This window comes from Vibrio sp. B7 (assembly GCF_963888765.1).
Classification (GTDB): Bacteria; Pseudomonadota; Gammaproteobacteria; order Enterobacterales; family Vibrionaceae; genus Vibrio; species Vibrio anguillarum.
The window spans coordinates 115,343-173,013 of record NZ_CAWPKR010000040.1; the positions used below are offsets into that span (position 1 = coordinate 115,343).

51 protein-coding genes and 18 tRNA genes (2 of these 69 running past the window's edge) are annotated in these 57,671 nt (G+C 44.8%); 34 read left to right on the forward strand and 35 right to left on the reverse strand.

The window, feature by feature from the left end; genetic code table 11:
* The 7 genes from rnhB to AACV32_RS17410 all read left to right on the forward strand — a co-directional run.
* On the forward strand, positions 1–146 hold the 3' portion of the coding sequence (rnhB, locus tag AACV32_RS17380; protein WP_017049708.1) for a ribonuclease HII. It extends 496 nt beyond the left edge of the window; only the last 146 of its 642 coding nucleotides appear in the window; its start codon lies off the left edge, out of view; its stop codon occupies positions 144–146.
* An 81-nt stretch (positions 147–227) separates the two neighbouring features.
* Positions 228–3,707, forward strand: a complete 3,480-nt coding sequence (gene dnaE / locus AACV32_RS17385; RefSeq protein ID WP_170895520.1) for a DNA polymerase III subunit alpha — start codon at positions 228–230, stop codon at positions 3,705–3,707.
* Between the two features lie 47 nt (positions 3,708–3,754).
* Positions 3,755–4,714 (forward strand): acetyl-CoA carboxylase carboxyl transferase subunit alpha, encoded by a 960-nt coding sequence (gene accA, locus AACV32_RS17390; protein WP_017046605.1) that lies wholly within the window; start codon positions 3,755–3,757, stop codon positions 4,712–4,714.
* Between the two features lie 132 nt (positions 4,715–4,846).
* Entirely contained in the window at positions 4,847–6,157 is a 1,311-nt protein-coding gene (gene tilS, locus AACV32_RS17395; protein ID WP_017046606.1) for a tRNA lysidine(34) synthetase TilS, read from the forward strand.
* 60 nt (positions 6,158–6,217) lie between these two features.
* Positions 6,218–6,529, forward strand: a complete 312-nt coding sequence (locus AACV32_RS17400) for a c-type cytochrome (RefSeq protein WP_026028528.1) — start codon at positions 6,218–6,220, stop codon at positions 6,527–6,529.
* 110 nt (positions 6,530–6,639) lie between these two features.
* Positions 6,640–6,978, forward strand: coding sequence for a nitrogen regulatory protein P-II (glnB, locus tag AACV32_RS17405; protein WP_010320105.1), 339 nt, complete (start codon positions 6,640–6,642; stop codon positions 6,976–6,978).
* An 80-nt stretch (positions 6,979–7,058) separates the two neighbouring features.
* On the forward strand, positions 7,059–7,901 hold the full coding sequence (locus AACV32_RS17410) for an endonuclease/exonuclease/phosphatase family protein (RefSeq protein WP_026028527.1): 843 nt from the start codon (positions 7,059–7,061) through the stop codon (positions 7,899–7,901).
* Between the two features lie 7 nt (positions 7,902–7,908).
* Here the strand turns inward: AACV32_RS17410 and AACV32_RS17415 are convergent, their stop codons facing one another.
* The 3 genes from AACV32_RS17415 to gloB all read right to left on the reverse strand — a co-directional run bounded on the left by AACV32_RS17415 (position 7,909) and on the right by gloB (position 10,994).
* A complete protein-coding gene (locus tag AACV32_RS17415) occupies positions 7,909–8,595 on the reverse strand; it encodes a YIP1 family protein (RefSeq protein WP_013856224.1) in 687 nt (228 codons plus the stop codon).
* Positions 8,592–10,163 carry a lytic transglycosylase gene (locus AACV32_RS17420; protein ID WP_017046610.1) on the reverse strand — a complete coding sequence of 524 codons (1,572 nt, stop codon included), beginning with the start codon at positions 10,161–10,163 and terminating at the stop codon, positions 8,592–8,594. Before AACV32_RS17420 ends, AACV32_RS17415 begins: the two co-directional genes overlap by 4 nt.
* A 72-nt stretch (positions 10,164–10,235) precedes the next feature.
* Positions 10,236–10,994 (reverse strand): hydroxyacylglutathione hydrolase, encoded by a 759-nt coding sequence (gloB, locus tag AACV32_RS17425; RefSeq protein WP_026028526.1) that lies wholly within the window; start codon positions 10,992–10,994, stop codon positions 10,236–10,238.
* 36 nt (positions 10,995–11,030) lie between these two features.
* On the opposite strand from gloB, the gene AACV32_RS17430 reads away from it, so the two are divergent.
* The gene (locus AACV32_RS17430; RefSeq protein ID WP_170895521.1) at positions 11,031–11,795 is read left to right on the forward strand and encodes a class I SAM-dependent methyltransferase; all 765 of its coding nucleotides are present in this window, start codon (positions 11,031–11,033) and stop codon (positions 11,793–11,795) included.
* On the opposite strand, the gene rnhA is transcribed toward AACV32_RS17430, so the two are convergent.
* On the reverse strand, positions 11,780–12,247 hold the full coding sequence (gene rnhA, locus AACV32_RS17435; RefSeq protein ID WP_013856228.1) for a ribonuclease HI: 468 nt from the start codon (positions 12,245–12,247) through the stop codon (positions 11,780–11,782). The genes AACV32_RS17430 and rnhA overlap by 16 nt on opposite strands.
* Before the next feature lie 56 nt (positions 12,248–12,303).
* Between rnhA and dnaQ the strand changes: the two genes are divergently transcribed.
* Together dnaQ and AACV32_RS17445 are read left to right on the forward strand one after the other, a co-directional pair.
* A complete protein-coding gene (dnaQ, locus tag AACV32_RS17440) occupies positions 12,304–13,047 on the forward strand; it encodes a DNA polymerase III subunit epsilon (RefSeq protein ID WP_170895522.1) in 744 nt (247 codons plus the stop codon).
* A gap of 8 nt (positions 13,048–13,055) precedes the next feature.
* Positions 13,056–14,306 carry a TIGR03503 family protein gene (locus AACV32_RS17445; protein WP_047689249.1) on the forward strand — a complete coding sequence of 417 codons (1,251 nt, stop codon included), beginning with the start codon at positions 13,056–13,058 and terminating at the stop codon, positions 14,304–14,306.
* A gap of 93 nt (positions 14,307–14,399) precedes the next feature.
* Here AACV32_RS17445 and fadE read toward each other — a convergent pair whose 3' ends face one another.
* A complete protein-coding gene (gene fadE, locus AACV32_RS17450; protein ID WP_047689246.1) occupies positions 14,400–16,844 on the reverse strand; it encodes an acyl-CoA dehydrogenase FadE in 2,445 nt (814 codons plus the stop codon).
* Positions 16,845–17,191: 347 nt separating this feature from the next.
* Between fadE and lpcA the strand changes: the two genes are divergently transcribed.
* Together lpcA and AACV32_RS17460 are read left to right on the forward strand one after the other, a co-directional pair.
* On the forward strand, positions 17,192–17,767 hold the full coding sequence (gene lpcA, locus AACV32_RS17455) for a D-sedoheptulose 7-phosphate isomerase (RefSeq protein ID WP_010320095.1): 576 nt from the start codon (positions 17,192–17,194) through the stop codon (positions 17,765–17,767).
* 63 nt (positions 17,768–17,830) lie between these two features.
* Positions 17,831–18,664, forward strand: a complete 834-nt coding sequence (locus tag AACV32_RS17460; protein WP_017049703.1) for a class II glutamine amidotransferase — start codon at positions 17,831–17,833, stop codon at positions 18,662–18,664.
* 111 nt (positions 18,665–18,775) lie between these two features.
* Here the strand turns inward: AACV32_RS17460 and purN are convergent, their stop codons facing one another.
* The gene (gene purN, locus AACV32_RS17465; protein ID WP_017047307.1) at positions 18,776–19,417 is read right to left on the reverse strand and encodes a phosphoribosylglycinamide formyltransferase; all 642 of its coding nucleotides are present in this window, start codon (positions 19,415–19,417) and stop codon (positions 18,776–18,778) included.
* Positions 19,418–19,420: 3 nt separating this feature from the next.
* Positions 19,421–20,461, reverse strand: a complete 1,041-nt coding sequence (gene purM, locus AACV32_RS17470; protein WP_010320092.1) for a phosphoribosylformylglycinamidine cyclo-ligase — start codon at positions 20,459–20,461, stop codon at positions 19,421–19,423.
* Positions 20,462–20,629: 168 nt separating this feature from the next.
* Here purM and upp point away from each other — a divergent pair, with 168 nt between their 5' ends.
* Entirely contained in the window at positions 20,630–21,256 is a 627-nt protein-coding gene (upp, locus tag AACV32_RS17475; protein WP_026027908.1) for a uracil phosphoribosyltransferase, read from the forward strand.
* Positions 21,257–21,375: 119 nt separating this feature from the next.
* On the opposite strand, the gene rluF is transcribed toward upp, so the two are convergent.
* The gene (gene rluF, locus AACV32_RS17480; protein WP_170895523.1) at positions 21,376–22,353 is read right to left on the reverse strand and encodes a 23S rRNA pseudouridine(2604) synthase RluF; all 978 of its coding nucleotides are present in this window, start codon (positions 22,351–22,353) and stop codon (positions 21,376–21,378) included.
* A 391-nt stretch (positions 22,354–22,744) separates the two neighbouring features.
* Positions 22,745–22,885, reverse strand: a complete 141-nt coding sequence (locus AACV32_RS17485; RefSeq protein ID WP_010319399.1) for a DUF3149 domain-containing protein — start codon at positions 22,883–22,885, stop codon at positions 22,745–22,747.
* Between the two features lie 275 nt (positions 22,886–23,160).
* Here AACV32_RS17485 and AACV32_RS17490 point away from each other — a divergent pair.
* A tRNA-Pro gene (locus AACV32_RS17490) sits at positions 23,161–23,237 on the forward strand.
* A gap of 697 nt (positions 23,238–23,934) precedes the next feature.
* Positions 23,935–26,586 (forward strand): beta-N-acetylhexosaminidase, encoded by a 2,652-nt coding sequence (locus tag AACV32_RS17495; protein WP_026028791.1) that lies wholly within the window; start codon positions 23,935–23,937, stop codon positions 26,584–26,586.
* A 65-nt stretch (positions 26,587–26,651) separates the two neighbouring features.
* On the opposite strand, the gene AACV32_RS17500 is transcribed toward AACV32_RS17495, so the two are convergent.
* Positions 26,652–27,101: a DUF411 domain-containing protein gene (locus tag AACV32_RS17500; RefSeq protein WP_017049700.1), complete on the reverse strand. Its 450-nt coding sequence runs from the start codon at positions 27,099–27,101 to the stop codon at positions 26,652–26,654.
* Between the two features lie 13 nt (positions 27,102–27,114).
* Complete coding sequence (locus AACV32_RS17505; RefSeq protein WP_249339510.1) at positions 27,115–29,640, reverse strand: heavy metal translocating P-type ATPase; 2,526 nt, start codon at positions 29,638–29,640, stop codon at positions 27,115–27,117.
* A gap of 238 nt (positions 29,641–29,878) precedes the next feature.
* Between AACV32_RS17505 and gltX the strand changes: the two genes are divergently transcribed.
* Both gltX and AACV32_RS17515 read left to right on the forward strand, forming a co-directional pair.
* Positions 29,879–31,306: a glutamate--tRNA ligase gene (gene gltX, locus AACV32_RS17510; protein ID WP_017047302.1), complete on the forward strand. Its 1,428-nt coding sequence runs from the start codon at positions 29,879–29,881 to the stop codon at positions 31,304–31,306.
* Between the two features lie 259 nt (positions 31,307–31,565).
* Positions 31,566–32,552, forward strand: a complete 987-nt coding sequence (locus AACV32_RS17515; RefSeq protein WP_026028522.1) for an OmpA family protein — start codon at positions 31,566–31,568, stop codon at positions 32,550–32,552.
* Positions 32,553–32,656: 104 nt separating this feature from the next.
* Here the strand turns inward: AACV32_RS17515 and AACV32_RS17520 are convergent, their stop codons facing one another.
* From AACV32_RS17520 to AACV32_RS17530, 3 genes are all read right to left on the reverse strand, one after another.
* Positions 32,657–33,163 carry a Fe3+-citrate ABC transporter substrate-binding protein gene (locus AACV32_RS17520; RefSeq protein ID WP_029189872.1) on the reverse strand — a complete coding sequence of 169 codons (507 nt, stop codon included), beginning with the start codon at positions 33,161–33,163 and terminating at the stop codon, positions 32,657–32,659.
* Positions 33,164–33,328: 165 nt separating this feature from the next.
* Positions 33,329–33,405, reverse strand: a tRNA-Arg gene (locus AACV32_RS17525).
* Between the two features lie 54 nt (positions 33,406–33,459).
* Complete coding sequence (locus AACV32_RS17530) at positions 33,460–34,593, reverse strand: flagellar assembly protein FlgT (RefSeq protein WP_017049696.1); 1,134 nt, start codon at positions 34,591–34,593, stop codon at positions 33,460–33,462.
* A 161-nt stretch (positions 34,594–34,754) separates the two neighbouring features.
* Here AACV32_RS17530 and AACV32_RS17535 point away from each other — a divergent pair, with 161 nt between their 5' ends.
* On the forward strand, positions 34,755–35,390 hold the full coding sequence (locus AACV32_RS17535; protein ID WP_013856244.1) for a FlgO family outer membrane protein: 636 nt from the start codon (positions 34,755–34,757) through the stop codon (positions 35,388–35,390).
* 9 nt (positions 35,391–35,399) lie between these two features.
* A complete protein-coding gene (gene flgP, locus AACV32_RS17540; protein ID WP_017043110.1) occupies positions 35,400–35,831 on the forward strand; it encodes a flagellar assembly lipoprotein FlgP in 432 nt (143 codons plus the stop codon).
* A 98-nt stretch (positions 35,832–35,929) separates the two neighbouring features.
* On the opposite strand, the gene AACV32_RS17545 is transcribed toward flgP, so the two are convergent.
* The 3 genes from AACV32_RS17545 to flgA form a co-directional block, all read right to left on the reverse strand.
* A complete protein-coding gene (locus AACV32_RS17545) occupies positions 35,930–36,355 on the reverse strand; it encodes a flagella synthesis protein FlgN (protein WP_017043109.1) in 426 nt (141 codons plus the stop codon).
* Between the two features lie 31 nt (positions 36,356–36,386).
* Positions 36,387–36,707 (reverse strand): flagellar biosynthesis anti-sigma factor FlgM, encoded by a 321-nt coding sequence (gene flgM, locus AACV32_RS17550; RefSeq protein ID WP_017049695.1) that lies wholly within the window; start codon positions 36,705–36,707, stop codon positions 36,387–36,389.
* A gap of 128 nt (positions 36,708–36,835) precedes the next feature.
* On the reverse strand, positions 36,836–37,582 hold the full coding sequence (flgA, locus tag AACV32_RS17555) for a flagellar basal body P-ring formation chaperone FlgA (protein WP_013856248.1): 747 nt from the start codon (positions 37,580–37,582) through the stop codon (positions 36,836–36,838).
* A gap of 77 nt (positions 37,583–37,659) precedes the next feature.
* On the opposite strand from flgA, the gene AACV32_RS17560 reads away from it, so the two are divergent.
* The 15 genes from AACV32_RS17560 (at position 37,660) to AACV32_RS17630 (ending at position 53,607) form a co-directional block, all read left to right on the forward strand.
* Complete coding sequence (locus tag AACV32_RS17560) at positions 37,660–38,586, forward strand: chemotaxis protein CheV (RefSeq protein WP_013856249.1); 927 nt, start codon at positions 37,660–37,662, stop codon at positions 38,584–38,586.
* A 10-nt stretch (positions 38,587–38,596) separates the two neighbouring features.
* The gene (locus tag AACV32_RS17565) at positions 38,597–39,424 is read left to right on the forward strand and encodes a protein-glutamate O-methyltransferase (protein ID WP_013856250.1); all 828 of its coding nucleotides are present in this window, start codon (positions 38,597–38,599) and stop codon (positions 39,422–39,424) included.
* Positions 39,425–39,690: 266 nt separating this feature from the next.
* Positions 39,691–40,086: a flagellar basal body rod protein FlgB gene (gene flgB / locus AACV32_RS17570; protein WP_013856251.1), complete on the forward strand. Its 396-nt coding sequence runs from the start codon at positions 39,691–39,693 to the stop codon at positions 40,084–40,086.
* A gap of 4 nt (positions 40,087–40,090) precedes the next feature.
* Entirely contained in the window at positions 40,091–40,507 is a 417-nt protein-coding gene (gene flgC / locus AACV32_RS17575) for a flagellar basal body rod protein FlgC (RefSeq protein WP_010319383.1), read from the forward strand.
* Positions 40,508–40,523: 16 nt separating this feature from the next.
* Positions 40,524–41,231 carry a flagellar hook assembly protein FlgD gene (flgD, locus tag AACV32_RS17580; protein ID WP_017049694.1) on the forward strand — a complete coding sequence of 236 codons (708 nt, stop codon included), beginning with the start codon at positions 40,524–40,526 and terminating at the stop codon, positions 41,229–41,231.
* A 43-nt stretch (positions 41,232–41,274) separates the two neighbouring features.
* A complete protein-coding gene (flgE, locus tag AACV32_RS17585; protein ID WP_026027395.1) occupies positions 41,275–42,579 on the forward strand; it encodes a flagellar hook protein FlgE in 1,305 nt (434 codons plus the stop codon).
* A gap of 197 nt (positions 42,580–42,776) precedes the next feature.
* A complete protein-coding gene (gene flgF / locus AACV32_RS17590; RefSeq protein ID WP_026027903.1) occupies positions 42,777–43,526 on the forward strand; it encodes a flagellar basal-body rod protein FlgF in 750 nt (249 codons plus the stop codon).
* A gap of 21 nt (positions 43,527–43,547) precedes the next feature.
* Positions 43,548–44,336 carry a flagellar basal-body rod protein FlgG gene (gene flgG / locus AACV32_RS17595; protein ID WP_010319379.1) on the forward strand — a complete coding sequence of 263 codons (789 nt, stop codon included), beginning with the start codon at positions 43,548–43,550 and terminating at the stop codon, positions 44,334–44,336.
* Between the two features lie 23 nt (positions 44,337–44,359).
* Positions 44,360–45,139, forward strand: coding sequence for a flagellar basal body L-ring protein FlgH (flgH, locus tag AACV32_RS17600; protein WP_017045947.1), 780 nt, complete (start codon positions 44,360–44,362; stop codon positions 45,137–45,139).
* A 47-nt stretch (positions 45,140–45,186) separates the two neighbouring features.
* A complete protein-coding gene (locus tag AACV32_RS17605) occupies positions 45,187–46,278 on the forward strand; it encodes a flagellar basal body P-ring protein FlgI (RefSeq protein WP_013856256.1) in 1,092 nt (363 codons plus the stop codon).
* 9 nt (positions 46,279–46,287) lie between these two features.
* Entirely contained in the window at positions 46,288–47,211 is a 924-nt protein-coding gene (gene flgJ / locus AACV32_RS17610; RefSeq protein WP_017049693.1) for a flagellar assembly peptidoglycan hydrolase FlgJ, read from the forward strand.
* Between the two features lie 142 nt (positions 47,212–47,353).
* A complete protein-coding gene (gene flgK, locus AACV32_RS17615) occupies positions 47,354–49,228 on the forward strand; it encodes a flagellar hook-associated protein FlgK (protein ID WP_170895525.1) in 1,875 nt (624 codons plus the stop codon).
* Between the two features lie 10 nt (positions 49,229–49,238).
* Entirely contained in the window at positions 49,239–50,432 is a 1,194-nt protein-coding gene (gene flgL / locus AACV32_RS17620) for a flagellar hook-associated protein FlgL (RefSeq protein WP_170895526.1), read from the forward strand.
* 395 nt (positions 50,433–50,827) lie between these two features.
* Positions 50,828–51,967, forward strand: a complete 1,140-nt coding sequence (locus AACV32_RS17625; protein ID WP_017047296.1) for a flagellin — start codon at positions 50,828–50,830, stop codon at positions 51,965–51,967.
* Positions 51,968–52,473: 506 nt separating this feature from the next.
* On the forward strand, positions 52,474–53,607 hold the full coding sequence (locus tag AACV32_RS17630) for a flagellin (RefSeq protein WP_026027393.1): 1,134 nt from the start codon (positions 52,474–52,476) through the stop codon (positions 53,605–53,607).
* Positions 53,608–53,779: 172 nt separating this feature from the next.
* Here the strand turns inward: AACV32_RS17630 and AACV32_RS17635 are convergent.
* From AACV32_RS17635 to pth, 18 genes are all read right to left on the reverse strand, one after another.
* A tRNA-Leu gene (locus AACV32_RS17635) sits at positions 53,780–53,864 on the reverse strand.
* A 52-nt stretch (positions 53,865–53,916) separates the two neighbouring features.
* A tRNA-Met gene (locus tag AACV32_RS17640) sits at positions 53,917–53,993 on the reverse strand.
* A gap of 19 nt (positions 53,994–54,012) precedes the next feature.
* Positions 54,013–54,097 (reverse strand) — tRNA-Leu (locus AACV32_RS17645).
* Positions 54,098–54,177: 80 nt separating this feature from the next.
* Positions 54,178–54,252, reverse strand: a tRNA-Gln gene (locus AACV32_RS17650).
* A gap of 25 nt (positions 54,253–54,277) precedes the next feature.
* Positions 54,278–54,362: transfer RNA gene (locus AACV32_RS17655), tRNA-Leu, on the reverse strand.
* Between the two features lie 81 nt (positions 54,363–54,443).
* A tRNA-Gln gene (locus AACV32_RS17660) sits at positions 54,444–54,518 on the reverse strand.
* A 25-nt stretch (positions 54,519–54,543) separates the two neighbouring features.
* A tRNA-Leu gene (locus AACV32_RS17665) sits at positions 54,544–54,628 on the reverse strand.
* Between the two features lie 81 nt (positions 54,629–54,709).
* A tRNA-Gln gene (locus tag AACV32_RS17670) sits at positions 54,710–54,784 on the reverse strand.
* Between the two features lie 24 nt (positions 54,785–54,808).
* A tRNA-Leu gene (locus AACV32_RS17675) sits at positions 54,809–54,893 on the reverse strand.
* Positions 54,894–54,912: 19 nt separating this feature from the next.
* Positions 54,913–54,997, reverse strand: a tRNA-Leu gene (locus AACV32_RS17680).
* 45 nt (positions 54,998–55,042) lie between these two features.
* A tRNA-Met gene (locus AACV32_RS17685) sits at positions 55,043–55,119 on the reverse strand.
* A gap of 78 nt (positions 55,120–55,197) precedes the next feature.
* A tRNA-Gln gene (locus tag AACV32_RS17690) sits at positions 55,198–55,272 on the reverse strand.
* Between the two features lie 25 nt (positions 55,273–55,297).
* Positions 55,298–55,382 (reverse strand) — tRNA-Leu (locus tag AACV32_RS17695).
* Between the two features lie 81 nt (positions 55,383–55,463).
* Positions 55,464–55,538: transfer RNA gene (locus AACV32_RS17700), tRNA-Gln, on the reverse strand.
* Between the two features lie 25 nt (positions 55,539–55,563).
* Positions 55,564–55,648, reverse strand: a tRNA-Leu gene (locus AACV32_RS17705).
* Positions 55,649–55,688: 40 nt separating this feature from the next.
* Positions 55,689–55,765, reverse strand: a tRNA-Met gene (locus AACV32_RS17710).
* A 282-nt stretch (positions 55,766–56,047) separates the two neighbouring features.
* Complete coding sequence (gene ychF / locus AACV32_RS17715; protein ID WP_013857965.1) at positions 56,048–57,139, reverse strand: redox-regulated ATPase YchF; 1,092 nt, start codon at positions 57,137–57,139, stop codon at positions 56,048–56,050.
* Positions 57,140–57,149: 10 nt separating this feature from the next.
* On the reverse strand, positions 57,150–57,671 hold the 3' portion of the coding sequence (gene pth, locus AACV32_RS17720) for an aminoacyl-tRNA hydrolase (protein WP_013856262.1). It continues 69 nt past the right edge of the window; 522 of the gene's 591 nt are visible here — the last part of the coding sequence; its start codon lies off the right edge, out of view — the gene reads right to left on this strand; it ends in the stop codon at positions 57,150–57,152.

A 57,671-nucleotide genomic window follows, 5' to 3' on the forward strand; every position in this document is an offset into this window, starting at 1 on the left:
TCGATAAATTGTACCCACAATTTGGCTTTGCTCAACATAAGGGCTATCCAACTAAAGCGCATTTTGCCGCGATCGAACAGCATGGCGTCATCGCAGAGCACCGTAAAAGCTTTAAGCCAGTGAAACGCGTGCTTGGAATTGACTAATTGCGGGTGTCAGCCACGAGCAGATTCGCGTAGAATAACCGCCAAATCTTGTACCAAACCTAGCATCTAGGATTTTATTGCATGCCAGAACCAAAGTTTGTCCACCTTCGTGTCCACAGCGACTTTTCTATGATCGATGGCTTGTCCAAAGTGCCACCGCTTGTGAAAAAAGTGGCCGAGATGGGGATGCCTGCCGTAGCGTTGACCGACTTCACGAACTTATGTGGTTTGGTCAAATTTTATGGTACCGCTCATAACTGTGGGGTAAAGCCGATTATCGGTGCAGATTTTGTCATGCAATCCGAGGAGTTTGGTGATGAGCTCACCAAGCTGACGGTTCTAGCGAGTGATAATGTTGGTTACAAAAATCTGACCTTACTGATCTCCGATGCTTATCTACGCGGTCATGTGCAACACCTACCTGTGATTGATAAAACGTGGCTAGTGAAATATGCCGAAGGCTTGATTGTGCTTTCGGGGGGAAAAAGTGGTGAAATAGGCAAAGCACTGCTTAAAGGTAATCAGGCGTTAGTCGATAAATGTGTCGAGTTTTATCAAACTCATTTTGTCGATCGTTTTTACCTTGAATTGACTCGCACAGGGCGAGCCGACGAAGAGAGCTATCTGCACTTTGCTCTAGAATTGGCTGAAAATAACGATCTGCCCGTCGTTGCAACCAATGAAGTGGTGTTTCTCAGCGAAGAGTTTTTTGAAGCGCATGAAATTCGAGTAGCGATTCATGATGGCTACACCATGGAAGATCCTCGTCGGCCAAAAAATTACAGCCCACAGCAATATTTGCGCACCGAAGCGGAAATGTGTGAGCTGTTTGCCGACATTCCTGAAGCGCTGCAAAACAGTGTTGAGATTGCCAAACGGTGTAATGTTACCGTCCGTTTGGGGGAATATTTCTTGCCCGCCTTTCCAACGGAAGGAATGAAAGAAACCGAATACTTGGTGATGAAATCACAAGAAGGCCTTGAAGAGCGTCTTGAATTTCTGTTCCCCGATCCTGAGGTTCGCGCACAACGTCGCCCTGAATATGATGAACGGCTGCAAATTGAGCTCGAAGTGATTAATAACATGGGATTCCCCGGTTATTTCTTGATTGTGATGGAGTTCATCCAGTGGTCAAAAGATAACGATATTCCGGTGGGACCGGGGCGCGGATCGGGTGCGGGTTCATTGGTGGCTTACGCGCTCAAAATCACCGATTTAGATCCACTACAATATGATTTACTTTTCGAACGTTTCTTGAACCCAGAACGGGTATCAATGCCCGATTTTGACGTCGATTTCTGTATGGATAAACGTGACCAAGTTATTGATCACGTTGCTGAAATGTATGGTCGTGATGCGGTATCACAGATCATCACCTTTGGTACTATGGCTGCCAAAGCGGTCATTCGTGACGTGGGACGCGTGCTTGGTCATCCGTTTGGATTTGTCGACCGCATTTCAAAGCTTATTCCACTAGATCCAGGAATGACACTCGAAAAGGCGTTTAAGGCTGAACCCGCGTTACCTGAGCTGTACAACAATGACGAAGACGTCAAAGAGCTGATTGATAAGTGCCGAATTCTAGAAGGTTGCACGCGTAACGCTGGTAAGCATGCGGGTGGGGTAGTGATCTCCCCAACCACAATTACCGACTTTTCGCCGATTTATGCGGATGCTGAAGGGCATTTCCCCGTTACTCAATTTGATAAGAACGATGTTGAAACCGCAGGCTTAGTCAAGTTTGACTTCTTAGGTCTACGTACCTTAACCATTATCGATTGGGCACTAGGGCTGATTAACCCGCGCTTACAACGAGAAGGCAAAGAGCCCGTTCGTATTGAAGCTATCCCGTTAGAAGACCCAGTTTCATTTCGTGTATTGCAAAATTCTGAAACCACGGCGGTATTCCAGTTAGAATCGCGCGGCATGAAAGATCTGATCAAACGTCTCCAGCCAGACTGCTTCGAAGATATCATTGCACTAGTGGCCCTGTTTCGCCCAGGGCCTTTGCAATCGGGGATGGTGGATAACTTTATCGACCGTAAACATGGCCGAGAGGCGATCTCCTACCCAGATGAAAAATGGCAACATGAGTCATTAAAAGAAATTCTAGACCCAACCTACGGCATCATCTTGTACCAAGAGCAAGTGATGCAGATCGCCCAAGTCCTAGCCGGATACACACTAGGCGGCGCGGATATGCTGCGCCGTGCGATGGGTAAGAAAAAGCCAGAAGAGATGGCCAAGCAGCGGGCGATTTTTGAAGAAGGTTCGATAAAAAACGGCGTGGATGGCGAATTGTCGATGAAAATCTTCGACTTAGTAGAAAAATTCGCCGGTTACGGGTTTAACAAATCGCACTCTGCGGCTTATGCTCTGGTTTCTTATCAAACCTTATGGTTAAAAACCCACTACCCAGCCGAATTTATGGCGGCAGTAATGACGGCCGACATGGACAACACCGAAAAGGTGGTTGGCTTAGTGGATGAATGTTTACGCATGAATCTTAAAGTGTTACCACCGGATATTAACGCCGGCTTGTACCGCTTTAACGTCGATGAAAATGGCGCGATTGTCTATGGTATTGGCGCGATCAAAGGTGTGGGTGAAGGGCCGATTGAAGCGATTTTAGAAGCGCGCACAGCCGGCGGCTATTTTAAAGATTTGTTTGATTTTTGCGCCAGAATTGATTTGAAAAAAGTCAATAAGCGTGTGATTGAAAAGCTTATTTATGCGGGTGCTTTGGACCGTTTAGGCCCACACCGTGCTGCCATGATGGCCTCATTAAATGATGCTGTGAAAGCGGCCAGCCAATTCCACCAAGCTGAAGCTTTTGGTCAGGTTGATATGTTTGGTGTATTGACTGATGCGCCAGAAGAAGTAGAACATAAATATACGCAAGTCCCCGAGTGGCCTGAGAAAGTTTGGCTTGAAGGTGAGCGCGATACATTAGGCCTTTATTTGACCGGGCATCCAATAAACGCACATATTAAGGAACTTGCTAAGTACACCAGTTGTCGACTAAAAGATGCCACACCAACGCGACGCGATCAATCCGTCACTTTAGCGGGGTTAGTGATTGCTGCTAAAGTCATGACCACCAAGCGTGGTACGCGGATTGGCATCATGACGTTAGATGATCGTTCAGGACGTATGGAAGTGATGTTATTCTCTGATGCGTTAGAGCGGTATGCAGAGCTGCTAGAAAAAGATAGAATTTTAGTGATTTCTGGACAGGTCAGCTTTGATGACTTCAATGGTGGCCTTAAAATGTCGGCGCGCGAAGTCATGGACTTGGGCAGTGCGCGTGAAAAATATGCCCGTGGCTTGTCGATATCGATTGAACAATCACAGATAGACAGCCAGTTTTTTGAGCGCTTTAGTCAGATCTTAGAGCCTCACCGAGCAGGGACTATACCTGTCAATGTATACTACCAACGCGCAGAGGCGAGAGTGCGACTCACTCTTGGTACGCAGTGGCGTGTAACCCCAAGTGATACATTGTTAGACGAATTGAAACAGCTACTTGGCAAAGATCAGGTAGAACTCGAATTTAACTAAAATTTGGCGTCAAATATGTTGAACGCTGAGTATAAAAGGATCGGTAGATGAGCCTAAATTTTCTAGAATTTGAAAAACCAATTGCTGAACTTGAGGCTAAAATTCAGGCGCTACGCGACGTGTCTCGCCATGGTGGTGATAAGTCCGTTGATCTCGACAAAGAGATCGAACAGCTAGAAAAGAAAAGCTTAGAGCTTAAGAAGAAAATCTTTGGTGATTTAGGGGCATGGCAAGTAGCTCAATTGGCACGTCATCCACAACGCCCTTACACGCTTGATTACATCAACCATGTCTTCACTGAGTTTGACGAGTTGGCTGGTGATCGCGCTTTTGCTGATGACAAAGCGATTGTCGGCGGCATTGCTCGTTTAGAGGGACGTCCGGTGATGGTGATTGGTCACCAAAAAGGACGTGAAACGAGAGAGAAAGTAAGACGTAACTTCGGAATGCCAAAACCAGAAGGCTATCGCAAAGCGCTACGTTTGATGAAAATGGCTGAACGTTTTGACATGCCTATTATTACCTTCATTGATACCGCAGGTGCTTATCCTGGTGTTGGCGCTGAAGAACGTGGCCAATCTGAAGCGATTGCTACAAACCTAAAAGTGATGTCAGGCTTGAAAGTGCCAGTTATTTGTAATGTTGTCGGTGAAGGTGGCTCTGGTGGTGCTTTGGCGATTGGCGTGGGTGACTACGTGAACATGCTGCAATATTCCACTTATGCGGTAATTTCGCCAGAAGGATGCGCTTCAATCTTGTGGCGAGATTCAGATAAAGCACCGCAAGCGGCTGAAGCGATGGGCTTAGTCGCTCCTCGCTTAAAAGAGCTTGAGCTGATTGATGAAATTATCGAAGAACCATTAGGTGGCGCGCATCGCGATCCAATACAAATGGCCGCCAATATGAAAGCAACACTGCTAAAACAGCTTGCTGATTTAGCGCCGCTGAATGAAGAAGCATTATTGGCTCGTCGTTATCAACGTTTGATGAACTACGGCTACTGCTAAACAGCAGAGCGAACAATAAATAAAAAGGGTTGGATTCTGTCCAGCCCTTTTTTATCGGCCCGATTTCAGGACTGGTTTGCTTGGCGCGTTTCAAGGTAAACTGGCATCAATTCCTCTTAGCACTGAAAACCCATGTCTGAACTTTATTCGCTATTTTCACACGTTATCAATCGTCATCGCTTAGCAAGCAGCCAATTAGTCTTGGGTTTTAGTGGTGGCATGGACTCGCGGGTGATGCTTGAACTATTGGCGCAATATCGTGACGAAACCTCCTGTGAGTGCTGCGCTGTTTATGTTCATCATGGATTAAGTCAACATGCCGATGAGTGGGCCAAACAGTGCCAGCGCTGGGCCCAACACGCCACGATCCCTTTTTTTATTGAACGGGTGCAACTCGATACCGCTAGCGGTGAAAGTGTGGAGTCATTGGCGCGTACGGCGCGTTACCAAGTTTTAGCGAAATACATTAACACTGACGATTTGTTGCTAACTGGACAGCATAGCGATGATCAGATCGAGACATTTTTGCTCGCGTTAAAGCGTGGTAGTGGACCCAAAGGACTCTCTTCGATGGCACAAGCGATGCCATTTGGCGCGGGGAAAATCGTCCGTCCTTTGCTTGCGGCGACTCGCGTACAGATCGAAAGCTTTGCCGTAACCCAGAATTTGGATTGGGTCGAGGACGAAAGTAACCAAGATACCCGTTTTGATCGTAATTTTATCCGCCATCACATCACGCCAGTTCTTACGCAGCGCTGGCCGCATATTCACCAAGCGGTTGCTCGTAGTGCGACATTGTGTGCTCAGCAGCAGGTGTTGCTTGAAGAGCTGCTACAAGAGGCAATGCAAGAGGCAAAAATGCCTGATGGCAGTTTATCAATTACCGCGCTTTCTCATCGCAGCGAATTAGCACGCTATCAATTGCTAAGAATGTGGCTTGCTCAATTGGGGGAGCCAATGCCGACTCAAGAACATTTGGCGATGATTTGGCAACAAGTGGCGTCTGCGCGTATTGATGCGAATCCTCGGCTTAAACTAGGGCAAAGTGAGATCCGCCGCTTTGACCAAAAGCTATATTGCATCCAAACTTATCAAGACATTTCAGATTGGCAGGCGATGATTGTGCCCGATCAATCATTAACCTTGCCTGATGGACTAGGTAATCTGACGTTATCGTCTCATGGTGCTAGCAAGGGAATAGCCTTGCCTGATGATTGCCATCAATTAAGCGTTACGTTTAATCCTGAAGGGCTGGCAGCATGCCCTGTCGGACGAGTGGGAAGTCGAAAGCTAAAAAAATTGTTTCAAGAGTATGGCGTGCCGAGTTGGCTACGACGAAGAACGCCAATATTGATGCATCGGAATCAAGTGGTTGCGATTGCAAATTTATTTGTTGATCGTGACTTCAGTGGGCAAGATTGTGAACTCATCTGGGACAAATGAACGCTTTTCATGCAAAATTCGTATAAAACATACAATGAATATGGACATAAAGGTGGAGCAATGAAAAAAGTCGCGATTGGAATAGTTATGGGTTTAACGTTGTTAGCGGGAAGTGCGTTTGCTGGAGACCCAGCCGCAGGGCAAGCCAAAGCAGCTATCTGCGCGGCGTGTCACGGCGCAGACGGGATTGCCCTTATTCCGGGATACCCAAATCTAAAAGGGCAAAATGAGCAATACCTTATCTCATCAGTTAAAGCCTACAAGAATAAAGAGCGTAATGGTGGTTTAGCCGTCGTAATGCAAGCGCAAGCGGCAATGCTCAGTGATGCCGATATTGAAAACTTAGCGGCCTATTTCGCAAGTCTTAAGTAAATGACAGTGAACGGGTTTCAATCAGCCCAAGCGTTGCTTGGGCTTTTTATTGATTGTTTTTTTTTGCTAGCAGATAATGCCACCAATTAACGAAAGTGTAAGGGATGAACATGAAAAAAATCGAAGCCATTATTAAGCCATTTAAACTTGATGACGTCCGCGAAGCGTTAGCTGAAGTCGGGATCACGGGTATGACTGTTTCTGAAGTAAAAGGATTTGGTCGTCAGAAAGGGCATACTGAATTGTACCGTGGCGCTGAGTACATGGTGGATTTCTTACCTAAAGTGAAGCTTGAAATTGTGGTGACTGACGATGTCGCTGATCGCTGCGTTGACACCATTATTGAGACGGCGCAAACGGGAAAAATTGGTGATGGTAAAATTTTCATTACCAATATTGAACGAGTGGTACGAATTCGTACCGGTGAAGAAGACGAAGACGCTATTTAGCCGTACACCGAGAAGAAGGGAGCCAATGGCTCCTTTTTTGTCTCTTTATTAATACATCCCTACCAATTTTGTTGAACGTTATGAAAAGAAAATATCTGCTTGTTTTGCCGCTGTTGCTGATTACCGCGGCTGTGGTTAGTTTTTTCTCTATTTTTACTATTCCTTCAACGCCGCAATTGTTGACTATTGATGGGAAAAACGCTTCATCTCCACTGATTTGTTACGATAATCCAAACGCTCGCGCAATTGATGTGCGTGGTCAGCTTAATGTACTGGTTTGGAATATCTATAAACAAAATAGAGCAACATGGCAAAGTGAGCTGGATAAATTCAGCCAAGATGCCCAATTGGTGTTGCTACAAGAAGCGAGCATGACCTTGTCATTGAAAGAGTGGATCAGTCAAAAGCAGTGGGGGGGGACGCAAGCGGATGCTTTTCGTATTTTTGGTGAATCAGCCGGAGTGTTAAATCTTGGCAAGCAGATGCCAGTATTAGCGTGTGCTTACACCGAATTAGAGCCTTGGTTGCGCTTACCCAAATCGGCGATTTACGCCCTATATCGTTTAAGTGATGGTCAGACTCTGGCGGTTGTAAACCTGCATGCAGTGAACTTTACCTATGGAACGCAAGAGTATACCAATCAGCTGGAAGCGTTACTCGTTCAATTAAAAACACATCAAGGGCCGGTGATTGTCGGTGGCGATTTTAATAGCTGGAGTCAAGCAAGAATGGACACATTAACCACTGCATTAAATCGTGTGGGTTTGAAGGACGTGTCGTTCGAACCCGATCACCGTGTTCAGTTTGTGACGGGCTTGGTGCTTGATCATCTTTTTTATCGTGGTTTAACACTGCTCAATGCAAAAGCGCCCGTAACGGACGCTTCTGATCATAACCCACTATTGGCGAGTTTTAGTTTATAACCACTTTCTAACTGATGGCGATGTACAGCGCCCAAATCAGGTAATAGCCAATCCAAGGCAGCGCCGAAATCACCAGAGCTTGGCCGCGTTCCAGCTCTGTCCATGCGCCCACCGCCGCGTAGCCAAGTACGATGTACCAAGGCAAAAGCAGTGGGAAGGAGCTGGCAAATTGAGACCAATCATTAGTCAGTGGCAACTTAATTAGGCCATTTAAACTATTAAGGTCAGCAGCGTAAGTCATCACGTGGCCATGTTTGAGTAATAAGCTCGCGTAACTGGCGAGATCGCCCAACACGGCTGGGAAAGTGATGACAGCACTTGCGGCAAACCAACGCCAGAAACCGTGCTGATGTTGGCTCTGCTTGGTCGCCAAATTGAACCACAATGCCAACATGAAAATCGTTAGCGTGCGGCCTACCACATCACTGATAATTTCGCTTGCCATCAAGGTGTTGGCATCTAACATTTCAAGCTGAGCGGGGTTGATCATAGCCAACTGCGCCGAGAGCCCAGCTTTTAACCATTCAAGGTTAACCACGTCAAAATAAGCCCCCCAAAATAGAAAGGGACTCAGGATTAAAAAGAGATAAGGTTGCCAACCCCACATGCCGCGTTGATAAAGGGCTAAAAAACAAGACGTGGGGGAACGGAAAATATCCACCAACATGATTAACGGGTTACTGGAAGGATTCATACACTGACCTTAGTGACATCGACGTAGAGCTTGAGTTTTTGACCCGGCTTTAAGTACTTTTGGTTTGCAAGCTCGTTCCATTTTACAATGTCGAGGCTTTTGACTTTAAACTTATTAGCGATGGCGCTGAGTGTATCGCCGCTACGCACTTGATAAAAGACAGTGCGAATGATGGCGCCCTCACTGCTATTTTTCCAAATGACCAGTTTTTGGCCAATCTTCAACGTGTCTCTTGGCCCCATACCGTTCCATTTTGCTAAGGACTGATGGGAAACATTGTGCTGTTTGGCAATGCTCCATAAGCTATCACCTTTGGCTACCGTATGAGACAGCTTATACTGACCACGGGCCATCGCTTGCGTTTTTGCCAAGCGGTTACTGGCACTGAGTGCGTATGCTTTTTCGTCTTTTACGGATGTTGGGATCATTAAATACTGCCCAACGCGAATGACGTTGCCATTGAGATTGTTGGCCGTCTGAATCACTTTGCTGGTGGTATTGTGCTGTTGAGCAATCACACTCAAGCTATCGCCGGATTTTACCTTGTAGCGTACTAACTTCATCCCTTTACCGCGATTCTCTTCAACTTTCTGAGCAAAGCGTTCCACTTTATCGACTGGGATAAGCAGTTGATGAGGTCCCGTCGGCGAGGTCGCCCATTGATTGTAAGCTGGGTTGTAACTTTGCAACTCTTTCACGCTCATTCCTGCGTAATTGGCGGCAATGGCAAGATCAAGCTGTTCTTGAGGGTCGACTAACGTTAACACTGGTTTGTTAGCAATCGCTGGGATTTCAATGCCATATTTTTCTTGATTGGCAACAATATCGGCCAGTGCGAGTAATTTAGGGACGTAGCCTGTGGTTTCATCGGGTAAGTCGAGTGAGAAAAAGTCGGTTGGTTTACCAGCCTTGTGATTCTTACGAATCGCGCTAGAGATCCGCCCACCACCGCTATTATAGGCGGCAATCGCATGGCTCCAATCACCATCAAAACGCTTATTTAATGCAGTGAGATAATCCAAAGCCGCATCGGTGGCGGCGTCTACATCTCGTCTTCCGTCATACCAAAAATTTTGCTCTAGGCCATACATCTCTCCCGTGCTCGGCACAAATTGCCACAGCCCCGCAGCGCTACCGTGTGAGTAGGCAAAGGCATCAAACGAGCTTTCAACAATGGGTAAGAGTGCTAACTCAAGTGGTAAGCCGCGCTGCTCAATTTTCTCAGTGATAAGGTAAAGAAATGGCTTTGCTCGCTCGGCAACAGTTTGTAGGTGATTAGGGTGTTTAAGATACCAAGTTCGATAATAATTCACTGATTTATGATCTGGGATATCCATCGACAACTGCATTGCGATGCGCTGCCATACGTCCGCTTGCTCTTGTGGCGTGATCACTTTCGGCGTTGTGTTTTTTGCAGATGACGACTTTTGTTTAGCCATCTCTTTTTGTGTCTGAATCTGAGGGCTATTTGCCTCTTTGGCATTTGGCGCTGTTGTTTGGTCTGTTGGCTGAGTGATTTGGCACCCCGCTAACAAGAGCACCATCACCCAGCTAAATTGAAATCGCATCTATCTCAGCCCTTTGACTTAATGGCTGCTGATAATACTTGGCACTTTATTGCTATGACAAGCAGCAAATCGTCAAAATTCGTTCTTCCACTCACGTAACGCGGTAAAAATTGATAGAGGATCGGTTTGTTGAGTACGATTCGCGACGGATTTCATCACACTCTCTTGCTGGGTCCGCAAAAATGGATTGATCCATTTTTCTTGGCGGATCGTGGTCGGTAATGTCGATTTCTGCTGAGCTCGGAGCCGGTTGACGGTATCTCGATACTGTTGAAGTTGGTCATTATCGGGCTCAACGGCTAAAGCAAATGCGACGTTACTTGCGGTATATTCGTGCGCGCAATAGACCTCAGTCTCTTCTGGCAATGCGGCAAGTTTACACAGTGACGTAAACATTTGCTCCATTGTGCCCTCAAAAACACGGCCACACCCTGCGGAGAACAGTACATCGCCACAAAACAGTTTATTGTCACCGACATAGCCTATGTGGCCTTTTGTGTGTCCTGCGAGATCAAGCACCATAAAGATTTCATTGAACAGTTCTAGCTGATCGCCAGCTTCAACCGCGTGCGTTAAGGTAGGAATAGGTTCATGAGCGGGACCAACAACGTTAATGCTGGGAAACTGGCGAACCAGTTCTGCAACACCACCAATGTGATCATGGTGATGGTGGGTAATTAATATTGCTTCGAGCGTTAATTGATGCTTCGAGAGGTACTCAAGCACTGGTGCTGCATCACCGGGATCGACCACAGCACAACGCTGATCGCTATTTTGGATCAGCCAGATGTAATTATCATTAAATGCGGGTATGCTTTTGATCTGTAACATGAGTATCTCCAATCACCGAGGTGAAATAGGTTATCGATGAAGCCAGCGCGTAGCGAAAAAAAATTAGATAAGCCTCATTCTTGGTCCCAACTTAAAAATGGCCAGTGGGTTAGTGATTCTATTCAGACTCGGCTTGATGAATGGTGCTCTAAATTATTTGGCTATCATATGCTTAAGCTCGGTGGTTTGAGTTGTGAGCTTGCCAGTTGCAACTGCAATATTCAACACCAAGTTCATCTTGATATTGAAAACCCACTCCATACGGTGATTGCCGATAGCTACGAACTGCCTTTTCTCGAAAAGAGTTTTGATGTGGCTATTTTAGCGCACCAACTGGATTATTGTGGCGATCCGCACCGTATCTTACGCGAAGTTGATCGCGTGATGATGGATGATGGCTACATCATTATTACGGGGTTTAATCCAATCAGTTTTACGGGGATCGCAAGTTTGATGCCTTGGCGAAAACATAACTTACCTTGGAGCGGTCGTATGTTTACCGCTAACCGAATTAAGGACTGGCTGAGTGTCTTGAACTATCAAGTGATTGACTGTGACCAATATGCCCTTTTTCCGATGCAAAAATATCAACCCATGTGGGCGTGGTTGGAAAATGGTATTGGCGACTGGGCCGCTCCATTTGGTAGCCTGTATTTCATTGTAGCGCGCAAACGTACTTATCCCTTGAAACCGATTAAACCTCATTGGCGTTTTAAACGGCGTCTTTCGCCAGTTAGCTTGAACTACCGTTTATCAACTCAGAACCAAGATAACGCCTGTGACCCTTATTCGGATGCTTGATACCCAATATCGTCTTCGGTTGGGTTTTCTGCTGCATTGCGTGCTAATTCATCGCACATTTCATTTTCACGATGACCCGCATGGCCTTTCACCCAGCGCCAGTCAATGGTGTGGCGGGCGCTTTCTTTATCAAGTGCTTGCCATAAATCGGCATTCTTCACTGGTTTTTTATCCGATGTTTTCCAACCGCGTTTTTTCCAGTTGTGGATCCACTGAGTAATACCTTGACGAACGTATTGGCTGTCTGTTGTGAGAATAACATTACATGGCTCTTTCAGTGTTTGCAGTGCAACCACTGCCGCTAACATTTCCATTCGGTTGTTAGTGGTGAGTCGGTAGCCTTTGGCTAACGTTTTTTCGGTTTCTTTGTAACGAAGGACAACCCCATAACCACCCGGGCCAGGATTACCTAAGCAAGATCCATCAGTGAAAATTTCCACCTGTTTTGTCATGATTTGATACTATTAGGTTACGCACATTATTGGCATAGTCTGACATACATATCCTTATGAATACTAGCAGCAATTCCCAATCCCAACGTATCGTCGTTCTCGATACGGAAACCACGGGTATGAACCGTGAAGGCGGCCCTCACTATGAAGGACACCGCATTGTTGAAATCGGTGCCGTTGAAATTATCAACCGCAAGCTGACAGGCCGCCACTTCCATGTCTACCTGAAACCCGATCGTGAGATTCAGTTAGAAGCGATCGAGATCCACGGTATTACCGATGAGTTTTTGATGGACAAACCGCAATATCGCGATGTGCATCAAGAGTTTTTAGATTTCATCAAGGGAGCTGAGCTGGTGGCGCACAACGCTCCCTTCGACGTCGGTTTTATGGATTACGAGTTTCGCAAGCTCGACGCTAAAATCGGTAAGACGGAGCAGTATTGCAAAGTGACCGATACGCTTGCTATGGCAAAGCGTATTTTCCCCGGCAAACGCAACAATTTGGATATACTTTGTGATCGTTATGGTATCGATAACTCACATCGTACCTTGCACGGTGCATTGCTTGATGCGGAGATATTAGCAGACGTTTATCTGCTGATGACAGGTGGGCAAACCTCTTTACAATTTAATGCTGGAACGCGCAGTGATGGCAGTGTGGGAGGAGAGGCAATAAAACGAGCTGTCGCAGGTCGGAAAAAGCTAAAGGTTTTGCATGCTTGTGCCGATGAACTACAAGCACACCAAGAAAGATTGGATCTAGTCGAAAAGAGTGGAAGTTGCCTTTGGCGTCAGTAGGAGAAAATATGTTGAGGATAATGGTGGCTATTGCTGCGCTGATGTGGAGTATTGGCGTTTTTGCGGCAAATCCCTCCTCGATGTCGCTACTCGATAATCGTTTTCGAGTGGATCCAACCATTTCACAAATTACTTTTGTCGTGTATCGCGAAAAGTCATCTCAGCCAGTGGTGCTTGTGCGGCCAGATGGTAAGAAATATTACGCGTGGCGGTACGATGAGAATATGCGTTGGTATCAAGAACCCACAATGGATATCATTTCAATTGATAAGCCAATGCCTGGCCCTTGGCAGGCTATAGGAAAGGTTTCGCCACAAAATAGCATTAAGCTAATCTCACACTTGCAATTGGATACAGATGTATTTCCTAGCCGTTTGTATCATGGTGAAGAATTAAAATTTACAGCTCGCTTAACCTCCGACGGTAAGCCTTTATTGTTGAGAGACTTTCTCGATAGAGTCAACTTAAAAGTGACTTTTACTAAGTTCGTTGAAAATGAAGAAGAACTGATCAAAGAAGCGCGTCCATTACCGGAAGTGATTGGTGAATTTGCCGATGATGGACGTGGTTTGGACGAACGCCCTGGTGATGGTGTATTTACGGTTGCGTTGTCTATCACTCCAGTTCCGGGTAAGTATCGCGTTAGGATCACTTCTGGTAACGGTGTATTTTTACGCGCTCAAGAGCAAGAAGTGTTAGTTTACCCTACGCCAGTGTCGACTACCTTTATCCAGTCCCGAGTAGATGGCGCGCCGCACCAAATTGTGTTTGCAGGTGAGTTAGGCATGGTTGAACCCGGATCGATAGCGGCGCATGTTGAGCATGCCAATATTTATGATGATATTTTTGCTACTGAAGGACTATCCGGAAAAGAGTCACTCAAGCTTAATTTGGAAATTCCATATAAAGGGGATAACGGTAACTATCGTTGGTCTGGAAGGTTGTATGCGACAGAGCTCGCTAGCCAGCGCCCACTTTATTTCCCACTTTCAGAGCGTACTTACAGCGTGGTGGATGATGTTAACATTGAGGAGACTCGCCGTTTGCAGATGGAAGAAGAGATTAAGCAGCGTAGGCTTGAACAGGAGCAACTTATTATTCAGATGAGAGAAGAGGCAACGAGTCGCAGTATTATGTTCATTGTTATTGGTAATATTGGTGCGATATTGATTGGGCTTTTGGCGTGGTTTGTGATGCGTAAGATTAAAGCGAAAAAGACGTTGCAACCCGAATTACAGTTGAATATGCCGAAGAAATAACAAGGGATGTTGCCGAGTTGGCAACCTCTTGATTCTGTATTCTAGTCATAGAAAAGGGCGCTTAAAGCGCCCTTTGACATTCAATAGATTGACTTACGCAACATCATTTATTGCCGGATATTGAGGCTTTGCGGCCAGTTCCTGTGGCGCAAAATCATCGACATTAATGGTATACAAACGATGAGCCTCAGCTTCCGTTAATAGCTGTGCTTCTTGTTCGGTTAGAATTTTTTGTTGTAAGCCAATGGCGGCCACTTCATCTAAACGCAAAAATGGACGGCGTTGATTGGTGACGCTGCACACTTTATCGAACAAAGGCTCTGCACGTAAAATGATGTCCAGTGCTTGTTCAATCTTACCCGCCGCATTATGCGCCGTTGGGGCGAGATATTGGTTGCGACCGATGCGTGAACGAGTTTCACTCGGTGTTTGCAGGATCTGCGCAACTTGGCTATCTAATTTATCACTAGGTACTTTGCGTACTCGACCAATCGGCATCAACAATATACGAAGTACCTTACCAATCGCTTTATTCGGGAAGTTGGCTAAGAATTCATCAATGGCGACTTCCGTCTGCTTCAAACTGTCTTGTAGACCCCAATGAACCAAAGGAAGATCCTCCACGGGACGACCATCATTTTCAAAACGCTTAAGTGTGGCAGAACTGAGGTAGAGTTGGCTCAAAATATCGCCAAGGCGTGCTGACAAGCGCTCTTTACGTTTGAGAGAGCCTCCCAATACAGCCATCGAAATATCAGAAAGCAGTGCTAAGTTAGCGCTGTAACGGTTTAGTTGTTGATAGTAGCGTTTGGTTGCATCATTAGTCGGTGCAGATGAACCCAAACCATCGGTGACACCAAACCAAATACTGCGCACAAGATTACTCATGGTGAAGCTGACGTGACCTGCAAGAGCGGCGTCAAATTTCTCAACGGCATCAGAATCTTGTGAATAAGCGGCGTTCATTTCTTCTAAAACATAAGGATGACAACGGATAGCGCCTTGACCAAAGATGATCATTGAGCGAGTCAGAATATTGGCCCCTTCGACGGTTACGGCAATCGGTGCACCTTGGTAGCTGCGAGCTAAAAAGTTAGCAGGACCAATACAAATGCCTTTCCCGCCCACGATGTCCATCGCATCAATAATGCTGCGTTGACCACGGTGGGTACAGTGGTATTTGACTATAGCGGAAATGACCGAGGGTTTTTCGCCCAGATCAATACCAGCTACGGTTAAATTGCTCGCCGCATCCATCACATAAGCGTTACCACCTAAACGTGCTAATGGCTCTTCGACACCTTCCATATGGCCAATTGGTTGCTTAAATTGACGACGAATCCGAGCGTAAGCTCCTGTTGCTAGCGCCGCAGTTTTAATTCCGCCCGTCGAGTTAGAAGGTAACGTAATGCCACGTCCAACCGATAAACACTCTACAAGCATACGCCAGCCTTGTCCTGCCATGCTTGGTCCGCCAATAATGAAATCAAGCGGCACAAATAAGTCGTTAGCACGTGTCGGACCATTTTGGAATGGAACGTTCAATGGCATGTGGCGATTGCCAATTTCAACTCCTTTTAAGTGGGTTGGGATGAGCGCACAAGTGATGCCAAGCTCTGTTTTATCCCCAAGTAAGCCGTCAGGATCGCGCAGTTTGAATGCTAGGCCTAATACGGTTGCAACCGGGGCGAGCGTGATGTAGCGCTTGTTCCACGTTAGGCGCATCCCTAACACTTCTTTTCCTTCCCATTTCCCTTTACATACCACGCCAAAATCAGGAATTGAACCTGCATCGGAACCCGCTTCTGGGCTGGTTAATGCAAAGCAGGGAATCTCTTTACCTTCCGCTAAACGTGGCAGGTAATGGTTTTTCTGATCTTCAGTACCATAATGTTGTAAAAGTTCGCCCGGGCCTAAAGAGTTCGGTACACCAACGGTGGATGAAAGCACTCCAGATACACCCGTTAGCTTTTGTAGCACAATGGATTGTGCATAAGCTGAAAACTCCAAGCCGCCGTATTGTTTTTTAATGATCATGGCGAAGAATTTATGATCTTTTAAATATTGCCAAACCTCAGGAGGTAAGTCGGCTAATTCATGCGTAACTTGATAATCGCTAACCATGGCACACACTTCGTTGACTGGTCCATCAATAAAAGCTTGCTCTTGTGCACTTAATGTCGGCGCTGCAATTTTGTGTAGTTTGTTCCAGTTCGGTTTGCCTTTAAACAGTTCAGCTTCCCACCAAACGGTTCCTGCATCTAATGCCTCTTTTTCGGTTTGTGACATTGCAGGCAGCACTTTTTTGAACAGTGTTAATGCTTTTTCGCTAATCACGCTTTGACGGATAGAGGGAACGGCTAATAAAGCGATAGCCGCTAAATATAGCAACCATCCAATCACCCCGGTGTAATCCAGCAGGGTAAGAACCACCATGGTTACCGTTAGCGCAACTAATGCGCTAAAAAGTGACATTCGGTGGTAGAGGCACACACCGAACACGGTGAGAAAACCAAGTATAGAGAGCAAGATGTCCATAATTTCATTCCTTTGAGACTGTATTCACGCCATTGCGGCTGATTTTTCTCAGTGCATTGGAAAGTGTTGTTAGTCGTCTCGTTTGTGTAAGTGGTCTAACCAGTGCTAAGTGTAATCAAATTATTAACGAAATGTAAAACCTTGTATTGTTCAAAAAGTGATCCATGTAGGGCAAAACCTCAAAATAAATAACCCATAGAGGGCTTTCTGGAGTGGGAAGCGGGAGAAAACAACAATTCTTGAAGTCGAACTATCGACAGAAAGGATGGTTTGGGTAAACTCAAGCCTGTTACTGGCTCTTGATTGATGGAGCCTATCGGTAAACAGATTAAAAAGAGAATATATCTATGTACCAGGATTTAATTAAAAGTGAATTGACCGAAGCGGCTGACGTGCTAAACAAATTTCTTAATGATGAGCATAACATCGCTCAAATTGAGGCCGCCGCAAAACTGATTGCCGACTCATTTAAGCAAGGCGGGAAAGTGCTCTCTTGCGGTAATGGCGGTTCCCACTGTGATGCAATGCACTTTGCTGAAGAGCTAACGGGGCGCTATCGCGAGAATCGTCCGGGTTATCCTGGTATTGCTATTTCAGATCCAAGCCATTTGTCTTGCGTTAGCAATGATTTTGGTTACGATTTTGTATTCTCTCGCTATGTGGAAGCGGTGGGTTCAAAAGGCGATGTCCTGTTTGGCCTATCGACTTCTGGTAATTCGGGGAACATTTTGAAAGCGATTGAAGCGGCCCAAGCCAAAGGGATGAAGACCATTGCACTGACCGGTAAAGATGGTGGGAAAATGGCAGGTTTAGCGGATATCGAGATTCGTGTCCCGCACTTCGGCTACGCGGATCGTATCCAAGAAATCCATATCAAGATCATCCACATCGTTATCCAACTGATTGAAAAAGAGATGGCGTAAGAAGTTCAACATCGTTCTTTTCTTTTAATGTGTTTGTGGTTGTAAAAGGGAGTGCATTAAACCATGTGTGAATTGCTCGGTATGAGTGCCAATGTGCCGACTGATATTTGCTTTAGTTTTACTGGGTTGATTCAGCGTGGCGGCAACACGGGGCCGCATCGTGATGGTTGGGGAATCACTTTCTATGAAGGGAAGGGGTTTCGCACCTTTAAAGACCCTAACCCTAGCTTTCAGTCAAAAATTGCAGAGCTTGTGCAGAGTTACCCTATAAAAAGTCGGGCAGTGGTTAGCCATATTCGTCAAGCAAATCGGGGGGGGGTGAATTTGGAAAATACTCACCCATTCACTCGAGAATTGTGGGGGAGATATTGGACGTTCGCTCACAATGGACAATTGGCTGATCACCAGCAGCTAGAAACTGGGCGCTATCGCCCTGTTGGTGAAACGGATAGCGAGCAAGCTTTCTGTTGGTTGTTAAAGCAGTTAGAAGCGCGTTATCCTGAACCGCCTCAAGATATGCTCAGCATGTTTCAATTCGTTGCGAAGTGTTGCGATCAACTTAAGATGCAAGGTGTGTTTAATATGCTACTTTCTGATGGTGAGTTTGTGGTGACCTATTGCACGAATCATCTGTACTGGATTACTCGACGCGCCCCCTTTGGGAAAGCAAGTTTACTTGATGAAGATGTCGAGATTAACTTCCAAGAAGAAACAACGCCTGATGATGTTGTGTCAGTGATTGCGACTCAGCCACTGACGGGAAATGAAACTTGGCAACGAATGAAGCCAGGCGAATATGCGATTTTCCATTATGGCGAATACGTTGATGGCAATGCGCAGTCCTTAGCTGACATTCCGTTTGCCGCGGCAAAGCCAGGCTGCCAAGCACCTATTTAAGTTTTTTATTCTTAAGCTTGTTCTATTTACTGCTGTTTGAATCGTATTTGAGATGACAATAAAAAAGGTTGCTGTTGAGGCAACCTTTTTCGCACTATTCAGAGATACGATTTATTCATCGAAAGCATAACCATGCATGCCAAGTAATTGGCCATCTAAATAGGCTTTACCTTCACGCATTTCCAAGCGTCCTTCAACGAACCATTGTGCCACTAGTGGGTAAATTCGATACTCTTGAGCTTGGACACGTTGAGTCAGAATCTCAACGGTATCTTCATCAAAAATAGGCACTTTTGCTTGTAGAATGACTGGGCCACCATCAAGTTGTTCAGTCACAAAATGCACACTGGTGCCATGTTCTTCATCACCCGCGTGAATCGCGCGTTGGTAGGTATTCAACCCAGGATATTTAGGAAGTAAAGAAGGATGAATATTGAGCATCCGTCCTAAATAGTGACGCACAAACTCACCACTCAGAATACGCATGTAGCCAGCAAGAATGATTAAGTCAGGCGCGTATTGGTCAATTTTCTCCATCAATACCGCATCAAACGCATCTCGCGTGTCAAAGGCATTTGGGTCAATATGCACCGCCGCCGCACCTGCTTTTTTAGCTCGTTCTAAGCCATAAGCAGTTGCTTTGTTTGAAAAAACAGCCGTTACTTTGCCATCTTTAATTTTCGTTTCACACGCATCAAGGATAGCCTGTAAGTTGGTGCCATTTCCTGAAACTAAAACAACAATACTTTTCATCAGTTATTTGATCTCTACTTGCTCTTCATCGAGTTGAGCTTCAGCAATATGACCGATAACCCACGCATTTTCGCCTTCCGCTTGCAGTAATTGAACCGCCGCTTGTGCTTGATCCATTGGAAGCGCAACAATCAGTCCTACACCACAGTTAAATGTGCGGTACATTTCGTGAGTGGTTACATTCCCTTTTTCTTGCAGCCATTGGAAAATAATTGGCCATTCCCAGCTATTGCCGTCAATCACCGCTTTCGTCCCTTGCGGAAGAACGCGAGGAATGTTTTCCCAGAAACCACCGCCAGTAATGTGTGAAATGGCGTGAATATCGTGCTCGGCGATCATTTTAAGCGCTGATTTGATGTAAATCTTGGTTGGTGTCAGTAAGTGCTCACCAATTGTTTTGCCAGCTAAGTCTTCATTTTTGTCGGCACCTGATACTTCGAGGATCTTGCGAACTAATGAATAGCCGTTTGAGTGAGGGCCGCTAGAGCCAACCGCAATCAGAGCATCACCTGCTGCTACTTTTGAGCCATCGATGATCTCTTCTTTTTCAACCACACCGACACAAAAGCCAGCGACATCGTAATCTTCACCTTCGTACATACCCGGCATTTCAGCGGTTTCACCACCGATCAAAGCGCAACCTGCTTGCACACAACCATCGGCAATACCCGACACCACATCAGCAGCTGTATCTACATCCAATTTGCCCGTGGCGTAGTAGTCCAAAAAGAAAAGCGGTTCAGCACCTTGAACAATCAAATCGTTAACACACATTGCAACCAAGTCAATGCCAATGGTGTCGTGCTTATTCATATCCAATGCGAGGCGAAGTTTTGTGCCAACTCCATCGGTGCCAGAGACTAAAACAGGATGTTTATATTTGGTTGGTAGCTCGCAAAGCGCGCCAAAACCACCAATGCCACCCATAACTTCAGGGCGACGAGTGCGTTTGACGGCGCCTTTAATTCGTTCAACAAGTGCATTGCCTGCATCAATATCTACGCCAGCATCTTTGTAACTAAGAGAAGTGTTATTACCGCTCACGGGGAAGTCCTCGGTCATAAGTTGGATATGAAAACGGCGCTATTCTAACAGGGCTTAAAACAAAAAGGAAAACGTTTGCATCAGTTTTTTTGTTTATAATTGGCACTGAAATTAGCATAAAAAGTGTGTACAATTCGAAGGTTTGTTTAAATGTCGTCGGAGATGAAAATGAAAGTTGTTGAAGTTAAACACCCTCTAGTTAAGCACAAACTTGGGTTAATGAGGGAAGGGGATATCAGCACTAAGCGTTTTCGTGAGTTAGCTACAGAAGTGGGTAGCCTACTAACTTATGAAGCAACCTCAGACTTTGAAACAGAAAAAGTGACGATTGAAGGCTGGAATGGCCCAGTTGAAATTGATCAAGTCAAAGGTAAAAAAGTAACGGTAGTACCTATTTTGCGTGCTGGTCTTGGCATGATGGACGGCGTTTTAGAGCACATTCCAAGTGCGCGGATTAGTGTTGTTGGCATCTATCGTGATGAAGAAACACTTGAGCCTGTCCCTTATTTCAACAAACTCGCTTCTAATATTGAGGAGCGAATTGCGCTTGTGGTTGACCCAATGCTGGCAACTGGCGGTTCCATGATTGCGACAATCGATTTGCTCAAGGAGCGCGGCTGTAACCAATTTAAAATTCTCGTTTTAGTTGCAGCGCCTGAAGGCATCGCGGCGTTAGAAAAAGCGCACCCTGATGTTGAGCTCTATACGGCGGCAATTGATGAGAAATTGAATGATAAAGGTTATATCGTTCCTGGTCTTGGCGATGCTGGTGATAAGATTTTTGGTACGAAATAAGCGTTAATTTTATACTGTCTTAAAGGAGAAACGAAAGTTTCTCCTTTTTTATAGTTGTTTCAGTGATGCGTCATTACGGTCATTTTATTGCTCAACAGAATTAACGCATTGTTCGATGATTATTTTTTAAGACTTAACGTACGGCTTTTTCTGTGGCTATTAGCTGGAGTACCTTGTGATGAATTTGTGGGTCGGCGCGGTGCTCTTTTTGTATTTGGAGCATGGCGAAACTCATCGGCATTGCGTCCTTGGAACGTTTTTGGCTTTTGATTTCTGCGTGCCGTTGAGGTTTGATTTTGCTCACGACTATCAAACAGTTTTGCATCGGTAGCTTTGCGAATACGCTTACCCGTCACATCAAGCTTGGACGCGCCTTCCGTACCGCAAGAACTCTCACACATTGCTAATATTTCAGCGACTTCCTCGTCGCTTAAATAACGCCATTCACCATTCGGGATACCGTCTAGGCTGATGTTCATAATACGAACTCGGCGTAGTTTAAACACTTCGTAACCTAAGGCCTCACACATACGACGAATTTGACGGTTTAACCCTTGTGTTAACACAATTCTAAAGGAGAACTTCGTTTCTTGGGTTACTTTGCAAGGCAGTGTCACCGTATCAAGAATTTCCACGCCAGAGGCCATCTTATGTAAAAATTCGTCGGTGATGGGTCTATCTACTCGGACGACGTACTCTTTTTCATGGTTATTACCAGCACGTAATATCTTATTGACTATGTCACCATCGTTAGTCAGAAAGATCAGCCCATCAGATGGTTTATCTAATCGACCTATCGGGAAAATACGTTTGTGGTGGCCAATAAAATCAACAATGTTACCTGGAATATCGCGCTCTGTTGTGCAGGTGATTCCAGTCGGTTTGTTAAGGGCAATGTATATCAGTTTTTCTTTTGATTTTAATGGATTACCATCAATGCACACCTCATCGTTCGGCGTGACTTTAGTGCCCATTTCCGGCAATAGTCCATTGATGGTTACTCGGCCTTGTTCAATTAACTTATCGGCCTCTCGACGAGAACAGAAACCAGTTTCACTGATGTATTTGTTTAAACGGATGGTAGCTTGTTGTGACATAGGTTGCTCTTACGTTTCCCAACGGCGGTGAATAAAAATAAAGCAACACTCTGAGTGTTGCCTAGTAACGTTGCGATATTTTAGCAGTTAATATTAATTAACCAAGGCGTTTTTAATGACACTCATGGTTTCCAGCCTTTCCCCATCACTTTTCCTCAACAAGATATAGACGGCATTGACGTCTTTATTTATGCGAAGAGGGAATGCTTTTATTTGTATGAGAAAATGGAAACTATTTTGAGACAGGTGTTCTTATCGAACCGTTCTTGAGTAGCCGAATGATGCCATTCATCAAGAAGATAGAGTTATTAACGCGATAAAAAACCGGAGCAGACAGATAATCGACCCCGGTGCATAGCGTCACACTATTTTTCAATAGGTGCTAAGCGATCTAGTGAGGAGATTTGTCATTCATCACTTTATAAATGAAGAAACCGCCATAAAACAGCATAAGACCAAAAGCACCAAAGATTACTATCATTGAAGATAGTCCCACAGCATTACCAAATAGGAGATCAAGCCAAAAGTCCATGTTTCCTCCAAAGTTTCGAAGACACAGCCAAGTTAAAGTTTGCTCTGTTTGTTGACACTGATCTGGATCAATTGTGTTGCATAGGTTAACTTGATGTTTCTGTTGGTGTGTAATTAGTCACGTTTTTATGTGTATTTGATGGTGATTTAGCCAATGAGTTTGTTATTTGATGGAAATAAGATTAAAGGCTTGCGTCTTAATTTTAGATGAGTAATATACGCATCCGTTCTAGACAAAAAGCTCGGAACTGCTCGTTAAGTGCAGAGCAAAAATTTCGGTGAATAGCGCAGCTTGGTAGCGCATCTGGTTTGGGACCAGAGGGTCGGGGGTTCGAATCCCTCTTCACCGACCATCTTTAAAAGCCTCGCAGTAATGCGGGGCTTTGTTACATTTGGAAACGGTAAGTTTTCGTTACCAAAGAGAAAAGGGTTCGCCTCTTTCACTATCTGGCTCTTCACCGACCACATTAAAGGCCTCGCAGTAATGCGGGGCTTTGTTGCATTTGGAAGTGGTAAGTTTTCGTTACCAAAGAGAAAGAGGTTCGCCTCTTTCACTGTTCACCCTTCTCCGAGCAAATTCAACTATTGAAAATAGCAGTCAATATTCCACGATAATAAATAGCATTAGGATGTGTAAAAAACGTCACTTTAGCGCATTTTGACGTTTGATGAGTCATTACAATTTATGACCTATATCACAATTTAACCTGCAAAATCCCTTTAATGAACTTCTCGCCTTGTAGTGAGTAGTGATCTCTATTCATAAATTCATTTTTGTTATGCATTTTTATGTGATCTTTCTCAAGTTAAACTCGTCAAATAATAAATTACGGTTTTGACGTCAAGTTTAATCTATTGATTTTAAATGGTTTTGTTTTGATTGTATTTTAGAGAATTTGAACTGGATCACTTCGTGTAGCTAATTATTTTACGCTTAGAAATAACTCCTTGTATGGTGAATGCCTTAGGTCACAAGCCTTTATGCTTGTTGCTGTTTTGAGTCCTTTTAACAGGATATTGGGTTTTTATTTTAAAGGTAGGGTGAGTCAAATGTTGAAACCTAGTTTGATTGCTGTTTCGGTTATCGCCACATTATCAGGTTGCTCTTTGTTGCAATCACCAGAGCAGAAAGTAGTCGATGCGCTGGCGGAAAATTTGGATATTCATTACACCGTATTAACCAATCACGGGGCAGATGAAGGATTGGCATGTCAGGCTCTCGAAGCAGAATGGGCATCGTGTAATAAAGTGAACATGACCTTGGTTAACCAAGGTGAAGCTGTGAATTCAAAGCAGTGGGCTATCTATTTCCACAGCATTCGACTTATTCTGGATGTTGAAAATGATCAATTCAAAATTACCCGTTTAACGGGTGATTTACATAAGCTTGAACCTACTGATAAATTTGATGGTTTTTCTGCTGGCGAAGAGGTTGTTTTGCCTCTGGTCGCTGAATATTGGCAGTTGTTTGAAACGGACTTTATGCCGCGTGCATTCGTTACGGCGCCCAATACAGAGCCTAAACTTATTGTATCTCTCAACACAGAGGACACGTCGTCATTTGTGCGTGGGCTTGAGGGTGACAATATAAAACGCACCACCAGCGATAATAATGTGTTTGCCACGGCCATCAGCCGATTTGAGAGAAATAGCGATGTATCACTGCAAGATGTATCAACGGCTCTGTTACCAACGCCTCTAAAAACAACGCTCGGTCAAGGTGTTGTTGACATTAATCGCGGCCTTAAGCTTGATGTGAAGGACTTTGCGACGGATCAGTTTTCAGCATTGCAGGCGCGTGCTAAAACGATTGGGCTGAAGCTTGATGGAGAGTTGGCGGTTGGTGTTGCGATTACACCGAGCGAATTTTCTGACCAGATGGCGACATCAGGTGCTTATGAGTTGGAGATTGCACCGAATGCTATCTCTATTCGTGCATTTGATGAGGCGGGAGCTTTCTACGCCGTTCAATCTATTTTGGGTTTAGTGGATAGCCAGAATGTCACAGCGCTGCCAGTGATCCACATCGAAGATGCTCCACGTTTTGATTACCGTGGTGTGATGGTGGATGTCGCACGTAACTTCCATTCTAAGCAAGCGATTTTGGCCACGTTAGATCAAATGGCGGCTTATAAGATGAATAAATTACATCTTCATTTGACCGATGATGAAGGTTGGCGTTTAGAAATTCCGGGCTTACCTGAATTGACCGACATTGGTGGGCAGCGCTGCTTTGATTTAGATGAGAAAAACTGCTTGCTGCCACAGCTTGGCTCCGGTCCAAATTCTGATAACTTTGGCTCAGGTTATTTTAGTCGAGCCGATTACATTGAAATCCTCAAGCACGCTAAAGCGCGCAATATTGAAGTGATTCCTGAAATTGATATGCCAGCCCATGCTCGCTCTGCGGTTGTTTCAATGGAGGCTCGTTTTGATCGTTTGAGCCAAGAGGGGAAAACCGAACAGGCTAGCCAGTATCGCTTGATGGATCCTCAAGACAGCTCCAATGTTACGACGGTTCAGTTTTATGATAAGCAGAGTTTTATTAACCCTTGTTTAGACTCGTCTAAACGTTTTGTGGACAAGGTGATCACTGAAGTGGCCTTGATGCACAGTGAGGCGGGCATGCCTTTATTGACTTGGCATTTTGGTGGCGATGAGGCGAAAAACATCAAATTGGGCGCGGGTTTCCAAGATATTAATGCGACGGAAAAAGTCAGTTGGAAAGGTAACTTAGATCTTTCACAACAAGATAAACCATTTGCGAAATCGCCACAGTGCCAAGCATTAGTCAGCCAAGGAGTAGTAAGTGACTTTGCTCATTTACCGAGTTATTTTGCTGAGCAAGTGTCGGAAATTGTCGCCGATAAAGGGATTGAGAATTTCCAAGCATGGCAAGATGGCTTGAAATACAGCGAGGGAGAATCCTCTTTTGCCACGCGCAATACACGTGTGAACTTTTGGGATGTCCTCTATTGGGGCGGTACAAGCTCTGTTTATGAATGGGCAAAACAAGGTTACGACGTAATTGTTTCTAACCCTGATTATGTCTACATGGATATGCCTTATGAGGCGGATCCTAAAGAGCGCGGTTATTACTGGGCCACCCGTGCGACCGATACGCGCAAAATGTTTGGTTTTGCACCGGAAAATATGCCGCAAAACGCTGAAACTTCATTAGATCGTGATGGTAATGGTTTTGTCGGTAAAGGAGAGGTGACGTCGAAACCATTCTACGGCTTGTCAGCTCAATTGTGGTCAGAAACGGTTCGTAATGATGAGCAGTATGAATATATGGTTTTCCCTCGAGTGTTGGCTGCCGCTGAACGTGCTTGGCATAAAGCGGAGTGGGAAAACAACTATAAAGTAGGGGTTGAATATTCTCAGCAAACGAACTTAGTCAATAAGTCTGCACTGAATCAAGATTGGACTCGTTTTGCTAATATTGTTGGGCAACGTGAGCTGGCGAAACTGGAAAAAGCTGGCATTGATTATCGCCTGCCAATTCCCGGAGCTAAGATTGAAGCGGGTAAATTGTCGATGAATTCGTCATTCCCAGGTGTTGAGCTGCAATACTCATTAGATGGTCAACAATGGCTTACTTACTTGAGCATTGAACAACCGAAGGTGTCCGGTGAGGTCTGGATCCGTTCTATCTCTGCTTCAGGCGAGCGAGTCAGCCGAGTAACTAGCGTTAAATAACTGTAGCCATATCAAGGCACTCAAATGAAAGCCTCCGCATCTGTCGGAGGCTTTATTACATAAAATCAATTACCTTCGTGGTGAGCAAACTCAAACACCTGACCTTGCTCGTTAAAAGCAAAAACCGAATAGGCTTCTTTCTTATCACCAGATTCCATACCTGGAGAACCGATTGGCATGCCGGGCGCGGCTAACCCTTTGGCATTTTTCGGTGGATTAGCGAGAAAGGCTTGAATGTCTGTGGCTGGAATGTGACCTTCGAAAACATAGCCGTCGATAACGGCTGTATGGCAAGAGGCGAGCTTGGGTGTAATGCCCAATTGTTGTTTTATCGCCGTCATATCTTCTTGCAATTGCTCGTTAACCTTAAATCCTGCTTGTTGCATGTGAGTGGACCACTCAGTACAGCAGCCACAATAAGGGGATTTGTAATTGGTCACCTCGGTCACCGTGGCGAATGCGGAGTAGCTCATAAGAGACAAGGTGCTAAGCATAGCGGCTGTGATCATTTTCATTTTTATCTAACCTCTAAGAGTGAAAAGGGGATTTAAATAGACGTAAGCGGTTAGCGTTGCTCACGACTGTGATTGAGGACAAAGCCATTGCCGCTCCTGCAACTACAGGGCTGAGTAAAAAGCCAAAAGCGGGATAAAGCACGCCAGCGGCAATGGGAATGCCGAAGGTGTTATAAATAAACGCGCCCAATAGGTTCTGCTTCATGTTTTTTACCGTTGCTTTAGAAAGAGCGATAGCATTGACTACGGCAAGCGGTGAGGAGTTGAGCAATGTCATTTGCGCACTCTCTATTGCGACATCACTGCCACTGCCCATTGCGATACCAATATCGGCTTGCGCAAGGGCTGGCGCATCATTAATACCATCACCGACCATGGCGACGATTTGGCCTTTCTCTTGTAACTGAACGATTTTTTGTGCTTTTTGATCTGGAAGTACTTGAGCGATCACTTGCTGTATGCCTATTTGTTTGGCGATTGCAGTGGCCACGCTTTGGTTATCTCCGGTTAGCATCACGGTACGAATGTTCATTTTGTTCAGTGTGCTGATAGCTTGTGCAGCGTTAGGTTTGATTGGATCAGCAATTGCGATGAGACCTTTGAGTTCACCGTTAATGGCAACCGCGACCGGAGTCCAAGCTTGCTCTGCGTAGTGTTCAATGGTTGTTTGTGCTTGAGTAAGAGGAACGTCCAGTGACTCAAGGTGCGATAAAGAGGCAACGACGACGGAATCACCGCCAATATTTGCCATTAGCCCTTTGCCTCTTAGGTTGGTAAATTGCTCGACTTCGGCGCTGGTTGATACCAGCGGTTGCGCATAATGGCAGATAGCCTTGCCAAGAGGATGTTCAGAGCGCAGTTCCAAAGCGTAAACAAGGGTTAACAATTTGTTATCTTCAATTCCCCACGTGACTAAGTTCTGAACGGTTGGCTTGCCTTGAGTGAGCGTACCTGTCTTATCAAATACTACAGTGGTGATTTTGCTTGCCGATTGCAATACATTGGCATCTCTGATCAAGATACCCATTTCAGCGGCTTTGCCAACTCCTACTGTAACCGAGAGTGGAGTAGCTAGACCCAAGGCACAAGGGCAGGCAATGATCAATACTGTTGTCGCAACAACTAGCATATAACTGGCCTTAGGTTCGGGGCCTACAAAGTACCAAATCAGAGCAGAAAATAGGGCAATCATAATCACTGTCGGTACAAAAATAGCGGATATCTGATCTGCCAGTTTGGCGATGGCTGGTTTACTGCTTTGCGCCTGACGCACCATTTGGATGATGCGCGAGAGCATGGTTTGCGCCCCTACGCCGGTGGCTTCGATGACTAAGCTGCCATCATGATTGATGGTACCTGCCGCAATGGCATCGCCTGCCACTTTTAGGACGGGGATCGGCTCGCCAGTGAGCATGGACTCATCAACATAAGATTCACCGCTGAGGACTTTGCCGTCTATCGGCACTTTTTCTCCCGGTTTTATGCGCAGTTGCATACCAAGTTGTACTAATTCAACCGCAATCTGTTGATCGCCTTGCGCCGTGATGCGTGTTGCTTGTTGTGGCTGCAAGTTAATTAAGGCTTGTAAGGATTGGGTTGTCTTCGCTTTGGCTTTCGCCTCAATATAGTGGCCCAGTGAAATCAAACCGATAATCATCGCGCTGGCTTCAAAGTAAACATGACGCGAGGCTATGGGAAACCAAGTTGGGTAAATCACTACCAACATTGAATAGGCCCAAGCCGCTCCAGTTCCTAGGGCGACTAAGCTATCCATGGTGGCGCGCTTATGGATTAACGCAAGCCAAGCATGGCTAAAAAAGTGGCGGCCAGCGGTGGCTAATAGGGCTAAGCACACAATGCCGATAACGCCCCAGTATATTTGCTGCTGAGTGGTCACAATCATCATGCTGCCACCAAGAAGGCCCCAAAGCATTAACGGAATACCCATTATTAAACCTAGTAATGCATTGGTTTTATGTTGCTTTTGTAAATCAAGTGATTGCTGTTTTTGTTTTTCTTGCTGTTGGGCTGGATCATCGACTCGCTCTGCACGGTAGCCTGCATGAGTAATGGCATTGAGCAATTGCCGTTCAAGGTCAGCGATATCTGCTTGCGAGAGCACTAAGGCGCTTTGTTCCGCTAAATTGATTTGCGCTTTTTGTACGCCGTTAACACTTAGAAGTGCTTTTTCCACCGAAGAAACACAGCTTGCGCAAGTCATTCCTTGGATCAGTAAGTGGGTACTAACCAAACCCGTTGTTGAGACTTCTGTCTCTTGTGCGAGTGGCTGTGTATCGCTAACCAAGGTTGTGGGTTGCGATGAGGGCAGAGGATCGCTGTTCGTGCTGAGCAAGGCTTGATAGCCTAAGGATTCGATAGCGGCGATGAGTTCACTTAAAGAGGCCGAAGTGCTCAGCTCGATGAATGTGGGTGACAGCTGGTGGATTTGTACCTCAAATTCTTGTTTGAAATGCTGCTCAAGTTTCTTCGCGCAACCCATGCATTTCAGCCCTGATAAAGGCAATTGAAAGCGTTTCATTGAAAAATTCCTCATAAAGCAACTCAATAGCTAGAAGCATAAACCTTACCTTTAGGGCAAGGTCAAGTTCCACTAAAGGAAAGTTAAGCGAATTTTAAGCGTTATTCTTGAGCGCAGAAAAACGAAAGGCAATCGAGGATTGTAGATTTAGCCGTCAGTGGTAAAATGTCGCCACTTTTTATCCTGGTACTTGCAGTGGACATGTTCTCCGCTGTCTTTTTATCCCTAAGGAAATCAAATGACGGTTAAAACTCGTTTTGCTCCTAGCCCGACAGGCTATCTTCACGTTGGTGGTGCGCGTACTGCACTTTACTCTTGGCTTTATGCAAAAAGCCAAGGTGGTGAGTTTGTTTTGCGTATTGAAGACACCGACCTAGAGCGCTCGACGCAAGAAGCCGTAGACGCGATTCTTGAAGGTATGACTTGGCTAGGTTTGAATTGGGATGAAGGCCCATATTTCCAAACTAAACATTTTGATCGTTATAATGAAGTTGTCGATAAGCTGCTTGCTGAAGATAAAGCCTACAAATGTTACGCCTCTAAAGAGCTGTTAGATGAAGTTCGTGCCGAGCAAGAAGCGAACAAAGAGATGCCGCGCTACGATGCTGATCACCCAAAAATCAAAGCGGTTAACGACGCCGCAAAAGAAGGGGATCCGTGTGTTATCCGTTTCCGTAATCCTAAAGAAGGCAGCGTAATTTTTGACGACCAGATCCGCGGTCGTATCGAAATCTCCAACAGCCAGATGGATGATCTGATCATTCGCCGTACCGATGGCTCACCCACCTATAACTTCTGTGTGGTGGTGGATGACTGGGATATGGGGATTACTCATGTCGTTCGTGGCGAAGATCACATCAACAACACACCTCGTCAAATCAACATTTACGAAGCGTTAGGTGCTCCTGTACCTGTGTTTGCGCACTGCGCAATGATCTTAGGTGACGACGGCGCGAAGCTATCTAAACGTCATGGCGCTGTTTCTGTGATGCAGTATCGCGATGAAGGTTATCTGCCTGAAGCACTGAATAACTATTTAGTTCGTCTAGGTTGGTCTCATGGCGACCAAGAAATTTTCTCGCGTGAAGAGATGATTCAGTTCTTCAGTTTAAATGCTATTAGCAAATCGGCATCTGCATTTAATACTGATAAGTTGTTGTGGCTGAACAATCACTACATTAAAACATCAGAGCCTGAATATGTTGCAAAACACCTTGAATGGCACTTTGAGCAACAAGGCATAAGTAAAGACAACGGCCCAGCATTAGCTGAGATCGTTAAACTGGTTGGTGAACGCTGCAATACCTTGGTTGAACTTGCTGCTCAATCTCGTTACTTCTTTGAAGATTTTGCTGAGTTTGATGCTGATGCGGCGAAAAAACACTTGCGCGGTGTGGCGAAAGAGCCGCTAGCACTTGCTTTAAGCAAATTAGAAGCATTGAGTGACTGGACAACGGAAAACCTGCACGCTGTCATCGCTCAAGTGTGTGAAGAGCTTGAAATCGGTATGGGTAAAATAGGCATGCCGCTGCGCGTTGCTGTCACTGGCGGTGGTCAATCGCCATCGGTTGATGCTGTTATGCAACTGATCGGCAAAGAGCGTGTCATTGCTCGTATCAATATGGCATTGGCCTTTATTGTTGAGCGTGAAGCGAACGCTCAATAAGTCAATCATACGAACAACGCTTTGAACCGCAGCTTATGCTGCGGTTTTTTTTTATATCGGCTTTGTTAAATCCTTTGGTGTAGAGCACTGACAATATTTCACAAAACGATGACAGAGAATAAACTAATGCGCTATTTAAGCTTTCTTTAGATACAGTATAGTGGTTCCGAGTTATGCAGGTATGTGTGTAGGCGAAAAGTAAACCGTTTTTGGGTACCGCAACCGCATTATGATAACGATAAATAGGAAAGGAAAAAGTATGAAAAAGTTAGCAGCAGCAGTTTCAATGGCGCTTGTTTTTGCATCTTCTGCCGCAATGGCTGAAGTATACGTAGGTGCTAAAGTTGGTAAATCTTGGCTTGATGACGCTTGTCGTGCTGGAGATGTGTGTGAAGATGAATCTTCTACCGTCGGTGCTTACCTTGGTTACCAAGCGTTTAATTGGCTTTCATTAGAGGCAGGTTACGATTACTTGGGCAAATTTAGTGGTGCGGGGCTGAATGATGAAAAAGTAACGGCCATTACACTCGCACCGAAAGTCAGCCTTCCTTTGACTGATGCCATTGCCTTATATGCTAAAGTCGGCGGTGCTTATGTTGATTATGGCAATAAAGATGATTACTCATATTTAGGTGCCGCTGGTATTGAGTTCAACACCGATAATAACGTCACTTTACGCTTGGAATATCAAAGCCTCACCGATATTAATAACGATCTTGTCCGAGCGGCAGGTAACTCGGCTACCTTAGGTGTTTCGTATAAATTTGGTGGAAGTAAAGCAGAACCTGCGCCAGTCATCGTGCAAGAGGTGTTTGTTGAAGAAGTTGTACAGCCAGTGGTTGAGCCAGTCGTTATTCCCCAAGAACCTGAAACGGTTATTAAGCATGTGCCATTTCAACGTTTGGACAGCAGTAGTTTTGCCCATAACAGTACTAAGCTAACAGCAGAGAGTACTAACCAGCTCGATAAACTAGTGAAATATTTGCAAGCTTACCCACAAGCCGATGCTGAAATTATTGGTCATACTGACTCAACTGGCGCTGCGGCTTACAACCAGAAACTATCAGAAAAACGCGCACAAGTTGTTGCTGATGTTGTGATTGCTAAAGGTGTGGATGCGAACCGTCTTACCGTAAAAGGTGAAGGGGAAAATAGCCCAATCGCATCGAATGATACAGTCGAAGGTCGAAAGCAAAACCGTCGTGTTGATATCGTTATTCCAAGCTTTGATTATGAAGTGAAATAATAACGCTTAAGTATTAGAAAATAGAGAAAGCCCGTAAAAAACGCGGGCTTTCTTCTTGTAAAACAATGGATTTGAGCCTCTAACCGCTCCGGTATCACGCCACGTTATTTCAAATCAATACTATTCAATCGGCCCATGTAGACAAGAATATCCAAGTCTTCTTTATAAGCCTCTAATAGCGCCTTTTTCGTCTTGGTATAAGCGGCAAGCTTGCCATGTTTGTTGATCGAACAAACGACGCTTTGAAATATACAGTTACCTTTTTCATCATAGTGTCTCCAAGCCGCGATATAACAAGGATCCCGAGCTTCCGGGTTATCGAGCGTTGGTCTGGGTTTGTATATGATTTTAGGTTCTAAACTGTGTGGTAGGCGAGTCATCAAGTAGGGATCTTTGAGCAGACGACGCCAATGTTTGCCCCACATCTCTGAACCTAATTCATTACGCAGCTTTATCGCCTTTTTAAGCCCTTTTTTCTCACCAATACGGATATAGCCGACAGAACGGTGCAGCACCGTATCATCCGGTGTATGGATATGAATTTTATAGGCGGTCTTTGCTTTAGAGATAAAGCGGTGACCAGTATTCGTGATTAGATTGCTCTTTTTCATCATTTTTCTATCGATAAATCTGTTAATACTAATTCTAGATTATTTGACATAGAACTTACAGTAAGCACTGTATATGAATCATAGTGGCTCAAATCAATATTAGGTCAGTTTTTCGTCATAAGAAAAAAGCCTCAACACCGGTTGGGTGTTGAGGCTTTATCAAAATGGCGCTCCCGACAGGAGTCGAACCTGTGGCCTGCCCCTTAGGAGGGGGCCGCTCTATCCTACTGAGCTACGGGAGCAAGGTGGGATAGTTTACTCAATAATTTTGTGAAGTTAACTAGTTAAAACGAAAATTAAAGCTGTTTGTGCATAACATCGCCAATTTGTATGCTAGAGGCGAGATTTTCTTGATCAACACTCAGCTCCGCTTCGTTTTCATAGACGCGAGTAACCGTAAGGGTAATATCACTTTGAGTCACTTTATTTCGTGGTAGTCCTTTCTGATCAATGAATGAACCTGTATGCCACAACTGCAATTGGTCACCGGTTTTAACGCCATGCACACGTCCTAGATCCATCGTGATGGTGTTACCATATTTAGCAACCACTTCGGGGAGTGTTATTTTACATGAAAGTTCGGATTCAAGATCAAGCATGATATTTCGGCTGACGCGCAGCATCATGCTGCCAAAGGTTGAAGCCCAAAAACGAGCACTGCGCGTATCTATCTGACTGGTTTTGGCGAAGGGCCATTTAGCGACTTCTCTATAATGTCTAGTCATGACTTCTTGGCCTGTTTTGCCATCAAACACTTGGATTTGCATAGCAAATTGACGGTTAATCACATCATCGGCGAGTAATTTTTGCTCTATCGTGGCAGTTAAATCGGTGATGGTTCCCCCCAAAATGTACTGTGCCCCCGTGTCCTCTGCAATCATGGTTAAGCGTTCTGGGTGCTGTTTTTCAATTGCATAATCTGTGGTGCCAACCGACACAAAACTGCGAGATTCTTGATCGAGTTGGCGGTTGAGTACCTGTGCAAAATCATCTCCCACACTGTAAATTTGCCCCATAACCGCCTGTTGTGGCGATGCAAGATCAATGTTGCCCACTAAAAACGTTTTCTTATATTGGCTAACGTGGCAACCTGTTGCCGAAGGATAAATATCAATTCGAGCTTTAACATACATCACTCCCCGACGTGTTTTATTCTCTTCAACTAACACATAGCGTACTTCATGGTTAGTAAACTGGTACTCTTTACGGTCTGATTCCAGCAGTGGTCGCAAGTTACTGATACTACCGATGTCTGCCCCGGCAAAGTTTACCGCCTTATAGATGGCATCTTCCAATGCATTGAGGCGAGCGACTTCCTCTGAGGAAACAATGGCTGACGATCCGGTCACTTCATACCAAGCAGCATTAACGGCTTGAGAAAAGGTAATGGTGCAACATATTGAAAATAAAACAGAAATAATTTTTTTCATTGTTATTTACCAGTTGGGTATAAATTTTGCTTTTAAAATCTTAGCTGATGTAGGCAGTGCGTTTTGAAAGTGTAACAAGTTTTGAAAAGCAAAGAGTGTTCCAAGTTTTTTAATCTGAAGTTTGGAATCAAGATTGCCTCAGTATATCTGGAGATAAGAGAATGAAAAAATGGCTTTCGATAGTGCCAGCAGTTTTGTTAACTGCTTGTGCCTACGCCCCGATTTATAACGGTAAAGAGCCATACAATGGTTCACAGTTTATGCTAATGGAGAGCCCACGTCACACGTTGGACTTCTTTGTTGAAAGCATGACAGAAGATTTGATGGTGTCCAATACTAGTGTTTCTGCTCGCACTCCTATTGCTGTAACATCGTTTGTGGACCTGCAAAGTATGGATGCGACTAATTGGTTGGGTAACTCGGTTTCTGAAGGATTTATCCATCAGTTTCAGCGTCGAGGATTTAAAGTGGTTGATTTCAAAACCACAGGCTCGATTCAGGTAACGCAGCAAGGTGATTTTGCTTTCAGTCGTGACTGGAAAGACCTCGCTCAAGAGCAAGAAATCCAATACATACTGACAGGGACAATGCTTCGTCAAGAAGGCGGTGTATTAGTCAATGCTCGTGTTGTGGGAATGCAGTCTCGTGTTGTGGTTGCTACCGCACAAGGCTTTTTACCTGCTGATCGTATTGGTCGTGATCTTGATACGCTCAACAGTATCCGTACACAAGATGGTGTGTTAATTCGCTCTGACCCTACGATTAAGCAGCCGTATACTGTTATCTTGCGTCCATAGGAGAAACCAATGAAAAAATGGCTATTACTTCTAGTGACTATCATGATGGTGGGTTGCCAGCCATTGCAAACCATGCGCGCTGATGAATGGTTGACGGCGGTAGGTTATGCCAATATCAGTGAGCAAACTGGGCGTAGTGTGGATGAAAAGCAAGTCCGTGCAATGCGTGCCTCTAAAATCGATGCTTATCGCGAACTGGCAGAGCAAGTCTATGGAATGCGAGTGAGTGGTCGTGCTGAACTACAAGATCAGCGATTGGGCACAGAGCTGACGTCGGGAGCGGTTGATGGTGTTATCCGCGGAGCAGAAGTGGTCCGCAGTTATAAGGTGGGTGACAGTTATGTCACTGAGTTACGTCTCGATATCCGTAAGATGGATAAACTGCGTGACTACGGAGAAGTTCAGCAAGTACCAGAAAAACGTCAACAAACACTCTTCTAAATCTTCCTTCTCTCCAGATCGAAAAAGCGGCAAAGTTTGCCGCTTTTCTGTTTAATTCGTTTCAGCTTAAAAAATTTAGTCACTCAGCTGCATGTTGGTTACGCTTTAATATTGGTCCCTAAAGTGGACACAGTGTGGGTTTGCCCACCAGCGTTATACGTCATGCCAATTTTTCCGTGGCTTTGCTGCATCAAATTATTGAGTTTATTAAAACTGAGTTGTGCACGTTGTAGCGCCTCACCATTAACAAGGTTTGCTTGCTGACAATCGTGAACAATGGAACGAATTTGATCAACGATTTGCGACAGGAGTACATCTTCAGTCAGGCTCACGACATGAGGATGTTTCGCAATTCGGAGGTCAGTTTGTTGAAGTTGTCCAACTAAGGTCATCTTTTGTTTGGCAATAGCTTCGATTTCACTTGATGAACGGCTCGTAATTGCTAACTTTTCTTGTTCAAGTAGCGAAGAGAGTTCTAGTGCATTTTTCAATTGGAAATCGACTAAGTCTTTTAATACAGCCATTGTATGTTGCCTTAATTAGTCAAAAGTAGGGTTAGTTAAAACCACCCAACTCTTTTTCAAATTTAATCATATTATCAGCCAACTTTTCTGGGTCGACTCTATATGAGCCATTGGCTATCGCATCTTTAATTGCAGCGACTTTGGCACTATCAAAACTTGGCTGAGATACCATTTGGTTGTGCATTTCACCAATGGCCTTACCTTGGGTACTAAGTGATACCGCATCTTGATTTTGAGGTGAACGAGTGACCGAGCCGGATGTCGATGGAGATGCATTCGATTCAGTACGAGCATTACTACGATTTGTCGTCGTTACTGTTTGCCCCGAACGTATGTTATCAATACCTGCCATATGTGAGCCTTATTAATAATAATGGAAACCTGTACAGTCAATATCGACGGTGCTTGTGATTACTTTAGTTTTTTTTTCTGTTTCACTTTCTTAACAACGTAAACACATTTAGAAGTGTAATGAAAGCGTTAAAATTGAACCGTGACTTCACCAATACCGGTTACTTGTGCATCTATTATACGGTTTGATTTATCATTTTTCACTTTTATCTGCTCACCAAAAATACCATCACTTAAAGCGGTTCCTTTGGTTGTGATGATCATTCCCTGCTTGACTGCTTGAATCATAACGTTTTCATTACGACATACGACGCATATATCATCTTGCTCAACGACATCGCCAATACGCATGTTTTTTTTCACTTTAGCTCCGACGATACGATTTATATCGGAAAAACCTTGTCGTCTAAAGCGGTGTAAGTCTACCATTGTAATCAAGACATCTTGCTGCGTAATTTGCTGCCCACGAGAAATGGGTACGGCAACGGTGACAAGTGGCAGTGAAATGGTCAGTCTTACAGGAACATAAATTTTCCAGTTATCTTCAATGCATTCAACCAGAACTGTGATATTACTTGCAGAACCATTACTGGATGAGGAAGAGGTCGATAACGGTGTGGGGCAGTCGGTGGCATAAATTCGGTCATCAACATTTGCCGCTTTTACGTTTAACTCCCCGCTGGGAGGCCACTCAATTGTTTCTAAAACATGTTGTTCCGCAGCTTGTTGAATGGCTTCAACTTGCGGCAAAGTGGCAGAATGAAGAGAAAAATTAAAGAAAAACAATAAAAAGCCGATAGAGAGATAAAAATTTCTATAGAAAGCTCTACACTTAGTTATGGAAAGTAGATGTAAACATATTTTTGTATGCATCATTCTGTTTCTCTGGTTTCTTCATAGCCTGTAGTAGACTACCACTTTTTTGCATAAAAGTTTGAGATGGAGATGAGCTTATGACGGGTATTCTTGATTCTGTGAATCAGCGTACGCAACTCGTTGGTCAAAACCGATTAGAACTCTTAACGTTTCGTCTAATGGGACGGCAACGTTATGGTATCAACGTATTTAAAGTTAAAGAGGTGCTCCAGTGCCCGAAGTTAACTTTGATGCCCAATTTACATCGCCTAGTCAAAGGTGTTGCTCATATTCGTGGTCAAACCGTTTCTGTCATTGATTTGAGTTTGGCCGTGGGCGGACGTCCCACCGCGGACCTTGATAAGTGTTTTGTGGTCATTGCTGAATTCAACCGATCTATCCAAGCTTTCTTGGTCAGCTCGGTGGATCGAATTGTCAACATGCACTGGGAAGCCATTCTTCCTCCACCAGATGGCTCAGGCAAAGATAACTACTTAACCGCAGTCACCAATATTGATAACGAATTGGTAGAAATTCTCGATGTAGAGAAAATTTTGGCAGAGATTTCTCCGGTTAATGAGACAATGGATTCATCTATTGGTGAATCGATCGCCCAAGTAGAAACAGAAAAAGAGATCATCCGTCGAATTTTAATTGCCGATGACTCAACCGTTGCGCGTAAACAGGTTCAAAGAGCAGTAGAATCGATAGGTTTTGAAGTCGTTGCTGTTAAAGATGGTAAAGAGGCGTATGAAAAATTGATCGAGATGGCAGCAGAAGGGCCAATTTACAATCAAATATCTTTAGTGATCTCTGATATTGAAATGCCTGAAATGGACGGCTATACATTAACAGCAGAGATACGTAGAAATTCAGATTTGAAAGATCTATACGTTATTCTTCACTCTTCACTGAGCGGCGTTTTTAACCAAGCCATGGTTGAGCGAGTGGGTGCAAACTCATTCATTGCTAAATTCAACCCTGATGAGCTTGGGAATGCGGTGAAAGCTGCACTAGTTAACTAAAGAGAAATTAATGACTGCTATAACTATAAGCGATCAAGAATATCGCGATTTCAGCCGTTTTTTGGAATCTCAGTGCGGGATTGTACTTGGAGATAGCAAACAGTACTTAGTGAGAAGTCGCTTAAGTCCACTGGTTGCTAAATTCAAGTTAACCTCTCTTTCTGACTTGTTACGTGATGTGGTTACGGGGCGAAACCGTGAGCTACGAGTTGCAGCGGTCGATGCCATGACCACCAACGAAACACTGTGGTTCCGTGATGCTTACCCATTCACCGTTTTAGCGGAACGTCTATTACCCGAGGTCGCTGCAAATAAACGCCCTATAAAAATTTGGTCAGCGGCAAGCTCTTCAGGTCAAGAGCCTTACTCAATGGCGATGACGGTGCTGGAAACTCAACAGCGCAAGCCGGGTATGTTGCCGAGCGTAGCCATCACCGCGACGGATATTTCTGCCAGCATGCTGGATATGTGTAAAGCGGGGATTTATGACAATTTAGCACTTGGCAGAGGGTTATCACCGGAGCGTCGTAAAATCTTTTTTGAGGATGCTGGTGATGGCCGAATGAAAATCAAAGATAACGTTAAGCGTTTAGTTAACTTCCGTCCTCAGAACTTAATGGAGAGCTATGCCTTATTGGGTAAATTCGATATTATTTTCTGTCGTAACGTTTTGATTTATTTCTCACCTGATATGAAGTCGAAAGTATTAAATCAAATGGCTAGTAGCTTAAACCCCGGTGGCTACTTATTGCTCGGCGCATCGGAGTCACTGACAGGATTGACCGATAAGTTTGAAATGGTTCGTTGTAACCCTGGCATCATTTATAAACTCAAATAGCCACATTCTTACGTTGAGTTACTTGCTTACGTTTAGTTACTTGCCCAGCTTTTGCTGGGCTTTTTCTTTCCCCTAATTTCGTTTTGATTGGTGAGATTTACTGAAGTTGTGGGCGACAAGTGGATAAAGCGGCGTATATTTTGCTTACATTTCGACGGATTCTTATTTAGATAAAATTGTTGTAAACACGGTTCGTTTTTTTAAGTTGGTACGTTAATTGCTTTTAATATGAGTAGTAACAGTCAGTTTTTAGTGTAGAGGCAAACATGGCTATTTCTTTTGATAACGCATTAGGTATTCACCAACACACGGTTGGTGTACGTGAGCGCAATGCTGAGGTGATTTCCACCAATATTGCACAGGCGAACACACCGGGCTTTAAAGCAAAAGGAATGGACTTTCAAAAAGCATTGCAGGCGGCAAGTTCAGGGGCAAGCATTGGTCTTAGCCGTACGGATGGTCGGCATATATCTGCCTCCACGAAAGTAACTGGCGAGAGTCTCTATCGAATTCCGACTCAACCTGATACGGGTGATGGCAACACGGTGGACGTAGATTTAGAGCGTAACTTGTTTATGCAAAACCAGATCAGACACCAAGCCTCACTGGACTTCTTAGGAAGTAAATTCAAGAACTTAACGAAAGCAATCAAAGGGGAATAAGTAGATGAGCTTATTTAATGTGTTCAATGTGACTGGTTCTGCAATGAGTGCTGAATCTGTTCGTCTAAATACGACCTCAAGTAACTTAGCCAATGCGGATAGTGTGAGTAGTTCGGCGAAAGATACTTACAAAGCGCGTCACGCGGTGTTTGGTGCAGAGTTAAGTAAAGCGCGTTATAACCGTGATCATAATGTACCTGTAAAAGTATTAGGTATTGTTGAAAGCGATAAACCGCTTAACGCAGAATATAACCCAGATCACCCACTTGCCAACGATGAAGGCTATATTTACAAGCCTAATGTCAATGTGATGGAAGAGATGGCTAACATGATTTCGGCTTCTCGTTCTTATCAAACGAACGTGCAGGTGGCTGATGCAAGTAAACAAATGCTGCTGCGCACGCTGCAGATGGGTCAATAAGATAAGGAGGTAGCGTATGGCCGGAATAAATAACATTGGTCAAAGCGGCTTGTCTTATGTTGACCAGCTGAAAAGTCTTCAAGACCAAAAGAAAACAGAAGAGACAACGGGGAAGCAAGATCTTAAACAAGAAGACTTCCTATCGTTACTCACCAAACAACTGGCTCAGCAAGATCCTTTTAAACCGGTCAGTAATGACCAGATGATCGCCCAAATGGCGTCATTTGCCACAGTTGATGGTATCGGCAAAATGAACACTCAGTTTGAGAGTCTCAACTCGTCGATGACATCCAACCAAGCTCTACAGGCTTCATCACTGGTTGGCCGTGATGTCTTAGTCCCGGGAGCGGCAGGGATCAAAAAAGAGGGTGCTGGGATGGCTGCGATGGTCAAACTTCCTCAAAGTTTAGAGAACTTGTTTGTCCGAATAGAGAATGAAGCTGGACAATTGGTTCGTACCTTTGATGTCGGGGCTAAATCAGCCGGTGATAATCGCGTTGAATGGGACGGTAACGATCAAAACGGTAATCCATTGCCGGGCGGCAAATACCAAGTGAAAGCTTCGGGTTTGCTCGATGGAGAAAGCAAGGAGTTTGCGGTATCGACTTACGCAAACGTCAATAGCGTTCTGCTGGGTAAAGGTGATGGTAACGTACTGCTCAATCTGGCTGGATTTACATCGCCAGTTAAACTTGCTGAAGTACTAGAAGTTGGCAAAGCGTAACTCTTTATAGAGTAGATATGCTAGCTAGATAGGAGATTTTGGAATGTCGTATATATCATTAAGCGGTTTATCCGCAGCTCAGTTAGATCTGAACACCACCAGTAACAACATTGCTAACGCGAATACCTTTGGTTTTAAAGAGTCGCGTGCTGAGTTTGGTGATGTTTACTCAACCTCATTGTTTACCAACTCCAAAACCACTCCTGGTCAAGGTGTTCAGGCGAACAAAGTGGCACAACAATTCCACGAAGGTTCCAGTATTTATACTAATAACCCGATGGACTTGCGCGTTGCGGGAACGGGGTTCTTTGCGGTTGCGAAAGATAAGCTGACGCCTCAACAAAATGAGTTGACCAGAAATGGTGCTTTCCACCTCGATAAAAATGATTACATGGTAACGTCAAATGACGAGTTTTTGCTTGGCTATGATGTTAACCCTGATACTGGTGATGTTCTTTCGTATGAGCCAAAACCTATCAATATTCCTGCTCAGTTTGGTAAACCTAAACAGACAGCCAATGTTGAACTTGGCGCGAACTTGCCAGCTAATGGTAAGTTAAAAGACCCAACCTTATTTGATATTACTGATCCTGAGACGTACAACCGTACCACCTCATCTACGATCTACGATTCGATGGGTCAGCCTTATAAGTTGACATCCTATTACCTCAAAGATCAGACGCAAGCTAACACATGGCAAACCTATTACACCGTGACGGATAAAACTGGTGAGAAACCAATCAATGTAGTTGGTGGTGATGCTACTACGCCGACGGGTCATATTGGGCATACCATGAAGTTTAATAATGATGGTACGCTAGCCAGCATGAATAATGGTCAGCAAATTGTAACCGAGCCTTTAGGTTTGGGGGCAAACCCAGTTGAACTCAACGGTGCGGATGCTAACCAAACATTGTCGTTCAGTCTCGATTCGGCTACGCAATTTGCCGCTCCATTTGAGTTGACTAAATTTGTACAAGATGGTGCAACCACGGGCTTTTTGACGAAGATCGATTTCGATGAAAATGGCAGTGTGCTAGCCACTTACTCAAATGGTCAAAATACCATTCTAGGACGTGTGGGGCTTGTCCGCGTAGCCAATGAACAAGGCTTAGATAAAAAAGGTGGTACGCAGTGGGATTCGACTCAATTCTCCGGTGATAAAATTTGGGGTGAATCAAACAAAGGCTCATTTGGTACCATCAGCAATGGTGTTATTGAACAATCCAACATTGATATGACTCAAGAGCTGGTGGATCTTATCTCTGCTCAGCGTAACTTCCAAGCGAACTCGCGTGCGCTTGAAGTTCACAACCAGCTACAACAAAACATACTACAGATCCGTTAATTCCTTTAACGTCATCAATGGCAATACCAAGTTAGCGGCAATGTTAGCTTGGTATTGTTGCCATCTGTTTGCGGCAATCTTCGTTATATCCTCCCTATTTTTTGTGCAATTGCATTTAACATATTGATTTTTAGTTTAAATATAAGTTGGCACGTCAATTGCTTTTAATGATCGAACGATGATTATTGGAGCAGATTATGGATCGCGCACTGTTTCTCGCCATGAGTGGCGCAAAGCAAAACATGCAAGCCATGCAATTAAGAGCGAACAATTTAGCAAACGTCAGTACCACGGGGTTCCGTGCTGATTTGGCGCAAGCTCGCTCAATGCAAGCTTATGGCGAAGGGTTACCGAGCCGCGTGTTTAGCATGACAGAACGTCCGGGACATAATTTTGCGCAAGGCAGTGTCATTACCACAGGGCGCGATCTCGATATCACCATTCAAGGTGACGGTTGGATTTCCATGATGGATAAAACCGGCAAAGAGGGGTTAACCCGCAGTGGCAACCTAAGCATTGACCAAAATGGCATGCTCATAAATGGTAGCGGCCATCTAGTGCTAGATGGAACGGGCGCGCCAATCACTCTACCTATTCCATTGAGTAAAGTAGAAATCGGTAATGACGGTACTATTTCCGTTCGTCCGCAAGGCGCTCCAGCCGATGCGATGGAAGTGGTAGGCCGAATTAAACTGGTTCGCCCCAATAATCAATCCCTATACAAAGATACGAATGGTTTATTCCGTGCTAAAGATCCTAATGCAGCATTCGAAGCAGATGCTAGCGTAAAGCTATTAAAAGGTGCGCTGGAAGGCAGTAATGTCAATGCGGTGGGTGAGATGACTAGCTTGATTGAGCTACAACGTCAGTTTGAAATGCAAGTCAAAATGATGAGCACCGCAGAAGAGATGGACAAATCGTCCGATTCATTACTTCGTATGAGCTGATAAGCGTTAAAGGAGATTACTATGCAACCTGCATTATGGGTAAGTAAAACCGGGCTTGATGCCCAACAAACCAATATTGCCACTATCTCAAACAACCTAGCGAACGCCTCGACTATTGGTTTTAAAAAGGGGCGTGCGGTATTTGAAGATCTGTTTTATCAAAATATTAATCAACCGGGCGGTCAATCTTCGCAAAATACCAAACTGCCAAGCGGTTTGATGCTTGGTGCGGGTTCTAAAGTCGTGGCAACACAAAAAGTGCATACCCACGGCAACGTACAAACCACGACCAATAGCCTCGATATGATGATTGAAGGTGACGGCTTTTTCCAAATCCTGATGCCAGATGGCAATATCGCTTATAGCCGAAATGGTCAATTTACCCTCAACGACGAAGGGGCAATTGTGACTTCCGGTGCTGGATATAATTTAGAGCCGGAAATTGTTATTCCACCTGATGCAATCTCTATTACTGTCGGTAATGATGGTGAAGTGTCAGTTAGGCTTCGTGGCCAGCAAAATAACCAAGTGGTTGGACAAATTACCACGGTTGATTTTATCAACCCAGGCGGTCTAGAGCCGATTGGTCAAAACTTGTATCTACCGACCGGTGCTAGTGGTGATCCACAAGAAGGGGTGCCAGGGCTTGACGGCCTCGGTGATGTTCGTCAATCCATGCTTGAAACCTCTAACGTGAACGTCACAGAAGAGTTGGTCAACATGATTGAAGCGCAACGCGTTTACGAAATGAACTCAAAAGTCATCTCAGCAGTCGATAAGATGATGAGTTTTGTGAACCAACAACTCTAATCATTAACTAAGAGAATGCTGCGATGAAACGTCTATTGAGTCTTGTATTGGTTACTGCTTTGTCTGGTTGCTCGTTAATGCCGCCACCGGTCGATACTCCTGAAGTGGTTCAAGGTACAACCGTGGTGGACGCGGTTGAAGGGGATAAGTCTGCAGAAGAAGGTTCTGGTTTACTGGACTCAATGCGTAAGCGTTCCGATCCCGTAGCCGGTGATCCTGCTTGGGCCCCTATCCACCCAAAACAGAAACCGGAACATTATGCCGCGGAAACTGGTTCACTGTTTAATTTGGCACAAATGAACAGTCTTTATGATGATTCAAAACCGCGTGGCATTGGCGATATTATTACCGTCAATCTTGATGAAAGTACTAAAGCGGCCAAGAGTGCTGATGCGGATCTATCCAAATCCAATGATGCGTCTATGGATCCACTCGCTGTCGGCGGTAAAGATCTCACTGTGGGTGATTACAATTTCTCTTATGCGTTGAAAAATGACAACAAGTTCAATGGCAGTTCTGCAGCCAACCAAAGTAACAGTATTTCTGGTTCGATCACGGTTGAAGTGATTGAAGTACTCGCCAACGGCAACTTAGTCATCCGTGGTGAAAAATGGCTCACACTGAACACTGGCGATGAATACATTCGCTTAAGCGGTACCATTCGTCCCGATGATATCGACTTTGACAACACCATTGCTTCTACTCGTATTTCTAATGCACGCATCCAATATTCAGGCACAGGCACCAATCAAGATATGCAAGAACCTGGATTCTTGGCACGATTCTTTAATGTCTCTCTGTAACGCCGGAGTTCTGGCGTAAAGAAACGTAGAAATTAAGGTACTAGACCATGAAAAAATTCACCCTGCTTGTTTTAAGTCTGTTGCTCATCGCAACCCATGCACAAGCGGCCCGTATCAAAGATGTCTCTCAAGTTGCGGGCGTGCGGAGTAACCAATTAGTGGGTTATGGTCTAGTCACTGGGCTACCGGGAACGGGTGAATCGACACCGTTCACCGACCAAAGTTTTAACGCCATGTTGCAAAATTTCGGCATTCAATTGCCGCCGGGCACTAAACCGAAAACAAAGAACGTTGCCGCCGTGATTGTCACGGCCGAATTACCGGCGTTTTCCAAGCAAGGTCAAAGTGTCGATGTCACCGTTTCTTCTATCGGCTCTGCTAAAAGTTTACGTGGCGGCACTCTAATGCAAACCTTCCTTAAGGGGTTGGATGGTCAAATTTACGCCGTGGCCCAAGGTAATTTAGTGGTCAGTGGTTTTAGTGCCACCGGTGCTGATGGTTCTAAAATTGTCGGCAATAACCCAACGGTTGGCCTGATTTCAGGCGGCGCTATGGTGGAACGTGAAGTACCAACACCTTTTAGCCGTGGCGATTTTATTACCTTCAATTTGCTTGAATCTGACTTCACCACAGCGCAACGTATGGCAGATGCAGTGAATAACTTCTTAGGCCCAGAGATGGCGACCGCGGTTGATGCAACGTCAGTACGTATCCGTGCACCGCGAGATGTAGGGCAGCGCGTCGCGTTTCTTTCTGCAATCGAAAATGTTGAGTTTGATCCAGCGGATGGCTCAGCCAAAATTATCGTTAATTCACGAACGGGAACTATTGTTGTCGGCCAGCATGTGCGCTTAAAACCTGCTGCGGTGACGCACGGTGGTATGACTGTTGCCATTAAAGAGAATTTGAATGTCAGTCAGCCCAATGCGTTAGCGGGTGGTCAGACAGCTGTGGTGCCTAATAGCCAAATAGAAGTGTCTGAAGCACAAGGTAAAATGTTTAAATTTGAACCGGGTTTGACCTTGGATGATTTAGTGCGCGCGGTCAACGAAGTGGGAGCAGCTCCTTCAGATTTGATGGCGATTTTGCAAGCATTGAAACAAGCTGGCGCGATTGAAGGCCAACTGATCATTATCTAGGAGAGGAAGATGATTAATAATCCCAATGATATTGGCTTTATTCATGATATTGCTAGCTTAGATAAGCTACGTCAGCAAGCAAAAACCGGTGATAAAGAAGGCGAGTCAGCGGCGCTCAAGGCCGCAGCCAAACAGTTTGAAGCGATTTTTACCTCAATGTTGTTCAAATCGATGCGAGACGCCAATGTCGATTTTAAATCTGAGATGTTCAACAGCCAAAACGAAGATTTCTATCGACAAATGCTTGATGAACAAATGTCGAGCGAGCTCAGTGCCTCCGGTTCTTTAGGGCTTGCCGATATGATTGTGGCGCAGCTCAGTCAGGCTAACGGCACCTCGAAAAACGATCCATCAATAACCGACCCGACGCAAGATGGTTTCCAAGAAGCCATGCGCCGTATCGAACGCAGTAACAACCGCCGCCTCTCAACGCAAGAAACGATCGAACCTAGCAAGGTCGAATCGAGTCGATTTGATTCGCCGCAAGCGTTTGTAGCTTCAATGAAACCTTATGCTGAAAAAGCAGCGCGGGCATTAGGTGTTGACTCTTCACTGCTACTTGCTCAAGCGGCATTAGAAACCGGATGGGGACAAAAAGTTGTTCAAAATGCTCGTGGTAGCAGTAATAACTTATTCAACATCAAAGCGGATAAAAGTTGGTTAGGTGAGAAAGTGGCGACGCAAACTCTTGAATATCATGATAATACACCCGTGATGGAAAAAGCTGCGTTCCGTTCTTATGGAAATTATCAAGACAGTTTTAATGACTATGTTCGTTTTCTCAATGACAATCCGCGCTACACCGTGGCGCTGAACCATAATGGCAGCGATGAGTCTTTCATTCGTGGCCTGCACGCTGCTGGTTACGCGACGGACCCATACTATGCTGAAAAAGTGCTGAGAGTAAAATCTCAAATTGAAGCAATGGAATAACCCCTCTAAAGCCAGCCTTGCTGGCTTTTATCTTTCCTTTATTTTGTCTAATCTCCTCTTTGAAACTCCTTTGGCATACATATTGCTATTACTAACTTAGATATTCAGTAACCACTGATTTGATTAGGTTTTCGGGGGCAGTATGGCGTCGGATCTTCTGAATTTAGGTGCACAAAGTGTACTTACCGCTCAGAGACAACTCAGCACCACAGGTCATAACATTTCTAATGTTAATACAGAAGGTTACAGCCGTCAGTCTGTGATCCAAGGGACCAATACGCCTCGCCAATACGGTGGTGAAACCTACGGTATGGGCGTACATGTGGAAAAAGTTCGCCGCTCATGGGATCAATTTGCCGTTAATGAATTAAATCTATCTACCACCAGCTTTTCCTTTAAGCGTGACGACGAAGAAAATTTAGACATGCTCTCAAAGTTATTGTCGTCAGTGGCCTCGAAAAAAATCCCTGAAAACTTAAATGAATGGTTTGATGCGATTAAAACCCTCGCCGACAGCCCGAATGATGTAGGTGCGCGTAAAGTTGTACTTGAGAAAGCGGATCTGATCACTCAAAACATGAATGATTTTCACGAGAACATTCGCCGCCAATCTGATGCGACCAACAAAGGGCTAGATGTTGCCGTTGAGCGTATTAACCAATTGGCGCTTGAGCTGCGAGATTTACAGCGCTTAATGATGCGCACTCCTGGTCCTCACAATGACTTAATGGACCAGCATGAAAAATTGGTGGCTGAGTTGTCTGAATACACCAAGGTCACCGTGACGCCACGTAAAAATGCTGAAGGGTTTAACATCCATATCGGGAGCGGGCACACGCTCGTCTCAGGTACAGAAGCCAGCCAAATGAAGATGGTTGATGGTTATCCTGATGTGAGTCAGCGCCGCTTGGCCATGATTGAAGGCAAAGGGATCAAGACCATTACCACTGAGGATATTGGCGGTAAGTTAAGTGCGCTGTTTACGATGCGAGATAAGCACATTCCTTACCTAATGGATGAACTTGGCCGCATGGCAACATCTTTCTCTTATGAAGTTAACAAGTTGCAATCACAAGGCTTGGACTTACGTGGCAATGTGGGAAGAGCGTTGTTTACGGATGTGAACTCTGAAGTCAATGCCCGCTCGCGAGCGATCATCGCTGGCAATTCAAAAGCCGATATGGCGGTCTATATCGAAGATACTTCAGCGTTGAAAAGTGGTGAATACTCCCTACAGTACAACGGCAGCAATTATACCGTATTAAAGCCAACGGGCGAGCGGGTTAACGTTCCGGTCGTTGGCAGCAGTTTATTTTTAGATGGAATGCGAGTTGAGATTCGCAACGCCCCTCAAGCCGGGGAGCGCATATTGCTGCGTCCAACGCGTAATGGTGCCGCTATTATGAAAATGGCGACCAACGATCCGACAGCCATTGCCGCACAAAGTTATGAAGCCTCCACCACTTTTGCCCAAGGGCAGGCAAAATTTAATATTTTATCGGCTGGTGGGCTGCGTGAATTTGAAGTGGTGATCTCACCAACGGGCGATCAATTTGCGGTCACGGATACTAAAGGCAACGTGCTGTTAGAACCACAGGCCTACCCACCATCGAATTCGATTACTGTGCTTGGTACAACGTTTGAATTGACGGCCGGCGCGCTACCCAATGATAAATTTACGGCAAACCTTGTCCCCTCAGAAGGTGATAACGGCAATTTACGTAAGATGCAGCAAATTCAAACGGAGAAAAAACTCAACGACGGTGAAACGACCGTGCTCGGGGTTTATCACGATCTCAATACTGATTTTGGTTTGCAGCTGGCCACCGCGTCACGCTTAAGTGACGTGGCCAGGCTTGAAAAAGAGTCAGCGCAGGAGCGCATTGCGTCCATTTCCGGAGTCAACCTTGATGAGGAAGCCGCGAACATGATGAAGTTCCAACAAGCTTATATGGCTTCCTCACGCATCATGCAGGTGGCTAATGATACTTTCAACACGATTTTGCAGCTGAGATAGGAGGCGATAAATGTTAACCAGAATATCAAGCTTCCATAACTATCAATCGGTGCAAAACGATATGCGCCGTCAAGAATCAAAGATCCATCATAACCAAGCGCAGCTAGCGTCAGGTAAGAAGTTGCTTTCAGCCAGTGATAGTCCATTAGCCACTCATTACATCCAAAAAGTAGGGCAGCAAGAAGAGCAATTACGCCAATATCTTGATGCAATAGTGCTGGTTCGAAACCGCTTAGAACATCAAGAAGTAATCATTGCCAATGCGGAAAGCTCGACCGATGAGGCAAAGCGTACTGTCATGGAAATGATTAACGGCTCATTCTCTCCAGAAGATAGAGAAGCGAAAGCGCGTGAGCTGCAAGAGATGTTCAACAACTTAATTGAACTAGCAAATACGCAAGATGAGTCCGGTAATTACATGTTTGCTGGAACCAAGCCGAAGAATCAGCCTTTCTTTAGAGATAATGCCAGTAACGTGACTTATTCCGGCGATGATTATCAGCGCAAAATGCGTATATCCAACAGCTTAGAGATCCCGTTCAATAATCCGGGTAATAAAGTGTTTATGGAGATTGATAACCCGTTTGGTAACTACGAACCAAACTATCAATTAAACGAAGGTTCAGAGTTACTGCTCGAGCGCGCAACCAATTTAGACTCGAATGATACATCACGCTATACCGTGACGTTTATTGATATGGCTAACGGCAAATATGGTTACCAATTAGAGAAAGATGGCAGCGTGGTACAGGCCGATGAGTTTGATCCACAAAAAGGCATTCGATATCAAGATCTGACGGTGCACGTAAAAGGACAAATTTCGAAAGGTGATGTGTTAAGCCTAGAGCCGCGTTCAACCTTTACCTTATTTGATAGCTATAAAGACGCGATTGAGCTCTCGCAAGGCTCCGTATCGGATGCGTCGACGACAGCGAAACTGCACCAAATTACGGAAGAGTTTCATGCCGCCTTTATTCATCTCAATAAAGTGCGTACTGATGTCGGTGCACGCTTGAGCACTTTAGATATTCAACAAGAACAGCATGAAGATTTCAAAATCAGTTTAGCGAAATCAAAAAGTAACTTTGAAGATCTCGATTACGCAGAAGCGGTGATTGAATTTAATGAGAATTCACGTGCGTTGCAGGCTTCACAACTGGCTTTTGGTAAAACGAAAGATTTGACCCTTTTCAACTATATCTAATCTTCAATGCCTTATGTGCTAAGCCATATGCGCGAAGAGTGGAATGTGTTGAAAAATTGGCCTGGAAATTGCTCATCTATTATCGAGAGATAAAGAGGCAATAGAGCGGCAAACGAAAGTGGCAACTCTGTTGCTAACGAGAAAGAACTGGATGCTCACTCACAAAGATAGAATGATTAAATTTATTCTAAGTGATTAAAAAACAAAGAATATTAATTTTAATATCAGATGTTTTAAAAGTTGGCATACTAATTGAATTGTCTATATCAGAGTTGATACAACAAGTTTTTAAATCGGCAAATAGCGGATTTAGCAAGTTCACGGTCAGTGCTTCCAAATGAGAGTAAAGCTGGCCGCTTCGCAAAAAGCTTGCGAACTCACTAGGAGAGCAAACTATGACCATTACAGTAAATACTAACGTCTCAGCAATGACTGCTCAGCGTTACCTTAATAAAGCGACGGGTGAATTAAATACCTCGATGGAACGTTTATCATCAGGTAATAAAATCAACAGCGCTAAAGATGATGCGGCAGGCTTACAAATTTCAAACCGCTTAACCGCTCAGTCTCGTGGCCTAGATGTGGCAATGCGTAATGCCAACGACGGTATTTCGATTGCTCAGACTGCGGAAGGGGCAATGAATGAGTCGACCAGTATCTTGCAACGTATGCGTGATCTTGCTCTTCAATCAGCAAACGGCACCAACTCGGCGTCAGAGCGACAAGCTTTGAATGAAGAGTCGACCGCCTTGCAAGATGAGTTAAACCGTATTGCAGAAACGACCTCATTCGGTGGACGTAAACTGCTCAACGGTTCGTTCGGTGAAGCATCGTTCCAGATTGGTGCGAGCTCAGGTGAGGCGATCATTATGGGGCTTACCAGCATACGTGCTGATGACTTCCGTATGGGTGGCCAATCGTTCCTTGCAGAGCAAGGAAAGGACAAGGATTGGGGAGTGCCAGCGGGCGCGCGTGATTTGAAATTTGAATTCACCACCCAGGCAGGTGAGCTTGTTACTCTCGATGTGTTAGCCAAAGATGGCGATGATATTGAAGAGCTAGCGACTTACATTAATGGTCAAACCGATAAGCTTAAAGCATCGGTTGATCAAGACGGTAAACTGCAAATTTTTGCCGCAGAACCGAATTTACAAGGTGACCTTGCCATCTCTGGTGGTTTGGCAACCGAACTTGGCCTAAACGGCGGACCGGGCGTTAAGACGACGGTTCAAGATATTGATATCACCTCAGTTGGTGGCTCTCAAAATGCAGTGGGCGTTCTGGATGCTGCGTTGAGATATGTGGATTCACAACGAGCAGAGCTCGGTGCGAAGCAAAACCGTTTAAGCCATAGCATCAACAACTTGGCCAATATCCAAGAGAATGTTGAAGCATCCAACAGTCGAATTAAAGATACAGATTTTGCGAAAGAAACCACGCAAATGACGAAAGCACAGATTCTGCAACAAGCGGGTACCTCGATTCTCGCTCAAGCAAAACAGTTGCCAAATTCTGCAATGTCACTATTGCAGTAATGTTAGGACCCTTCATCCAACAGCTCAGACGTGGGTTAGGTGAAGGAATCCTTGGCAAAGTATGATTATGGCCGAATATAAAGCTCTCTCAAGATGTACCCTGCTTTATAGTCATAGATAATCATACGCCCCGGTCAGTCGGTAATGTGTTCATTTCTCTGATCTCCACATTGGCTCTGGCTACCAACTAGCCCCGGTTCTCTCAAAGGAAAAGGGGCTTTTCTTTATCTATAACTTCTTGCTCTTATCAATGCTCTTCAATCGCCCGTTAAGCCGACCAATCGCGTCAAATCTTTAATGCTATTTTTGTATTTCAGCCAGTTTTGCAGCGTTTATCCCACTTTTAATCGATATTGGCTATTTTTTACGAAATCGTCGTTTTCCCGTTAAAGGATTCCTAACCGCAGTCGCTAATAATAGTACTTTGAGAGAACTACTTGGTTTTCCGAGACGTCGGAAACCGTTTGTCTATGACGCTAAGTCGGAAAATCAATAGGAGAACCACTATGGCGGTTAATGTAAACACTAACGTTTCAGCTATGACAGCACAACGCTACCTAAACAGTGCTAGCAATGCGCAACAGTTATCAATGGAACGTTTATCATCAGGCTTCAAAATTAATAACGCAAAAGATGACGCAGCAGGTTTGCAAATCTCTAACCGTTTGAACGTTCAAAGCAGAGGCTTAGATGTTGCCGTGCGCAACGCAAATGATGGCATTTCAATTGCGCAGACAGCTGAAGGTGCAATGAACGAAACCACCAACATTTTGCAACGTATGCGTGACTTATCTCTACAATCGTCAAATGGTTCGAACTCTAAGTCCGAGCGTGTAGCGATTCAAGAAGAGATCACTGCGCTGAATGATGAACTCAATCGTATTGCTGAAACTACATCATTTGGTGGTAATAAGCTGCTCAACGGTACTTTTGATACCAAATCGTTCCAAATCGGTGCGGATAACGGTGAAGCAGTAATGCTTAGCCTGAATAATATGCGCAGCGATAATGCATTGATGGGTGGTAAAAGCTATAAGGCAGCAAATGGTCAAGATAAAGATTGGACAGTTCAAGCCGGAGCGAATGATCTGACCATTACGTTGACCGACAAACGTACCGGTGAGCAAACCATCAACCTAAGCGCAAAAGAGGGTGATGACATTGAAGAGTTGGCCACTTACATCAATGGTCAAACCGACATGTTAAAAGCTTCTGTTGACGATGAAGGCAAACTGCAAATCTTTACTGATAGCAACCGCATTGATGGCGTAGCAACCTTTGGTGGCAGCTTAGCGGGTGAACTGAGTTTCCAAGCAGCAAAAGATGTGACAGTCGATACCATTGATGTCACTTCTGTAGGTGGTTCGCAAGAATCAGTGGCCATTGTTGATGCGGCACTGCAATTTGTAGACAGCCATCGTGCTCAACTGGGTGCATTCCAAAACCGTTTCAACCATGCGATTAACAACTTAGATAACATCAACGAAAACGTAAATGCTTCTAAGAGCCGAATTAAAGACACTGATTTTGCGAAAGAAACCACTGCCTTGACTAAATCGCAGATCCTTTCTCAAGCATCAAGCTCAGTGTTGGCACAAGCTAAACAAGCGCCTAATGCTGCTCTTGGTTTGCTTGGTTAAGTCGTTAACTTTTAAATTAAAAATCCAGCTTCGGCTGGATTTTTTTATGCCTCACTTTTCACGTGATCAAAGAATGGATCTGAAAAATGAACCAACGGTTAAAACGGGAGGAAAGGATATATTGTTATGAGGCTAATAAAACAAAACCCAGCCTAAGCTGGGTTTGAATTGATGGTGCGGAAGGAGAGACTTGAACTCTCACACCTTGCGGCGCCAGAACCTAAATCTGGTGCGTCTACCAATTTCGCCACTTCCGCAACTTGTACTGTAGATAGATTGAACATTGGTTATTCAAACTATCGTTATAAATGGTGGCTACGACGGGATTCGAACCTGTGACCCCATCATTATGAGTGATGTGCTCTAACCAACTGAGCTACGTAGCCATGTGACAATCTTAAATCATGGTGCGGAAAGAGAGACTTGAACTCTCACACCTTGCGGCGCCAGAACCTAAATCTGGTGCGTCTACCAATTTCGCCATTTCCGCAGCGTATTCTTTAAATAAACCGAATGTTATTAATTCAGCTTATCTTTTTACGGTCAGCTTATCGCTAACCCTACAAATAATGGCAGGGCTACCTGGATTCGAACCAGGGGATGGCGGCATCAAAAGCCGCTGCCTTACCGCTTGGCGATAGCCCTACAAGATGATTGCTCATCTAAATAATGGTGCGGAAGGAGAGACTTGAACTCTCACACCTTACGGCGCCAGAACCTAAATCTGGTGCGTCTACCAATTTCGCCACTTCCGCAACTTATGCTGTAGATAAACTGAGGATTGGTTACTCAATTTATCGTTGTTATGGGTAGCTTATCGCTAGCCATATGAAATATGGCAGGGCTACCTGGATTCGAACCAGGGAATGGCGGCATCAAAAGCCGCTGCCTTACCGCTTGGCGATAGCCCTACAAGATGATTGCCCATCTAAATAATGGTGCGGAAGGAGAGACTTGAACTCTCACACCTTACGGCGCCAGAACCTAAATCTGGTGCGTCTACCAATTTCGCCACTTCCGCAACTTATGCTGTAGATAAACTGAGGATTGGTTACTCAATTTATCGTTGTTATGGGTAGCTTATCGCTAGCCATATGAAATATGGCAGGGCTACCTGGATTCGAACCAGGGAATGGCGGCATCAAAAGCCGCTGCCTTACCGCTTGGCGATAGCCCTACATGATGATTGCTCATCTAAATATGGTGCGGAAAGAGAGACTTGAACTCTCACACCTTGCGGCGCCAGAACCTAAATCTGGTGCGTCTACCAATTTCGCCATTTCCGCAAATTTTTAGTTATCGAGATGGTGCGGAAGGAGAGACTTGAACTCTCACACCTTACGGCGCCAGAACCTAAATCTGGTGCGTCTACCAATTTCGCCACTTCCGCAGCTCGATATCTATGTGTTGCCAACTTTCGCTAACAACTAAATTATGGTGGCTACGACGGGATTTGAACCTGTGACCCCATCATTATGAGTGATGTGCTCTAACCAGCTGAGCTACGTAGCCATCTTTTTGAGCGAGACAATATAATACAATCCACACTCATGTGCCAATGGTTTTTTAAACACTGACCCATTTGAATAATGGCAGGGCTACCTGGATTCGAACCAGGGGATGGCGGCATCAAAAGCCGCTGCCTTACCGCTTGGCGATAGCCCTACAAGATGATTGCTCATCTAAATAATGGTGCGGAAGGAGAGACTTGAACTCTCACACCTTGCGGCGCCAGAACCTAAATCTGGTGCGTCTACCAATTTCGCCACTTCCGCAACTTAACCTGTAGATTCAGTGAATATTGGTATTCATTGAATCGTTGTTATGACCAGTTTATTCGCTAGTCATCTCAATATTGGCAGGGCTACCTGGATTCGAACCAGGGGATGGCGGCATCAAAAGCCGCTGCCTTACCGCTTGGCGATAGCCCTACAAGATGATTGCTCATCTAAATAATGGTGCGGAAAGAGAGACTTGAACTCTCACACCTTGCGGCGCCAGAACCTAAATCTGGTGCGTCTACCAATTTCGCCATTTCCGCAACTTTCCTAAATATTTTTATAAGAAAAATACTTAGGAAATGGTGGCTACGACGGGATTCGAACCTGTGACCCCATCATTATGAGTGATGTGCTCTAACCAACTGAGCTACGTAGCCATTTTTATTCTCTCTTTAAGTTTGCCTTAATGTCGAGAACGGAGCGCATTATGCGGATATGGCTCTAGAGCGTCAATAGTTTTTTTGAATAAATTCTTTGAAACCAACCGTTCGAACTTTTTTTGAACAAAGAGACGTGTTTGTGATCAAAAACGGTTAATAAATCATTAAGCTTATTGATTTTTCCTTGCTTGTCGCTAAGGTTGATTTTGAGGAAAAAACAAAAAAGCCAACAGAATCTGTCGGCTTTAATGGTGTATTAATGGCTGATTAACGAGTTATTTACACGTTGAAGCGGAAGTGGATAACATCGCCATCTTTTACGATGTATTCTTTACCTTCCAAGCGCCATTTGCCCGCTTCTTTGGCTCCATTTTCGCCGCGATATTGAATGAAATCATCATAACCCACAACTTCAGCGCGAATGAAACCACGTTCAAAGTCGGTATGGATTTTACCCGCCGCTTGCGGAGCCGTCGCACCGACCGGAATCGTCCATGCACGCACTTCTTTTACGCCTGCGGTGAAGTAGGTTTGTAGCGTTAGCAGTTCGTAACCGGTACGAATCACGCGGTTTAGACCGGGTTCTTCAATGCCTAAATCGGCTAAAAACTCGGCGCGATCTTCTTCTTCAAGTTCAGATAGTTCAGCTTCAATGGCTGCGCAAACAGCAACCACAGAATTGTTCTCTTTTTCTGCAAACTCTCTGACAGCATCAAGGTACGGGTTATTTTCAAAGCCATCTTCGCTCACGTTGGCGATGTACATGGTCGGTTTCAACGTTAAGAAGTTGAGATAATCTACGGCGGCTAGCTCTTCTTTTGAGAGTTCAACCGTGCGAGCCATACCACCTTCCGTTAATACAGGGAGTAGCTTCTCTAATACGGTGATTTCAAATTTAGCGTCTTTATCGCCACCTTTGGCACGTTTTGCTTGACGTTGAATGGCGCGTTCACAGCTATCAAGGTCGGCAAGGGCAAGCTCTAGATTGATTACTTCAATATCTTCAATTGGCGATACTTTGCCTGCTACGTGAACGATATTTTCGTTCTCGAAGCAGCGAACAACGTGACCAATCGCATCTGTTTCACGGATATTGGCAAGGAATTTGTTGCCTAAACCTTCACCTTTTGACGCGCCAGCCACTAGGCCTGCGATATCGACAAATTCCATTGTCGTCGGAAGGATACGTTGAGGGTTTACAATTTCTGCTAACGCATCGAGACGAAGGTCTGGAACAGGAACCACACCCGTGTTTGGTTCGATAGTGCAAAACGGGAAGTTTGCTGCTTCGATGCCCGCTTTAGTTAGTGCATTAAATAATGTCGATTTACCCACATTTGGTAAACCCACGATGCCACATTTAAAACCCATGACTGTAACCTTATTCAGCTTTGAACGTATGTAAGCGATTTTGTGCTTTAGTTAGACCATCTTTTAGTAAAATGTCGAAGCAACGAACCGATTCGTCAACTGCGGCATCTAGGCACTCTTGCTCTTTGGCGGGTGCTTTACCTAAAACATAGCCTGCTACTTTATCTTTGTGCCCCGGATGGCCGATACCAATCCGCAGGCGGTAGAATTCTTTGTTATTGCCGAGTTTGCTGATGGTGTCTTTAAGGCCATTATGCCCGCCATGACCGCCGCCCATTTTGAACTTAGCTACCCCGGGAGGTAAGTCTAGTTCATCATGTGCCACCATGATCTCTTCTGGTTTTATCTGGTAAAACTTGGCGATGGCCGCCACGGCTTTACCGGATAAATTCATAAAAGTTGTTGGGATCAATAAACGCAGATCTTCACCATTAACCACGATACGTCCGGTGAAACCGAAGAATTTGGCTTCGTTTTTCAAGGTGACGTTATGAACTCGGGCTAATTCTTCTACTACCCAAGCGCCAGCATT

Excerpts from the sequence above, each read along its gene's own strand:
- AACV32_RS17430 (WP_170895521.1), top strand. The coding sequence starts at position 11,031 with ATGAAGCCAGCGCGTAGCGAAAAAAAATTAGATAAGCCTCATTCTTGG.
- accA (WP_017046605.1), top strand. The coding sequence starts at position 3,755 with ATGAGCCTAAATTTTCTAGAATTTGAAAAACCAATTGCTGAACTTGAG.
- AACV32_RS17500 (WP_017049700.1), bottom strand. The coding sequence starts at position 27,101 with ATGAAAATGATCACAGCCGCTATGCTTAGCACCTTGTCTCTTATGAGC.
- AACV32_RS17560 (WP_013856249.1), top strand. The coding sequence starts at position 37,660 with ATGACGGGTATTCTTGATTCTGTGAATCAGCGTACGCAACTCGTTGGT.
- flgC (WP_010319383.1), top strand. The coding sequence starts at position 40,091 with ATGAGCTTATTTAATGTGTTCAATGTGACTGGTTCTGCAATGAGTGCT.
- AACV32_RS17400 (WP_026028528.1), top strand. The coding sequence starts at position 6,218 with ATGAAAAAAGTCGCGATTGGAATAGTTATGGGTTTAACGTTGTTAGCG.
- dnaQ (WP_170895522.1), top strand. The coding sequence starts at position 12,304 with ATGAATACTAGCAGCAATTCCCAATCCCAACGTATCGTCGTTCTCGAT.
- AACV32_RS17460 (WP_017049703.1), top strand. The coding sequence starts at position 17,831 with ATGTGTGAATTGCTCGGTATGAGTGCCAATGTGCCGACTGATATTTGC.
- glnB (WP_010320105.1), top strand. The coding sequence starts at position 6,640 with ATGAAAAAAATCGAAGCCATTATTAAGCCATTTAAACTTGATGACGTC.
- flgK (WP_170895525.1), top strand. The coding sequence starts at position 47,354 with ATGGCGTCGGATCTTCTGAATTTAGGTGCACAAAGTGTACTTACCGCT.
- flgD (WP_017049694.1), top strand. The coding sequence starts at position 40,524 with ATGGCCGGAATAAATAACATTGGTCAAAGCGGCTTGTCTTATGTTGAC.
- fadE (WP_047689246.1), bottom strand. The coding sequence starts at position 16,844 with ATGGACATCTTGCTCTCTATACTTGGTTTTCTCACCGTGTTCGGTGTG.
- AACV32_RS17505 (WP_249339510.1), bottom strand. The coding sequence starts at position 29,640 with ATGAAACGCTTTCAATTGCCTTTATCAGGGCTGAAATGCATGGGTTGC.
- AACV32_RS17625 (WP_017047296.1), top strand. The coding sequence starts at position 50,828 with ATGACCATTACAGTAAATACTAACGTCTCAGCAATGACTGCTCAGCGT.
- flgG (WP_010319379.1), top strand. The coding sequence starts at position 43,548 with ATGCAACCTGCATTATGGGTAAGTAAAACCGGGCTTGATGCCCAACAA.
- AACV32_RS17495 (WP_026028791.1), top strand. The coding sequence starts at position 23,935 with ATGTTGAAACCTAGTTTGATTGCTGTTTCGGTTATCGCCACATTATCA.
- lpcA (WP_010320095.1), top strand. The coding sequence starts at position 17,192 with ATGTACCAGGATTTAATTAAAAGTGAATTGACCGAAGCGGCTGACGTG.
- flgE (WP_026027395.1), top strand. The coding sequence starts at position 41,275 with ATGTCGTATATATCATTAAGCGGTTTATCCGCAGCTCAGTTAGATCTG.
- flgP (WP_017043110.1), top strand. The coding sequence starts at position 35,400 with ATGAAAAAATGGCTATTACTTCTAGTGACTATCATGATGGTGGGTTGC.
- AACV32_RS17565 (WP_013856250.1), top strand. The coding sequence starts at position 38,597 with ATGACTGCTATAACTATAAGCGATCAAGAATATCGCGATTTCAGCCGT.
- flgA (WP_013856248.1), bottom strand. The coding sequence starts at position 37,582 with ATGATGCATACAAAAATATGTTTACATCTACTTTCCATAACTAAGTGT.
- AACV32_RS17415 (WP_013856224.1), bottom strand. The coding sequence starts at position 8,595 with ATGAATCCTTCCAGTAACCCGTTAATCATGTTGGTGGATATTTTCCGT.
- purN (WP_017047307.1), bottom strand. The coding sequence starts at position 19,417 with ATGAAAAGTATTGTTGTTTTAGTTTCAGGAAATGGCACCAACTTACAG.
- rluF (WP_170895523.1), bottom strand. The coding sequence starts at position 22,353 with ATGTCACAACAAGCTACCATCCGTTTAAACAAATACATCAGTGAAACT.
- AACV32_RS17485 (WP_010319399.1), bottom strand. The coding sequence starts at position 22,885 with ATGGACTTTTGGCTTGATCTCCTATTTGGTAATGCTGTGGGACTATCT.
- flgL (WP_170895526.1), top strand. The coding sequence starts at position 49,239 with ATGTTAACCAGAATATCAAGCTTCCATAACTATCAATCGGTGCAAAAC.
- gltX (WP_017047302.1), top strand. The coding sequence starts at position 29,879 with ATGACGGTTAAAACTCGTTTTGCTCCTAGCCCGACAGGCTATCTTCAC.
- dnaE (WP_170895520.1), top strand. The coding sequence starts at position 228 with ATGCCAGAACCAAAGTTTGTCCACCTTCGTGTCCACAGCGACTTTTCT.
- rnhA (WP_013856228.1), bottom strand. The coding sequence starts at position 12,247 with ATGACAAAACAGGTGGAAATTTTCACTGATGGATCTTGCTTAGGTAAT.
- flgB (WP_013856251.1), top strand. The coding sequence starts at position 39,691 with ATGGCTATTTCTTTTGATAACGCATTAGGTATTCACCAACACACGGTT.
- flgF (WP_026027903.1), top strand. The coding sequence starts at position 42,777 with ATGGATCGCGCACTGTTTCTCGCCATGAGTGGCGCAAAGCAAAACATG.
- AACV32_RS17605 (WP_013856256.1), top strand. The coding sequence starts at position 45,187 with ATGAAAAAATTCACCCTGCTTGTTTTAAGTCTGTTGCTCATCGCAACC.
- AACV32_RS17410 (WP_026028527.1), top strand. The coding sequence starts at position 7,059 with ATGAAAAGAAAATATCTGCTTGTTTTGCCGCTGTTGCTGATTACCGCG.
- AACV32_RS17545 (WP_017043109.1), bottom strand. The coding sequence starts at position 36,355 with ATGGCTGTATTAAAAGACTTAGTCGATTTCCAATTGAAAAATGCACTA.
- AACV32_RS17535 (WP_013856244.1), top strand. The coding sequence starts at position 34,755 with ATGAAAAAATGGCTTTCGATAGTGCCAGCAGTTTTGTTAACTGCTTGT.
- AACV32_RS17530 (WP_017049696.1), bottom strand. The coding sequence starts at position 34,593 with ATGAAAAAAATTATTTCTGTTTTATTTTCAATATGTTGCACCATTACC.
- flgM (WP_017049695.1), bottom strand. The coding sequence starts at position 36,707 with ATGGCAGGTATTGATAACATACGTTCGGGGCAAACAGTAACGACGACA.
- AACV32_RS17445 (WP_047689249.1), top strand. The coding sequence starts at position 13,056 with ATGTTGAGGATAATGGTGGCTATTGCTGCGCTGATGTGGAGTATTGGC.
- gloB (WP_026028526.1), bottom strand. The coding sequence starts at position 10,994 with ATGTTACAGATCAAAAGCATACCCGCATTTAATGATAATTACATCTGG.
- flgH (WP_017045947.1), top strand. The coding sequence starts at position 44,360 with ATGAAACGTCTATTGAGTCTTGTATTGGTTACTGCTTTGTCTGGTTGC.
- ychF (WP_013857965.1), bottom strand. The coding sequence starts at position 57,139 with ATGGGTTTTAAATGTGGCATCGTGGGTTTACCAAATGTGGGTAAATCG.
- AACV32_RS17420 (WP_017046610.1), bottom strand. The coding sequence starts at position 10,163 with ATGCGATTTCAATTTAGCTGGGTGATGGTGCTCTTGTTAGCGGGGTGC.
- upp (WP_026027908.1), top strand. The coding sequence starts at position 20,630 with ATGAAAGTTGTTGAAGTTAAACACCCTCTAGTTAAGCACAAACTTGGG.
- tilS (WP_017046606.1), top strand. The coding sequence starts at position 4,847 with ATGTCTGAACTTTATTCGCTATTTTCACACGTTATCAATCGTCATCGC.
- AACV32_RS17630 (WP_026027393.1), top strand. The coding sequence starts at position 52,474 with ATGGCGGTTAATGTAAACACTAACGTTTCAGCTATGACAGCACAACGC.
- AACV32_RS17520 (WP_029189872.1), bottom strand. The coding sequence starts at position 33,163 with ATGAAAAAGAGCAATCTAATCACGAATACTGGTCACCGCTTTATCTCT.
- flgJ (WP_017049693.1), top strand. The coding sequence starts at position 46,288 with ATGATTAATAATCCCAATGATATTGGCTTTATTCATGATATTGCTAGC.
- AACV32_RS17515 (WP_026028522.1), top strand. The coding sequence starts at position 31,566 with ATGAAAAAGTTAGCAGCAGCAGTTTCAATGGCGCTTGTTTTTGCATCT.